General features: G+C 60.7%; 56 protein-coding genes (2 of these 56 only partly in view). 13 read left to right on the forward strand and 43 right to left on the reverse strand.

Annotated features, from left to right (window positions below):
- The 4 genes from HB780_RS07765 to murA form a co-directional block, all read right to left on the reverse strand.
- On the reverse strand, positions 1 to 757 hold the 5' portion of the coding sequence (locus tag HB780_RS07765; RefSeq protein WP_435693876.1) for an ABC transporter substrate-binding protein. 737 nt of this gene lie to the left of the window's left edge; the window shows 757 of its 1,494 coding nt (coding positions 1-757); the start codon lies at positions 755 to 757; the stop codon falls past the left edge of the window.
- 94 nt (positions 758 to 851) lie between these two features.
- Positions 852 to 1,775 (reverse strand): N-acetylmuramic acid 6-phosphate etherase, encoded by a 924-nt coding sequence (gene murQ, locus HB780_RS07770; protein ID WP_183689443.1) that lies wholly within the window; start codon positions 1,773 to 1,775, stop codon positions 852 to 854.
- Between the two features lie 272 nt (positions 1,776 to 2,047).
- Positions 2,048 to 2,938: a glucosamine kinase nucleotide-binding domain-containing protein gene (locus tag HB780_RS07775; protein WP_183689444.1), complete on the reverse strand. Its 891-nt coding sequence runs from the start codon at positions 2,936 to 2,938 to the stop codon at positions 2,048 to 2,050.
- Entirely contained in the window at positions 2,935 to 4,191 is a 1,257-nt protein-coding gene (gene murA / locus HB780_RS07780) for a UDP-N-acetylglucosamine 1-carboxyvinyltransferase (RefSeq protein WP_183689646.1), read from the reverse strand. Before murA ends, HB780_RS07775 begins: the two co-directional genes overlap by 4 nt.
- 238 nt (positions 4,192 to 4,429) lie before the next feature.
- Between murA and HB780_RS07785 the strand changes: the two genes are divergently transcribed.
- Together HB780_RS07785 and HB780_RS07790 are read left to right on the forward strand one after the other, a co-directional pair.
- Entirely contained in the window at positions 4,430 to 5,290 is an 861-nt protein-coding gene (locus HB780_RS07785) for a MurR/RpiR family transcriptional regulator (protein WP_183689445.1), read from the forward strand.
- A 111-nt stretch (positions 5,291 to 5,401) separates the two neighbouring features.
- Entirely contained in the window at positions 5,402 to 6,178 is a 777-nt protein-coding gene (locus HB780_RS07790; RefSeq protein WP_183689446.1) for an SDR family oxidoreductase, read from the forward strand.
- A 7-nt stretch (positions 6,179 to 6,185) separates the two neighbouring features.
- On the opposite strand, the gene nadC is transcribed toward HB780_RS07790, so the two are convergent.
- The 5 genes from nadC to HB780_RS07815 form a co-directional block, all read right to left on the reverse strand.
- Entirely contained in the window at positions 6,186 to 7,043 is an 858-nt protein-coding gene (gene nadC, locus HB780_RS07795) for a carboxylating nicotinate-nucleotide diphosphorylase (protein WP_183689447.1), read from the reverse strand.
- 1 nt (position 7,044) lies between these two features.
- Entirely contained in the window at positions 7,045 to 8,586 is a 1,542-nt protein-coding gene (locus tag HB780_RS07800; protein ID WP_183689448.1) for an L-aspartate oxidase, read from the reverse strand.
- Complete coding sequence (gene nadA / locus HB780_RS07805; RefSeq protein WP_183689449.1) at positions 8,583 to 9,554, reverse strand: quinolinate synthase NadA; 972 nt, start codon at positions 9,552 to 9,554, stop codon at positions 8,583 to 8,585. Before nadA ends, HB780_RS07800 begins: the two co-directional genes overlap by 4 nt.
- Positions 9,555 to 9,623: 69 nt before the next feature.
- Positions 9,624 to 10,526 (reverse strand): NUDIX hydrolase, encoded by a 903-nt coding sequence (locus HB780_RS07810; protein WP_183689450.1) that lies wholly within the window; start codon positions 10,524 to 10,526, stop codon positions 9,624 to 9,626.
- A gap of 78 nt (positions 10,527 to 10,604) precedes the next feature.
- Positions 10,605 to 11,297, reverse strand: coding sequence for a GntR family transcriptional regulator (locus HB780_RS07815; RefSeq protein ID WP_183689451.1), 693 nt, complete (start codon positions 11,295 to 11,297; stop codon positions 10,605 to 10,607).
- Between the two features lie 129 nt (positions 11,298 to 11,426).
- Between HB780_RS07815 and HB780_RS07820 the strand changes: the two genes are divergently transcribed.
- Genes HB780_RS07820 through HB780_RS07840 form a run of 5 tightly spaced genes read left to right on the forward strand, consistent with a single transcriptional unit; the run spans position 11,427 to position 16,710 of the window.
- Positions 11,427 to 12,434, forward strand: a complete 1,008-nt coding sequence (locus HB780_RS07820; RefSeq protein ID WP_183689452.1) for an ABC transporter substrate-binding protein — start codon at positions 11,427 to 11,429, stop codon at positions 12,432 to 12,434.
- Between the two features lie 54 nt (positions 12,435 to 12,488).
- Positions 12,489 to 13,307, forward strand: coding sequence for an ABC transporter ATP-binding protein (locus HB780_RS07825; RefSeq protein ID WP_286203009.1), 819 nt, complete (start codon positions 12,489 to 12,491; stop codon positions 13,305 to 13,307).
- 3 nt (positions 13,308 to 13,310) lie between these two features.
- Positions 13,311 to 14,174 carry an ABC transporter permease gene (locus tag HB780_RS07830; RefSeq protein WP_183689453.1) on the forward strand — a complete coding sequence of 288 codons (864 nt, stop codon included), beginning with the start codon at positions 13,311 to 13,313 and terminating at the stop codon, positions 14,172 to 14,174.
- Positions 14,175 to 14,229: 55 nt separating this feature from the next.
- On the forward strand, positions 14,230 to 15,966 hold the full coding sequence (gene araD / locus HB780_RS07835; RefSeq protein WP_183689454.1) for an L-arabinonate dehydratase: 1,737 nt from the start codon (positions 14,230 to 14,232) through the stop codon (positions 15,964 to 15,966).
- An 18-nt stretch (positions 15,967 to 15,984) separates the two neighbouring features.
- Positions 15,985 to 16,710 carry a ribonuclease activity regulator RraA gene (locus tag HB780_RS07840; RefSeq protein ID WP_183689455.1) on the forward strand — a complete coding sequence of 242 codons (726 nt, stop codon included), beginning with the start codon at positions 15,985 to 15,987 and terminating at the stop codon, positions 16,708 to 16,710.
- Between the two features lie 66 nt (positions 16,711 to 16,776).
- On the opposite strand, the gene HB780_RS07845 is transcribed toward HB780_RS07840, so the two are convergent.
- The 16 genes from HB780_RS07845 to HB780_RS07920 all read right to left on the reverse strand — a co-directional run bounded on the left by HB780_RS07845 (position 16,777) and on the right by HB780_RS07920 (position 33,572).
- On the reverse strand, positions 16,777 to 18,276 hold the full coding sequence (locus tag HB780_RS07845; RefSeq protein ID WP_286203010.1) for an ABC transporter substrate-binding protein: 1,500 nt from the start codon (positions 18,274 to 18,276) through the stop codon (positions 16,777 to 16,779).
- A 6-nt stretch (positions 18,277 to 18,282) separates the two neighbouring features.
- Complete coding sequence (locus tag HB780_RS07850) at positions 18,283 to 19,278, reverse strand: ABC transporter ATP-binding protein (RefSeq protein WP_183689457.1); 996 nt, start codon at positions 19,276 to 19,278, stop codon at positions 18,283 to 18,285.
- A complete protein-coding gene (locus tag HB780_RS07855) occupies positions 19,275 to 20,246 on the reverse strand; it encodes an ABC transporter ATP-binding protein (RefSeq protein WP_183689458.1) in 972 nt (323 codons plus the stop codon). Before HB780_RS07855 ends, HB780_RS07850 begins: the two co-directional genes overlap by 4 nt.
- Positions 20,243 to 21,784 (reverse strand): gamma-glutamyltransferase family protein, encoded by a 1,542-nt coding sequence (locus tag HB780_RS07860; RefSeq protein ID WP_183689459.1) that lies wholly within the window; start codon positions 21,782 to 21,784, stop codon positions 20,243 to 20,245. Before HB780_RS07860 ends, HB780_RS07855 begins: the two co-directional genes overlap by 4 nt.
- Complete coding sequence (locus HB780_RS07865; protein ID WP_183689460.1) at positions 21,781 to 22,716, reverse strand: polysaccharide deacetylase family protein; 936 nt, start codon at positions 22,714 to 22,716, stop codon at positions 21,781 to 21,783. The genes HB780_RS07860 and HB780_RS07865 overlap by 4 nt, the downstream gene beginning before the upstream one ends.
- Before the next feature lie 18 nt (positions 22,717 to 22,734).
- Positions 22,735 to 23,526 carry an SDR family NAD(P)-dependent oxidoreductase gene (locus HB780_RS07870; RefSeq protein ID WP_183689461.1) on the reverse strand — a complete coding sequence of 264 codons (792 nt, stop codon included), beginning with the start codon at positions 23,524 to 23,526 and terminating at the stop codon, positions 22,735 to 22,737.
- A 5-nt stretch (positions 23,527 to 23,531) separates the two neighbouring features.
- Positions 23,532 to 24,389, reverse strand: coding sequence for an ABC transporter permease (locus tag HB780_RS07875; protein WP_183689462.1), 858 nt, complete (start codon positions 24,387 to 24,389; stop codon positions 23,532 to 23,534).
- Positions 24,386 to 25,315 (reverse strand): ABC transporter permease, encoded by a 930-nt coding sequence (locus HB780_RS07880; protein WP_183689463.1) that lies wholly within the window; start codon positions 25,313 to 25,315, stop codon positions 24,386 to 24,388. The genes HB780_RS07875 and HB780_RS07880 overlap by 4 nt, the downstream gene beginning before the upstream one ends.
- Positions 25,316 to 25,360: 45 nt before the next feature.
- Positions 25,361 to 26,146 (reverse strand): GntR family transcriptional regulator, encoded by a 786-nt coding sequence (locus HB780_RS07885; protein ID WP_183689464.1) that lies wholly within the window; start codon positions 26,144 to 26,146, stop codon positions 25,361 to 25,363.
- Between the two features lie 176 nt (positions 26,147 to 26,322).
- Positions 26,323 to 27,135 carry a glycerophosphodiester phosphodiesterase gene (locus tag HB780_RS07890; protein WP_183689465.1) on the reverse strand — a complete coding sequence of 271 codons (813 nt, stop codon included), beginning with the start codon at positions 27,133 to 27,135 and terminating at the stop codon, positions 26,323 to 26,325.
- Between the two features lie 40 nt (positions 27,136 to 27,175).
- On the reverse strand, positions 27,176 to 28,063 hold the full coding sequence (locus HB780_RS07895; protein ID WP_183689466.1) for an ABC transporter permease: 888 nt from the start codon (positions 28,061 to 28,063) through the stop codon (positions 27,176 to 27,178).
- Between the two features lie 24 nt (positions 28,064 to 28,087).
- Entirely contained in the window at positions 28,088 to 29,011 is a 924-nt protein-coding gene (locus tag HB780_RS07900) for an ABC transporter permease (protein ID WP_183689467.1), read from the reverse strand.
- A gap of 11 nt (positions 29,012 to 29,022) precedes the next feature.
- Entirely contained in the window at positions 29,023 to 29,889 is an 867-nt protein-coding gene (locus tag HB780_RS07905; RefSeq protein WP_183689468.1) for an ATP-binding cassette domain-containing protein, read from the reverse strand.
- Entirely contained in the window at positions 29,882 to 30,850 is a 969-nt protein-coding gene (locus HB780_RS07910; protein WP_183689469.1) for an ABC transporter ATP-binding protein, read from the reverse strand. Before HB780_RS07910 ends, HB780_RS07905 begins: the two co-directional genes overlap by 8 nt.
- A 10-nt stretch (positions 30,851 to 30,860) precedes the next feature.
- A complete protein-coding gene (locus tag HB780_RS07915) occupies positions 30,861 to 32,468 on the reverse strand; it encodes an ABC transporter substrate-binding protein (protein WP_183689470.1) in 1,608 nt (535 codons plus the stop codon).
- An 81-nt stretch (positions 32,469 to 32,549) separates the two neighbouring features.
- Positions 32,550 to 33,572: a LacI family DNA-binding transcriptional regulator gene (locus tag HB780_RS07920; RefSeq protein ID WP_183689471.1), complete on the reverse strand. Its 1,023-nt coding sequence runs from the start codon at positions 33,570 to 33,572 to the stop codon at positions 32,550 to 32,552.
- Between the two features lie 281 nt (positions 33,573 to 33,853).
- Between HB780_RS07920 and HB780_RS07925 the strand changes: the two genes are divergently transcribed.
- Positions 33,854 to 34,273 (forward strand): GlcG/HbpS family heme-binding protein, encoded by a 420-nt coding sequence (locus HB780_RS07925; RefSeq protein ID WP_183689472.1) that lies wholly within the window; start codon positions 33,854 to 33,856, stop codon positions 34,271 to 34,273.
- 73 nt (positions 34,274 to 34,346) lie between these two features.
- On the opposite strand, the gene HB780_RS07930 is transcribed toward HB780_RS07925, so the two are convergent.
- The 10 genes from HB780_RS07930 to uxuA form a co-directional block, all read right to left on the reverse strand.
- Positions 34,347 to 34,895, reverse strand: a complete 549-nt coding sequence (locus tag HB780_RS07930; RefSeq protein ID WP_286203031.1) for a DUF922 domain-containing Zn-dependent protease — start codon at positions 34,893 to 34,895, stop codon at positions 34,347 to 34,349.
- A 131-nt stretch (positions 34,896 to 35,026) separates the two neighbouring features.
- The gene (recX, locus tag HB780_RS07935; protein ID WP_183689474.1) at positions 35,027 to 35,569 is read right to left on the reverse strand and encodes a recombination regulator RecX; all 543 of its coding nucleotides are present in this window, start codon (positions 35,567 to 35,569) and stop codon (positions 35,027 to 35,029) included.
- Positions 35,570 to 35,654: 85 nt separating this feature from the next.
- A complete protein-coding gene (locus HB780_RS07940) occupies positions 35,655 to 36,332 on the reverse strand; it encodes a GntR family transcriptional regulator (protein WP_183689475.1) in 678 nt (225 codons plus the stop codon).
- A gap of 4 nt (positions 36,333 to 36,336) precedes the next feature.
- Positions 36,337 to 37,086: an amino acid ABC transporter ATP-binding protein gene (locus HB780_RS07945; protein WP_047458008.1), complete on the reverse strand. Its 750-nt coding sequence runs from the start codon at positions 37,084 to 37,086 to the stop codon at positions 36,337 to 36,339.
- On the reverse strand, positions 37,083 to 37,760 hold the full coding sequence (locus HB780_RS07950; RefSeq protein ID WP_183689476.1) for an amino acid ABC transporter permease: 678 nt from the start codon (positions 37,758 to 37,760) through the stop codon (positions 37,083 to 37,085). The genes HB780_RS07945 and HB780_RS07950 overlap by 4 nt, the downstream gene beginning before the upstream one ends.
- Positions 37,757 to 38,431, reverse strand: a complete 675-nt coding sequence (locus tag HB780_RS07955; RefSeq protein ID WP_183689477.1) for an amino acid ABC transporter permease — start codon at positions 38,429 to 38,431, stop codon at positions 37,757 to 37,759. Before HB780_RS07955 ends, HB780_RS07950 begins: the two co-directional genes overlap by 4 nt.
- Positions 38,432 to 38,491: 60 nt before the next feature.
- The gene (locus tag HB780_RS07960; protein ID WP_183689478.1) at positions 38,492 to 39,301 is read right to left on the reverse strand and encodes a transporter substrate-binding domain-containing protein; all 810 of its coding nucleotides are present in this window, start codon (positions 39,299 to 39,301) and stop codon (positions 38,492 to 38,494) included.
- A 59-nt stretch (positions 39,302 to 39,360) separates the two neighbouring features.
- Positions 39,361 to 40,383 (reverse strand): Zn-dependent oxidoreductase, encoded by a 1,023-nt coding sequence (locus HB780_RS07965; protein WP_183689479.1) that lies wholly within the window; start codon positions 40,381 to 40,383, stop codon positions 39,361 to 39,363.
- Positions 40,384 to 40,516: 133 nt separating this feature from the next.
- Positions 40,517 to 41,926, reverse strand: a complete 1,410-nt coding sequence (locus tag HB780_RS07970) for a mannitol dehydrogenase family protein (protein ID WP_435693880.1) — start codon at positions 41,924 to 41,926, stop codon at positions 40,517 to 40,519.
- Positions 41,923 to 43,122, reverse strand: a complete 1,200-nt coding sequence (uxuA, locus tag HB780_RS07975) for a mannonate dehydratase (protein ID WP_183689481.1) — start codon at positions 43,120 to 43,122, stop codon at positions 41,923 to 41,925. Before uxuA ends, HB780_RS07970 begins: the two co-directional genes overlap by 4 nt.
- 151 nt (positions 43,123 to 43,273) lie before the next feature.
- Between uxuA and HB780_RS07980 the strand changes: the two genes are divergently transcribed.
- Positions 43,274 to 43,978 carry a GntR family transcriptional regulator gene (locus tag HB780_RS07980; RefSeq protein WP_183689482.1) on the forward strand — a complete coding sequence of 235 codons (705 nt, stop codon included), beginning with the start codon at positions 43,274 to 43,276 and terminating at the stop codon, positions 43,976 to 43,978.
- 225 nt (positions 43,979 to 44,203) lie between these two features.
- Positions 44,204 to 45,235, forward strand: a complete 1,032-nt coding sequence (locus tag HB780_RS07985; RefSeq protein WP_183689483.1) for an aldo/keto reductase — start codon at positions 44,204 to 44,206, stop codon at positions 45,233 to 45,235.
- 150 nt (positions 45,236 to 45,385) lie between these two features.
- Here HB780_RS07985 and HB780_RS07990 read toward each other — a convergent pair whose 3' ends face one another.
- Entirely contained in the window at positions 45,386 to 46,648 is a 1,263-nt protein-coding gene (locus tag HB780_RS07990) for an alkyl sulfatase dimerization domain-containing protein (RefSeq protein ID WP_183689484.1), read from the reverse strand.
- A gap of 254 nt (positions 46,649 to 46,902) precedes the next feature.
- On the opposite strand from HB780_RS07990, the gene HB780_RS07995 reads away from it, so the two are divergent.
- Entirely contained in the window at positions 46,903 to 47,673 is a 771-nt protein-coding gene (locus HB780_RS07995) for a gamma-glutamyl-gamma-aminobutyrate hydrolase family protein (RefSeq protein ID WP_183689485.1), read from the forward strand.
- 28 nt (positions 47,674 to 47,701) lie between these two features.
- Here HB780_RS07995 and HB780_RS08000 read toward each other — a convergent pair whose 3' ends face one another.
- Entirely contained in the window at positions 47,702 to 48,736 is a 1,035-nt protein-coding gene (locus tag HB780_RS08000) for an aldo/keto reductase (protein WP_183689486.1), read from the reverse strand.
- A 93-nt stretch (positions 48,737 to 48,829) separates the two neighbouring features.
- On the opposite strand from HB780_RS08000, the gene HB780_RS08005 reads away from it, so the two are divergent.
- Positions 48,830 to 49,732: a LysR family transcriptional regulator gene (locus tag HB780_RS08005; protein WP_183689487.1), complete on the forward strand. Its 903-nt coding sequence runs from the start codon at positions 48,830 to 48,832 to the stop codon at positions 49,730 to 49,732.
- 25 nt (positions 49,733 to 49,757) lie between these two features.
- Here HB780_RS08005 and HB780_RS08010 read toward each other — a convergent pair whose 3' ends face one another.
- From HB780_RS08010 to msuE, 4 genes are all read right to left on the reverse strand, one after another.
- Positions 49,758 to 50,417 carry a peroxiredoxin gene (locus HB780_RS08010; RefSeq protein ID WP_183689488.1) on the reverse strand — a complete coding sequence of 220 codons (660 nt, stop codon included), beginning with the start codon at positions 50,415 to 50,417 and terminating at the stop codon, positions 49,758 to 49,760.
- Between the two features lie 109 nt (positions 50,418 to 50,526).
- Positions 50,527 to 51,111, reverse strand: coding sequence for an RBBP9/YdeN family alpha/beta hydrolase (locus HB780_RS08015; protein WP_183689489.1), 585 nt, complete (start codon positions 51,109 to 51,111; stop codon positions 50,527 to 50,529).
- 156 nt (positions 51,112 to 51,267) lie between these two features.
- Positions 51,268 to 51,444 (reverse strand): hypothetical protein, encoded by a 177-nt coding sequence (locus tag HB780_RS08020; RefSeq protein WP_286203011.1) that lies wholly within the window; start codon positions 51,442 to 51,444, stop codon positions 51,268 to 51,270.
- Positions 51,445 to 51,506: 62 nt separating this feature from the next.
- Positions 51,507 to 52,067 (reverse strand): FMN reductase, encoded by a 561-nt coding sequence (msuE, locus tag HB780_RS08025; RefSeq protein WP_183689491.1) that lies wholly within the window; start codon positions 52,065 to 52,067, stop codon positions 51,507 to 51,509.
- A 305-nt stretch (positions 52,068 to 52,372) separates the two neighbouring features.
- On the opposite strand from msuE, the gene HB780_RS08030 reads away from it, so the two are divergent.
- Positions 52,373 to 53,812: an endo-1,3-1,4-beta-glycanase EglC gene (locus HB780_RS08030; RefSeq protein WP_183689492.1), complete on the forward strand. Its 1,440-nt coding sequence runs from the start codon at positions 52,373 to 52,375 to the stop codon at positions 53,810 to 53,812.
- A 72-nt stretch (positions 53,813 to 53,884) separates the two neighbouring features.
- Here the strand turns inward: HB780_RS08030 and HB780_RS08035 are convergent, their stop codons facing one another.
- Together HB780_RS08035 and HB780_RS08040 are read right to left on the reverse strand one after the other, a co-directional pair.
- Positions 53,885 to 55,195, reverse strand: a complete 1,311-nt coding sequence (locus tag HB780_RS08035) for an HlyD family type I secretion periplasmic adaptor subunit (protein ID WP_183689493.1) — start codon at positions 55,193 to 55,195, stop codon at positions 53,885 to 53,887.
- Positions 55,192 to 56,417 carry the 3' portion of a type I secretion system permease/ATPase gene (locus HB780_RS08040; protein ID WP_183689494.1) on the reverse strand. It continues 520 nt past the right edge of the window, so only the last 1,226 of its 1,746 coding nucleotides appear in the window; its start codon lies off the right edge, out of view; it ends in the stop codon at positions 55,192 to 55,194. Before HB780_RS08040 ends, HB780_RS08035 begins: the two co-directional genes overlap by 4 nt.

The following is a 56,417-nucleotide window of genomic DNA, read 5'->3' on the forward strand; positions in this document are numbered from 1 at the left end:
GCGTCAGTTGCAGTTTCGGCTCCTTGGGAACCAAGGTTGCCACCAGCGGATCGTTCAGAAGCGCGAAATCGATCTGGCCGGTGCGCAACGACGCCAGGATCGCCGTCTCGTCCGGCAGGACACTGATATTGATGCCGTCGACACCGACCGCGCCGCCGGCCCACGCCTTGTTGGCGCTCAGGACTTCCTTGGAATTCGGAACCCAGCTGTCGAGCTTGAAGGGACCGGAGCCGATTGCCTTCGTGCCGATGGAGCCGGCGGTGATTTCGCTTGCCGGAACGATAGAGGCGTTGAGGCTGGTCATCGCCGTCAGGATCGGAACATCGGGTTGCGACAGATGAAAGACAACGGTCGTCGCATCAGGCGTATCGATGCTGGCGATCGAGAGGAAATTGGCGCGGGCGACAGCGGCGGTCGCCTGATCGAGAATGCGCTGAAACGAAGCCTTCACGTCGGCCGAAGTGACCGCGGCGCCATTCTGAAACTTGGCATTCGCATTGAGCTTGAAGGTCAACTCCTTGCCGTCGGGCGAAAATTGCCAGCTATCGGCAATGGCTGGCACAATCTGCAAATTGCCGTCGAGCCGGACAAGCGGCTCATAGATCAGCTCCAGCAGGCGGATCGAGGAAAAGGCGGTCTGTTTGTGCGGATCGAGCCCTGTCGCATCCTGCGACCATGCCATGCGCAATGTCGCCGCATGTGCTTGCGCAGACATGGCCGCGATGCCGAGACCGGCCGCCAATGCGACGCAGGACATCAGCCTATCTGGAAAATACCTTTTCATTCTTTTTGCCCCCTGAGCTTGTTACCCCAGCCGATTTTGGCCATTTCTTTATGATCGCGATATCACTTCATGCAGTCTTCGCGCTGATCGCCTTGCGCAGGAAGCCACCAGCGTTTTGCAATGCCGCGCGGGCTTCTTCAATGCCCATTCCGGTAATTTCCATGAGAATGGCGAGTTTGACGTCATTGCCCGTCTGGTCGAGCACGCGACGGGCATCCGCCTGCGTGCAGCCCGTCGCCTGCATGACAATCCTGGTGGCGCGGGCAACCAGCTTCTTGTTGCTCGCATGCACGTCCACCATCAGGTTTTGATAGCTCTTGCCTATCCGGATCATGCTCGCCGTCGTTAGCATGTTGAGAATGAGTTTCTGTGCTGTACCGGACTTCAGCCGCGTCGATCCCGTCAGGATTTCCGGGCCGACGACGGGAGAAATCGCCAGATCGGCGATGCCCGCAATGACCGAATTGGGATTGCAGGAGAGCGCGACGGTGACGGCGCCGATGCTCTTCGCATAGTTCAGTCCGCCGATCACGTAAGGTGTGCGGCCGCTGACGGCGATACCGACGACGACGTCCGCGGCTGTCAGCTTGATATCCTGCAAAGCCTGACGGCCCTGCTCCGGATCATCTTCGGCGCCCTCGATCGAGTTCTGCAACGCCTCGGGGCCGCCCGCAATCAGGCCGATCACCATATCAGGCGGCACGCTGAAGGTCGGCGGGCATTCCGATGCGTCGAGAACGCCAAGCCGGCCGCTGGTGCCGGCGCCCATATAGATCAGTCGTCCACCCTTCTGGAAGGCGGCGACGATCTGGTTCACAGCGGCGGCAATCGCCGGAATGACCTTTTCGACCGCCGTCGGAACGGTCTGATCCTCATAATTGATTTCGCGCAGGATATCGAAGGTCGGCAGCAGATCGATATGCATCGTGTTCGGATTGCGACCCTCGGAAACCAACTGCTCCAGTTCGGATATCAATCTCTGTTCTGTCATGGGCCTGTTCTCGAAACTATGCGTCGTTATCAATGGATGAGGGATGACAGGCTCGATCGGTAGCGATCGGGCAAGCCGTTGCAGCCGTTAAATTTTCAACGCAACAGAACGCTCGACATCACTCTGGCGGCCGGCCTTTTCGGCTTCGTTCTCCGCCCATTCCCTGTTTACCTTCGTTAAGATTATGTCCATTTATTCCGTTCGTCAATTGCTAAAGGAATAAAATATTCCAAATTCGATATGAGAAATCCGGTGCAAAACGCATCGTTCTTTCAATGGCTGGAGGCCGACTTCCTGGCGAGGATGATGGCGCCCGAAACGGCATCGCCATCGATGGGTTTGAGGCGACGGCGGACATCCGGCGCCAACCACGGCTCGAGCGGACTGGAGAGACCGCCGAGCAGGGAAACGCGTGGTGCGCCCTTGTCGAAGAGCGTGCGGATGAGCGTATCGATATGCTCGGCCGCACTCTGGACGATGCGCCGCCCGGCGGCATCTCCCTGATCGGCATGGCGCATGACCATTGGGGCCAAGGCGGCATAGTCGGTGGCCGAAGCACGGTCCATCCAGGCGACCGCCTCCATCGGATCCTGTTGGAACCGCTGCATGATCTCGGCCAACAACGCCGTCTTTTCGTAGCGGCCATCATGGGCGCGCAGCGCAAGCTGTACCGCCTTCAGTCCCAACTCCGCCCCGCTGCCCTCGTCGGAGATCGGAAAACCATAACCCCCGACCCGCAAACGGCGACCCTCGGCAAAACCAAGACCGATCGATCCCGTTCCGGCAATGACGATCGCACCATCACGTCCTGAATGAGCGCCAAGGCAGGCCCCCTCTCCGTCGCTGACGAAATCGATGCTGGCAAAGGGATGTTCTATGGCTCGCAGCGCCTCAAGCGCGCCCTTGCGTCCGATCCCGGCAAGCCCGACACCGGCATGAATCCGCCCGATCTCGTCGCGACCCAGGCCCGCTTCCTCGATCGCCGCACCAAAGGCCCTTGCGATCGAGGCCCAGGCCTCCTCTATGCCAAGCCGCGTGGTTGCGGGGCCGGACAGGCCCTGCCCCAGCACGCTTCCTTCCGCATCCTCGATACGCGCCCGACAACCGGTGCCGCCGCCGTCTATGCCGAGGAAATAGGCTGCATTGTCAGTCTCAGCGCTCATGACGTCAGCCGCTCGATGTCCGCGCCACAAAGGCGAAGCTTGCGATCCAGTTGCTCATAGCCGCGGTCGAGATGGTAGACGCGGTTGACGATGGTCTCGCCTTCCGACACCAGCGCCGCCAGCACCAGGGAAACGGAAGCGCGCAGATCGGTCGCCATCACCTGCGCACCTCTCAAAGGCGTTCCCCCGCGCACCAACGCCGTTGTTCCTTGCAGTTTGATGTTCGCCCCAAGGCGGATCAATTCCGGCACATGCATGAAGCGATTTTCGAAGACGGTCTCGCGGAACAGCGAGGCGCCCTCGGCGCAGCAGGCGAGCGCCATGAACTGCGCCTGCAAGTCCGTCGGAAAGCCCGGATAGGGTTCGGTGGTGATATCGGCGCCCTTGAGCGGACCGGCCCTCGATACGACAAGGCCTCGGTCGCTCGGCCAGATGCTGACACCCATGGCTTCCAGCATCTGCACGACGGAGGCCAGGTTCTCAAGCCGGGCATGGATCAGTTCGAGCTGCCCGCCAGTGATCGCAGCTGCAACGGCATAGGTGCCGGCCTCGATCCGGTCAGGTATGCCGTGATGCTTTGCGGGACGCCAGCTCGTTCCGCCGTCGATCAGGATGCGATGCGTGCCGGCGCCCTCAATCCTGGCCCCCATGGCGCTAAGACAAGCGGCGAGATCAGCGACCTCCGGCTCGCGCGCCGCATTCAATATCTCCGTCTCGCCCTTGGCGGCGCAAGCCGCCATCATCGCCGTCTCCGTCGCGCCGACGGAGGGAGAACTCAGCACGATACGCGCGCCCTTCAGCCCTTTCGGGGCCGATGCAACGATCAGCCCGTTCTCGATCGCGATATCAGCTCCCAACGTCGCCAGCGCCTTGATATGCATATCGACGGGCCGCGCGCCGATGGCGCAACCGCCGGGCAAGGAAACGCGGGCATGGCCAAAGCGTGCCAGCAGCGGCGCGAGCACCAGCACCGTTGCCCGCATCCGCCGCACTGTGTCGTAGGAGGTTTCCTGCGAGACGATGCCGCTTGCATCGATCGTGGTGCCGTGTGCCGAACGGGTCACAATAGCCCCATGAAGCGAAACGACGCCAAGCATGTTCTCGACATCGGTCACGGCCGGCAAGTTCGTCAATTCCAGTGGATGGGGGCTCAGCAGCGCCGCCGCGATCTGCGGCAAGGCGGCGTTCTTGGCGCCGGCAATCGTCACCGCGCCCTGCAGCCGCCGTCCACCCGATATCCGCAATCTGTCCATGATATGAAACCCGCCGAAGAAAGGGGCGAAGGAGCTGACGATAGCACGTCCGACTCTCATTCAAGATTATTCGCTCATTCCAACGTGTCAATGTTGTTTGGAATTTTTTATTCCAACGGTTTATGATAACGTCAGTGGACGGCCGGCAGAAACATGGTTGTCCGCTCTCGGGCGAATCCTATCTTTGTGGTTCAACCATATCGACGCGTAAACCGGCCTTCATGGCCTGAAGGAGCGGATGTCTATCTTAAAGAAAATCAGCGCGAAGCTCGAGATCATGGCGCCGGCCGACCGGCAGATCGGGCAGTTCATCATCGAAAATCCCGACCAGATGCTGCGCCTCTCATCCGCAGCCCTTGCCGCCGAAACTGGCCGCAGCCAGTCGAGCGTCGTCAAATTCAGCCAGAAGCTCGGCTATGCCGGTTATCAGGAGCTGAAACTCGCCGTCAGCGAGGCCAAGGCGCAGGAATGGCAGGCTCCGGCGGGCATGATCCATGGCACGATCGAGGTCGACGACGGCTATCTGACCATCCTGCAGAAATTGCTCGGCAGCAAGCTACAGGCAATGCAGCAGACCATCGCCGTCAACAATGAGCTGGACATCGGGAAAGCACTGAAGGCGCTGCACGAGGCCCGGCGCATTCATCTGGCCGGCGTCGGCGCATCGTCGCTAGTGGCGCGTGACTTTTCCTACAAGCTGATGAAACTCGGGCGCATCGTCCTGCATGATAGCGACAGCCATGTGCAGATGGCCAACGCCTCGACACTCGGCCCCGACGACCTGCTTTTCGCCCTTTCCTATTCCGGCGCCAGTATCGAGACCCTGCGGATCGCCGAACTCGCCAGTCAGAGGGACGCAACCGTCATCGCCGTCACCGGCCTCCAGGACAATCCCCTGACCCGCGTCGCCAATATCCGTCTCTATACCGTCGGCGCCGAAGATCGTGTCCGCTCTTCGGCGATCACGGCGCGCGATGCGCAGCTGATGCTGACCGATCTGCTGTTCATCCTGCTGGTGCAAAGGCAGCCTGACGCCCATGATTATGTCCACAACAGCGAAGCGGCCGTCTCGGTGCTGAAGGCCAAACTCCTGTCCTAGCCGCAACTGGAATCCGGTAAACAGGTCGTGACGAGAGCGATACGATCTGTACTCCGCCATTCCCAGGACATAGCTTCCAGCTCCTATTGCAATCCATGCGGAGAGAATCAAATGGACCTCGGTCTCGCCAATAAAGTCGCCCTGGTTACCGGCGGCTCAAAGGGTATCGGCTATGCCTGCGCCCGCCTGTTTCTGTCCGAGGGAGCCCGCGTCGGCATCTGCTCACGAGCGCAAGCCAATATCGACAAGGCGCTATCCGGCCTGCCCGGCGCCCATGGCTATGCCGCCGATCTGACCTCAGACACGCAAGCCCTTGATGTCGTCGACAGGATCGAGAACGACATCGGCCCCATCGATATCCTCGTCAACAGCGCCGGCGCCGCCACGCGAACGCCTGCTTCGGAGCTCACGCCAGCCGCCTGGCGCGCCGCGATGGATGCGAAGTATTTTTCCTATATCAATGTGCTCGATCCGGTCATCAAGCGCATGGCCGCGCGCGGTTCAGGCACCATCGTCAACATCATCGGCAATGGCGGCAAGATCGCTTCGCCGGTCCACCTTGCCGGCGGCGCCGCCAATGCCGCGCTGATGCTCGCCAGCGTCGGCCTTGCCAATGCCTATGCCAGCCAGGGTGTGCGCGTCGTCGGCCTGAATCCCGGCCTGACCGAGACGGATAGGGTTGCCGAGGGCTTGAAGGCATCCGCGAAACTTGCCGGCTCCACCGAGGAAGAGGTGCTTGCGGAAGCGCTCAAGCGCATTCCCATCGGCCGCATGGCGAGCCCTGACGATATCGCCAATGTCGTTGCCTTCCTGAGTTCATCCAAGGCAAGTTATGTCACCGGCGTCGTCATCAGCATGGATGGAGCGCAGGTTCCGACCGTAGTCTGACAGAGGTTTATGCAACCGCTTTCCAATCCAGCCCGATATCGAGCGTTGGGGCGCTATGCGTCAGCCAACCGACGGAGATAAGGTCGACGCCGGATGCGGCGATGGCAGCGGCGGTTAATGGCGTGATACGGCCCGATGCCTCCGTGATCGCCCGGCCGGTAACGATGCCCACCGCATCGCGAAGCTGGTCGGGTGTCATATTGTCGAGCAGCACGGCATCGACACCCTCCTCCATGGCCTCGCGGAGCTGATCGAGCGTGTCCACTTCGACCTCGATCTTGACCATATGGCCAACGCCGGCCTTTGCCCGGCGGATCGCCTCAGTGACGCCGCCGGCAATCGCCACATGATTGTCCTTGATCAGCACAGCATCATGGAGCGCAAAACGGTGGTTCATGCCGCCCCCGGCCCGCACGGCATATTTCTCCAGCGCCCGCAGGCCCGGCGTCGTCTTGCGGGTGCAGACGATCGACGCCTTCATACCGCTGATCGCCTCAACGATACCGGCCGTCACCGTCGCGATACCCGAGAGATGACCTAGGAAGTTCAGCGCCGTGCGCTCGGCCGTCAGCAGGCCACGAGATGGACCTTCGATCGTTGCGATGACGTCGCCAGCCGCGACCTTGGCGCCGTCGTGAAGATGGCGGGTCATGACGATACTGGGGTCGACGAGCTGGAAAGCAACCTCCGAGGCATCGAGGCCGGCGATCACGCCCGGTTGGCGAGCCACCATGACGACCGTGGAGCGGTGATCCTCGGGAATGACGGCGGCGGAGGTGATGTCGCCGGCAAGCCCGAGATCTTCCAGGAGAGCGTTGCGGACCAGCGGCTTGACGATGAGGCGCGGGAGAGGGACGAGGATCATGTCAGGCGCTCCTGGCGAAAGAATAGGGAATGACGGATCGGGCGATGTCCACAGCATCGGTGAGGCGCATCATCCGACGCTGTGCTTGTTGCTGCTTCAGGGGGAAATCCGTACGGGCGTGGGCGCCACGCGATTCCGTGCGCAGGCTGGCAAAGACGGCGATCAACAGCGCTACAACAGCCGGATCGGCGGTCGCATTGTCGCTTTCGGCAAGCGGCAGCAGTCCGGCGATTGCCCCATGGATGGCACCGGCATTACGAAGCACACCAAGATGCCGCGACACGATCGGACGCACGAGGGAGGCATCCGGAGCCGCCAAGCGTGAATGTTCCGACAGAGGAGCTGTCGGGCGCGTCGGCACGCTGCCAATGTCTTGGCCTGCGCGTATGCCCATGACTGCCGCTTCCAGTAGCGAGTTACTGGCAAGCCGATTGGCGCCATGCAGGCCCGTCGAAGCTGCCTCCCCCGCCACCCAAAGGCCGGGGACAGAACTTCGACCGTTCCCATCCGTCGCGACGCCGCCCATGTGATAGTGAACCGCCGGGCGCACGGGAATAAGCTCACAGGACGGATCAATCCCCGTTTCTCGGCAAAGCGCGTCGATCACCGGAAAGCGGGTGGCGAAACGGTGGCCGAGCGCCTCACGGGCATCGAGAAAGACACGGCCGCCTCGGGCGATCTCCGCGCTGATAGCGCGAGCGACGATATCGCGCGGGGCGAGTTCCGCGCCGGGAACCTGCGCCATGAAGCGCTCACCCTTCTCATTGACCAGCAAAGCCCCCTCGCCGCGAACGGCCTCGCTGACCAACGCCAGCGGCCTGCGGAGGGAATCGAGTGCGGTCGGATGGAACTGCACGAATTCCATATCGGCCAGAAGCGCCCCGGCTCTTGCGGCAAGCGCGATCCCCTGGCCGAAATTACCGGTCGGATTGGTCGTCGCATCGTAGAGACCGCCAATGCCACCCGTCGCCAGAAGCACCTTGGATGTCGGCAGGATCACCAACCCCTTTGGGGTTGCGCAGAGCAGGCCGCTGATCTGACCTCCGTCCAGAAGTAACCGGCGGGCCTCGTATCCCTCGAGCACTGCGATCGACGGCGTGCGGGCAACGGCCTCAACCAGCGCGCGGACAATCGCCGCGCCCGAGCCATCGCCCTCGGCATGCACGATGCGTCGGCGCGAATGCGCGGCCTCAAGGCCGAGCGACAGGCTGCCCTCGCTATCCCGATCAAAGCAGACGCCCGCCCGTTCCAGGGACGCAATCGCCGCCGGCGCCTCCGCGATGATGCTCGCAGCGATGGCCGGATCGCAAAGCCCGTCGCCGGCGGCAAGTGTGTCCGCCAGATGCAGCTCCGCGCTATCGTCGGCTCCCATGCTGGCGGCAATACCGCCCTGCGCCCAGGCGCTCGATGTCTCCTCGCCGAGAGCCGCGCGGGTGACAATAACAGTAGGCTGCGGCGCCAAGGTCAACGCTGCCATCAGCCCGGCAAGACCGCTCCCAACGATGACGACGCGACCAGAAAGATCGTGAAGAATTTCGGTCATATCGCCAACATCCTTTCCACCGAACGGCGCGCGGCGACGGCAATTGCCGGATCGACCGTGACTTCATGCCGGTTTTCCTCAAGCGCCTTGCGGATATTGCCAAGCGTGATGCGCTTCATATGCGGGCAGAGATTGCACGGCCGGATGAGCTCGACATTCGGGTGATGCACGGCAATATTGTCGCTCATCGAGCATTCGGTGAGGAGCACGACGCGTGCAGGCTGCTTGTTGCTGACATAGTCCGACATGACGGCGGTGGAGCCGGCAAAATCCGCTTCTCTGACGACGTCAGGCGGGCATTCCGGATGAGCAAGCACTGTCACGCCGGGATAGTTTTCGCGAAGCTGGCGGATGTCGTCGGCGGTGAAAAGCTCGTGCACCTCGCAATGCCCATGCCAGGCGATGATCTCGACATTGGTTTCGTGTGCCACATTCTGCGCCAGATATTCGTCCGGGATCATCAGCACCTTGGGAACGCCGAGCGATTCCACGACTTGGCGGGCGTTGCCCGACGTGCAGCAGATGTCAGAGGCCGCCTTCACCGCGGCAGATGTGTTGACGTAAGTGATGATGGGAACGCCGGGATGAGCCTGGCGCAGCAAGGCGATATCTTCCGGCGTAATCGAGTCCGCCAGCGAACAGCCGGCAGCCATGTCCGGGATTAGCACGGTCTTTTCCGGATTGAGCAGCTTGGCCGTCTCGGCCATGAAATGTACGCCGGCGAGCACGATGATATCGGCATCCACATCGATCGCCTTGCGGGCAAGCGCCAAACTGTCGCCGACGATATCGGCAACGCCATGGAAGATCTCCGGCGTCTGGTAGTTATGCGCGAGGATGACGGCGTTGCGGCGGCGCTTCAATTCGAGGATCGCTTCGACATCATCCTGAAACGTCATCCATTCGGCTTTGGGAATGACGCGGCTGACGCGATCATAGAGGGAGGATGCGGATACGGGGGAATTCATGACCGGCTCCTTATTATACTCACTTTGAGCATATTATGCGCAAATAGATATTCTCGATATGAGCATATGTCAATTGCGGGAGAGCGGTAATTTCGTTCCGGCGAGTTCACGTTCTTCGACGATGGCGTGACGGAAGCGGAAGAGCTTGGCTGGGCGGCCGCCCGTCTCGCTTTCGCTTCCGCCCGTTTCCTCCACCAGATCCTGCTGCTCGATAAGGCGACGGAAATTCTGCTTGTGCAGCGTCAGCCCCGCCAGCGCCTCGACGGTGCGCTGCAGTTGCAGCAGGGTAAAGCTCTCGGGCATGAGTTCGAAGACGACGGGACGATATTTGATCTTCGCCCTCAGCCGCGCCATGCCAGTTGCGAGAATGCGACGATGATCGGCAAACATCGGGCGGCCAAACCTGGCCGGCGGCGCGCCTCCCGCCTCCTGAACAAGGCCCGCTTCGTAAAGAAGCTCATAGCGCTGCAGGACGAGGTCTTCATTCCAGACTGCCCCATTGAGCCCAAAGGCATAGTCGGCGCGGCGGCGGCGCGGATCGCATTTGCCACCATCGCTGTCGATCCAGCCCGCCAGTTGGGCGGCAATGTCGTCAATGATGGCTGGACGGCCGTTGCGGTGATCTTCCCATGGGAAATATTCGTACCAGCCATGCCAGCTCGGCTGGCCGGCGCCAGGGGCCGCCTGCTCGCGCACCAGGCCGAGATAGCTGATCGAGATCGTCCGCCCGCCCAGAATTTCATTGTTCCGGTCGCGGTCGGCAAAGGTATAAAGCTGCTCCAGATATCCCACTGGATGCGCGGTCTGCTCGCGGACCCATTCGCGAAGGCCGCTTTGCAGCGTTCTATGACCAAGCTCGAATGGCCCTGATGGCAGCGCCTCGCCGGAGCGAACTGTCATAACCCGCGGCTCGTGGCCGGTGACAGCCGTCAAAACCGCGATCAGTTCGGCATGCGCAAGTCCGATGGTCAAGGAATCTCCATATCTTATTTCAACCTGCGCTTTTGTCGCATGAAGAGCGGCCGATGCCAATGCACGCGCGTTCGTCGCCTACCGGCGGACATAATTCGGATATTGCTCGCAAATCAGATCGATGATCGACAGCGTGCCGGAAAGATGTTTGCGCACGGCCGCAACCGCCAGCTCCGCGTCGCCGGACTGCACGGCATCGACAACGGCGCGATGGTCGGCCATGACCTGCTGCAGCTTGCCCGGCATCGGCAGGTTCAGCCGGCGTAGCCGGTCGAGATGGACACTCTGGCGGCGAACGGTTGCCCACAGCCCCAATATCCCGACCCTCTCGAAGAGAACCCGGTGAAAATCCTTGTCGAGCGAATCGAAGAAGTCGTAGGTCTCGGGCGACATGACATGCTCCTGCCGGGCCAGAACCTGCGCCAATGCGGCCGCCGTCTCCGCCGGCTCTTCGGCTGTAAGACGCCGGATGGCCTCAAGCTCGATCGACAATCTCAGGAAATGCGCCTCCCTGGCATTGCCTATATCGATCTTGGAGACCACGGTCGCATATTGCGGATAGACCTCGACAAGCCCCTCCTCCTCCAGCCGTATCAAGGCATCGCGAACCGGCGTCTGGCTGACATTGAATTCGCTCTGCAATGAGGTTCGCGACAGCACCGTCGTTGGCGGCAGGCTCATCGAAAGAATGCGCGACCTCAGGATCTCCAGGATCTGCGGCGCGACCTGGCGCGAGCGGTCCAGGGCGAATTCTTTCGGATTTACTCTCACGCGGTCACCTTCCTGATCGAAACTCTCAACCCTTTAAACACAATTTAGGCCTTGATGCACTGATACATTAGTGCTTTAGTCCATCTATGCCAACGCAATCTCATGCGTTTGGATCATTTTTGGGAGGAAATGATGAGAGCTTTTCTTCGCGGCATGACCGCGGCCTGTCTCGTGTTTGCCGGCACATTGTCCGCCGGCGCCGCCGAAAAGACGGATATTTCGATCACGCGCCAGCCGGGCATCCTTTATCTCGTCAGCCACGTCATGGAGACGCAGAAACTGATCGAGAAGCGAGCTGAGGCCGATGGCCTCGCCGGCGTCAAGGTCGATTGGCGCACCTTTAGCGGCGGTGGCGCGCAGACCGATGCGCTGCTGGCCGGTAATGTCGACATCGTCAATACCGGCACCGGCAACCTGCTGCTGCTCTGGGACCGCACCAGAGGCAGGGTCAAGGGCATCGTCACCAATTCCGCCCAGCCGGTCATCATGGTTTCGCGTGATCCACGCATCAAATCCCTGAAGGACATTCAGCCGGGCGACAGGATCGCCGTGCCGACGGTCGGCGTTTCGACGCAGGCAATCCTGCTGCAGATGGCTGCCGCCCAGATGTATGGCGACGATCAGGTGCACAAGTTCGACACCAACACGGTGCAGCTCGGCCATCCCGACGCGATGGCAGCACTTGCAAACCAGAACCACGAAGTGAAGAGCCATTTCTCGGCGCCACCCTTCCAGTATCTGGAACTGAAGCAGCCGGGCGTTCATGAAGTCGTCAATTCGCGCGACATCATCGGCGGCGATCTGACCCAGGGCACCTTCTTCACGACCACGCAATTCGCCGAGGCCAATCCGACTGTCATCAAGGCCGTGCGGCAGGCGACGGCAGACGCCATCGAGGTGATCAAGAAGGATCCGAAGACCGCCGTCGAAGCCTATAAGACGGTGAGTGGCGACAAGACCAGCGTCGATGACCTGCTGGCGATCCTGAACCAGCCGCACATGATGGAGTTCCGCATGGATCCGCAGGGAACCATGAAGTTTGCAGCCCATCTCCACAAGGTCGGAACCCTGAAGACGATGCCGAAGGCCTGGACGGATTATTATCTGCCCGAAGCCGCCGATCTGAACGGCAATTGATCCGGGAGGGCGGCGCGAATGCCGCCTCTCGATCCAATTCTTGAAGGAGCCTCCATGCTTCAGGCAAAAATCGCAGCGGACGCGACAACGATCGAGGCGGCTACCGCTGCCACACCGCTCTTAAACGTCGATAAGGTGACGCTTCGCTACAAGACGCCGAACCTTTTGATCACCGCCACCGAGGACGTCAGCTTTTCTGTTGCGAAGTCCGATCGCTTCGTGCTGCTCGGACCGTCCGGCTGCGGGAAATCGACCCTGCTGAAGGCGATCGGCGGCTATATGACGCCGACGAGCGGCCGCATCGAGATCAAAGGGCAGTTGGTCAAGAAACCGGGGGCCGATCGGATGATGGTGTTTCAGGAATTCGACCAGCTCCTGCCCTGGAAGACGGTCCTCGAAAACGTCATGTTTCCGCTGACGACCGCCCGTCGCTTGCCCCGAGCCGAGGCAGAAGCCATTGCGCGCGACTATATCGACAAGGTGAAGCTCACCCGCGCCGTCGACGCCTATCCGCATATGCTGTCGGGCGGCATGAAGCAGCGTGTGGCGATTGCACGCGGCATGGCCATGCAGCCCGATATCCTGCTGATGGACGAGCCCTTTGCGGCGCTTGATGCGCTGACACGCCGGCAGATGCAGGACGAGCTTCTTCAGCTCTGGGAAGATACGCGTTTCACCGTCATCTTTGTCACGCATTCGATCGCCGAGGCGATCAAGATCTCCAACCGCATCCTGCTGCTTTCGCCGCACCCCGGCCGGGTCAAGGCCGAGGTCCGCAATGTCGAATCCGTCCGCAGCGACACCGCGGCGGCCGCCAAGTTGGAGCAGGACATCCATCACATGCTGTTTGCCGAAGCCGGACACAGGGAATAGGCCATGAGCGCACCACAAATCATTCTCGCGGCCGACACGGCAGATGCTGCCGGCCATATCGCCGCCGTCGAGCAGAAGCTCGGTACCCTCGAACTCCTTTGGCAGTCGAGCTTCCTCCGCAAATCACTGCTGATCGTAATTCTCGCGATCATCTGGGAAGTCTATGCGCGGCACCTCGACAATCCGCTGCTGTTCCCGACGCTCAGCGACACGTTGAGCGCGCTCTATGATCGCTTCGCCGATGGCGTTCTGCCTGAGCGCATCTGGACGACGCTGAAAGTACTCGTGACGGGCTATGTGGCAGGCACCGTACTGGCGGCTATCCTCACCGTCGTTGCCATCAACACCCGCATTGGTACTGATTTTCTCGAGACCATGACGGCGATGTTCAATCCGCTGCCGGCGATCTCGCTGCTGCCGCTCGCCCTCATCTGGTTCGGGCTGGGGCCGGCGAGCCTCGTCTTCGTCCTCATCCATTCCGTGCTCTGGGCGGTCGCTCTCAACACCCATGCCGGCTTTCTCGGCGTGTCGCGCACCCTGCGCATGGTGGGGGCGAATTACGGGCTGACCGGGCTTTCCTATGTCTTCCGCATCCTCATCCCCGCAGCTTTCCCGTCGATCCTGACGGGCCTAAAGATCGGCTGGGCCTTCTCCTGGCGCACTTTGATCGCCGCCGAACTTGTGTTCGGCGTCTCCTCCGGCCAGGGTGGGCTTGGATGGTTCATCTTCGAAAACCGCAATCTGCTCGACATTCCCGCAGTCTTCGCTGGCCTGCTGACGGTTATCGTTATTGGGCTTATTGTCGAGAACCTGGTGTTCCAGACGATCGAGCGCCGCACCCTGCTGAAGTGGGGCATGAAGGAATGACCCGACGCGCGGATTTATCTCTTCGACCAACCGTTGAATACAAGGCTAGACTACAATGAGCAGCAAAAAGAAACCGTCAGAACTGCGCAGCGCCAGATGGTTTGCCCCCGATGACCTCAGAAGTTCCGGGCATCGATCACGGACCATGCAGATGGGTTATGCGCCGGAAGAATGGGCCGGAAAGCCCGTTATCGCAATCCTCAACACCTGGTCCGACGCCAACCCCTGTCACGCGCACTTCAAGCACCGTGTCGAAGACGTAAAACGCGGCGTCTTTCAAGCCGGAGGCTTCCCGCTTGAACTTCCGGCATTGTCGCTGTCGGAAAGCTATGTGAAGCCGACGACCATGCTCTATCGCAACATGCTGGCGATGGAGGCCGAGGAGCTGCTGCGCTCACACCCGATCGACGGGGCCGTCCTGATGGGCGGATGCGACAAGACAACGCCCGGCCTTGTCATGGGGGCGCTCTCCATGGGCCTGCCGATGATCTACCTGCCGGCCGGGCCGATGCTGCGCGGCAATTATCGTGGCGAATATCTGGGCTCCGGCTCGGATGGCTGGAAATTCTGGGATGAACGCCGCGCCGGCACGATTACGGAGAAGGAATGGGTCGATGTCGAAGCCGGCATCGCCCGCTCCTACGGCCATTGCATGACCATGGGCACGGCGAGCACGATGACGGCAATTGCGGAGGCATTGGGCCTTACCCTGCCCGGCGCAAGCTCAATCCCGGCGCCGGATGCCAACCATATCCGCATGTCGTCTGCCGTTGGCCGCCGCATCGTCGACATGGTCTGGGAGGATCTCGTTCCGTCGAAGATCGTCACGGCCGCCGCCTTCGACAATGCCGTCGCGGTCGCGATGGCGACGGGCTGTTCCACCAATGCCGTCGTGCACCTGATCGCGATGGCGCGCCGCGCCGGCGTCGACCTGACGCTGGACGATCTCGACAAGGCCGGCCGCGCGACGCCGGTGCTCGCCAATATCCGGCCGACGGGCAAGACCTACCTCATGGAGGATTTCTACTATGCCGGCGGTCTTCGGGCCTTGATGGCGAAGCTCTCCTCGAAGCTTGACCTCTCCGCCCTCACCGTGTCGGGCGTCACCCTCGGTGAAACGCTGGAAGGTGCCAAATGCTACAATGACGACGTCATCCGTTCGCTCGACAATCCGGTCTACCACGAAGGCTCGCTCGCCGTTGTGAAGGGCAATCTCGCGCCGACAGGCGCGGTCATCAAACCTGCCGCCTGCGACCCACGCTTCCATAAGCATCAGGGGCCGGCGCTGGTGTTCGACAGCTATCCGGAAATGAAGGCGGCGGCGGACGACGAGAACCTCGACATAACGCCTGATCATGTCATGGTGCTGCGCGGCGCCGGACCGCAGGGCGGACCGGGCATGCCGGAATGGGGCATGCTGCCGATCCCGAAGGCGCTGCTGAAGCAGGGCCATCGCGACATGCTGCGCCTCTCCGACGCCCGCATGAGCGGCACGAGCTATGGGGCCTGCATTCTGCACGTCTCGCCGGAATCCCATGTCGGCGGTCCATTGGCGCTATTGAAGAATGGCGACATCATTCGCCTTGATCTCGAAGCACGACGCATCGACATGCTGGTAGACGAGGACGAATTGCAGCGGCGGCGCGACGCCTGGGTGAAGCCGGCGGAAAAATTCGGACGTGGTTACGGCTGGATGTTCAACCGCCATGTCGCGCAGGCCGATACCGGCTGCGACTTCGATTTCCTGGAACCCGGTTTCGGCCCATCGCCGGGCGAACCCGACATTTATTGATCGCAAAGGATATATCTCATGAGCAATTTCGTGCTGAGCAGCGAGACGCGCAACAAGCTGTTGGGCGTCGCCACGCCTACCATCGCCACCGCGCTCTTCAAGCGGGGCTTGCGCAACCAGTTCATTCAGGATGTGCACCCCCTATCGCAGAAGAAGGCGAACATGGTCGGCCAGGCCTTTACGCTGCGCTATATTCCAGCGCGCGAAGACCTGAATACACTCGAGGTCTTCCGCAACCCCGAGCATCCGCAGCGTGCCGCCGTCGAGAGGTGCCCGCCCGGTGCGATCCTCGTCATGGATAGCCGTAAGGATGCGCGCGCGGCCTCGGCCGGTTCGATCCTGATTTCGCGGCTGCAGGTGCGTGGCGTCGCCGGCGTCGTCACCGACGGCGGCTTTCGTGACAGCCCGGAGATCGCGGCGCTTGATATCCCCGCCTATCACCACCGCCCCTCCGCGCCGACGAACCTGACGCTGCACCAGGCGATCGAAATAAACGGTCCGATCGGCTGCGGCGATGTCGCTGTCTTCCCCGGCGACGTGCTTGTCGGCGACAATGAAGGCGTCATCGTCATCCCCGCTCATATTGCCGATGAGATCGCTGATGAGACCGTCGAAATGACCGCCTATGAGGATTTCGTCACCGAGGAAGTGTTGAATGGCGCGACCATTATCGGCCTTTATCCAGCAACCAGCGACGCTCCCAAGATCAAGTTCGCAGAATGGCGGAAGCAAAAGGGCCGTTGATCGGGCGATAAATCGAAACCCCGCCGGCGACAATGACGGCGGGGTTTTGCATAAAATAATAGATACTTAACCGGCCCAGCTCATCCGATTCAGGAAGAAGCTTTCATTCGGTGTCGGCTGGAAGTTCAGCGCCTTGGCAGCGCCATAGATCGCAATCATCTGGTAGAGCGGCACGGCGGACACATCGTCCACGATCAACTGGCTGATCTTTTCATAGTCCGCCAATCGCTTCTGCTGATCAAGCGACGAGCCCGCGTCGTCGAGCAGCGCGTCGATCTCCGGCTTGGCGACGATCGCCCAGGTGCTGCCCGTGTGGAACAGATAGTTCATAACGCCATCGGCATCCTGGCAGGCACAGGAATTGGTGCTGATCGCCAAGGTCGGAGCATCGACAGGGCCTTTCTGAACCAGCTGCAGGAAGGTTGGCGTGTCGACCTGCGAAATCTCGACGTCGAAGCCGACTTCCTGCAATTCCTGCAATATGGCTTCGGCCACGCGCTGATCGAAGAAGGTGCCGACGGTCAACTGGAACTTCGGCGGCTTACCGGCGCTGGCTAACAGCGCCTTTGCCTTGTCCGGATCATAGGGAAGCCCAGTGATCTTATCGCTCCAGCCGAAATGCGCCGGTGTCATCATCTGGGCGACCGGCTTGTCGAACCCACCCAGAATGCCCTGCGTGATGCCAGCCTTGTCTATGGCGTAGGCGACCGCCTGACGGAGCTTTAGATTGTCGAAGGGTGGCTTGTTCGGATTGATCCGGAGGAAGGACATTCTTTCCGTCAGTATCGGCAGGGCCTTGACCGTATCCGAACCCGCCAATTGCGCTGCCTGGTCGGACGTCAACGCGCGGGCGAAATCGGCCACACCTGCCTGCAGGTCAGCAACTCTGGTCGAGGCGTCAGGCACGGCGCGGAAGACTGCTTGCTCGAACGGGCCTTTGTTGCCCCAATAGCTGTCATTGCGAACGAGCGTCACGGCGACGCCACGGTCCCATTTGGCAAACTTATAGGGACCGCTGCCGACAGGTGCCAGATTGAATGCCTGGTCGCCGACTTTCTGCACCACATGTTCGGGGACGATGGACAGCTTGGTGAGCTGCGCAAGCAGTGGCGGATAGGGGCTCTGCAGCGTCAGTGTTACCTCATGCTCGCCGGAGACCTCAGCCTTCGCGATCTTGGCGAACTGGCTGCGCTGCGGGCTCGCCAATTTCGGGTCGATGATGCGGTTGACGCTGAAGGCGACGTCTTCCGCCGTCAGCGGCGTGCCGTCATGAAAGGTGACGTCGGCGCGCAGGGTGAAGACGATTTTCGTATCCGACAGGGGCTTCCAGGAGGTGGCAATCTCGGGAGCAATCTTGCCGCTATTGTCGCGCGTGACGAGATTGTCGAAAATATTGCGATAGACGAAATAGCTGTCCGGATTCCATTGCAGCTGCGGATCGAGCGTCGACGGCTCGTTGACGAGATCCACGACGATCTGCTGCTTTTCGGCAGCCTGGGCCATCATGGTGGACGGAAGAACAGCGAGCCCGAGGACCGCCGTTAAAACAAGAAGTTTGCGAAACATAATCATCTACTCCTCTAGGAAATTAGGCGTTCTCACATGACATGCTGCGGAATGGCCGCCCGGCTGAAGCGCTTCAAGCTCAGGCGAGACAGTCCGGCAGATGGGCACGGCGATGGGACATCGGGTCGAAAAGCGGCAACCTGGCGGTGGATTGGCCGGGCTCGGCAGATCCCCCTGCAGGATGATACGCTGCCGGCGACGCTGTGCTTTGGGATCGGGTAGCGGCACAGCGCTGAGCAGCGCTTCCGTATAGGGATGAACCGGCTTTTCAAAAACCTCCGCCGTCGTTCCGGTCTCGGCAATACGGCCAAGATACATAACAGCAACCCGGTCGGCGAAGTGACGCACGACGGAAAGGTCATGCGAGATGAACAGGTAGGACAGGCCCAGGCGCTGCTGCAATTCAAGCAGCAGGTTCAGGATCTGCGAGCGTATCGATACATCGAGCGCCGAGACCGGCTCGTCGAGGATAAGCAGCTTGGGCTGTAGCGCAATGGCGCGGGCAATGACGATGCGCTGGCGTTGGCCGCCGGAAAAGGCATTGGGCTTGCGGTCGGCATGGCCCGGATTGAGTCCCACGAGTTCCAGCAACTCCCCTACCCGTTGCCGGCGTTCCTCCCGCGTGCCTATACCGTGGATGATCAGCGGCTCGGCAATGCTCTCCCCGATGGTCAGCTTCGGATTGAGCGCAGACACCGGATCCTGGAACACGATCTGGATGTCTCGAGAGAGATCGGCGCGGCGCACCGAGGCGTCGCTCGTCACATCCTCGCCCTCGAAGACGATCCTACCCGATGTCGCCCGCTGCATACCGAGGATCGTCGCACCGAGAGTGGACTTGCCACAACCCGATTCCCCGACCAGCGCCAGACTTTCACCCGGCGCGATATCGAGATCGACGCCATCGACCGCCTTCAGCCAGCCGAGCGGACGACCGAGAAAGCCGCCGCGGATCGGGAAATGCACACGAAGGTCGCGCACGGAAAGAAGTGGCCCAGTCATGCGAGCCCTCCGGTCAGATCCTGATGCCAGCAGGCGGCACGGCGGTCCGCGCCTGCGGCGACAAGCGGCGGCGTCTGCCAACAGTCCTCGTCCGCCAAAGGACAGCGCGTCGAAAACCGACAGCCTTCCGGCCACGCGCCGATATCCGGAACCGTGCCGCTGATGGTCGGCAAGAGCGCCTTCGCCTTGCCATCCAGCCTCGGAATGGTCGATAGCAGCATCCGCGTATAGGGATGCTTTTGCTCCTCGAAGATCGCATCGACGGACGCCTCTTCGACGATGCGGCCGGCATACATCACTGCCACACGGTCGGCGATATCGGCGACAACGCCCATGTCATGGGTGATCAGCAGGATCGCCGTGCCGGTCTCGGCACGTAGTCGCTTCATCAGCTCCAGGATCTGCGCCTGGATTGTCACGTCGAGCGCCGTCGTCGGCTCGTCGGCGATCAGCAGGCGCGGCCGGGTGATCAGCGCCATGGCGATCATCGCCCTCTGGCACATGCCGCCCGAAAGTTCGAAGGGAAACTGGTGGAAGCGCATGGCCGGCTCGGGAATGCCGACCTCCTCGAGCATGGCGATCGCCTGCCGCTGTGCCTCCCTGCCCCTGACCCCGCGATGGACGATCAGGCTTTCGGCAATCTGCTTGCCGATCGGCATCAGTGGATTGAGCGAGGCGACCGGCTCCTGAAAGATCATCGCCATTTCGTCGCCGCGCAGGCGCTTCATGGCGGCGTTGTCAAGGCCGGCCAGCTCCTTGCCGCTCAGCCGGATAGACCCTTTGTTTCGCGCGGCGACACGCGGCAACAGGCCCATGACCGAAAACGCCGTCATCGACTTGCCACAACCGGATTCGCCGACCAGCGTAACGATCTCGCCAGAGGAAACCGAAAAGCCGACACCATCGACGACAGGCTTGCCGCCGATGGAGATATGCAGGTCTTCGACAGTCAGAACCGGAGCGGTCATTGGGGATCAGCCTCACGAACGGCAGCCCATGGGTTCTTTGGGTGAACCATGCCGGTATTGATGCCGTTGCGATGGAGAACCGCCGAGGGAACAGCGAAATTGACGGGGTAGAGCGTGTCCTCGATGACGTCGACATTGAATTCGGATGCGACGGTCGGCGCCACATCGGATGCGGCTGTCCGATTGACGCGGATGGTCGTGCCGCTGGCGTCGATGCGCGGGCTGAGGAAGGCATCCTCCAGCGACAGGCCGTAGGCTGCGACATAGGTGAGGATCTGCGTCACTGCCGGAACGATCTGCCGGCCGCCGGCCGCACCCAGCGCCAGCTCTGGCACTCCGTCACGCGTCGCAACGATCGGAGACATATTGGCAAGCGGCTTGCTGGCCGGCGCGATGGAGTTGGGCTGGCCCGGGCGCGGATCGAACCACATCATGCCGTTGTTGAGCGCGAAGCCTGTCTCCGGCACCACGACTTTTGAACCGAAACGCGACAGCAACGTGTTCGTGAGCGAAACCATGGTGCCATCGGCGTCGACAACACTGAGATGGCTGGTGCAACTTTCGCCAGAGGCATGACCGAGATGCTTGAGCCGATATTCGCTGGCGCGTCTGATTGCGCGAGCAAAGGCCAGAGCCGCGGTCCCACCGAAAGGATCATTCTCCGGCAGGCTGGTTTCCAGTTCGGACAATATCGCGCAAAGTGTCGGACCGCCAGAAAGCTCCGGCACGGCATGGATGACAAGGCCCTTGAAGTCCTGCTTCAATGGCGCCAGCCAACGCGGCGCGTAGCCGGCGAAATCCTTATTCGAAAGCACCGAACCGCCGTCTGTAAGCCCCTTGATCAGCTGATCGGCAAGTTCACCTTCATAGAAATCGCGCGGGCCGGCAGCAGCCAGCCTTTCCAGCGTCCTTGCCTTCGCCTTCATCGGCAGGAAGGCTTTGCGTCCAGCCTCCGGCACGCGTGGCGCACGGCCATTGTGCAGGAACAATTCCGAGGCTGCCGGAAATTGCGCCAGGTTGGCCCCGTCGATCGCCAGAGCCAGCGCCGCATACCAATCGAGCTGCAGGCCGCGATGCGCCTGTTCTATGGCCGGCGCAAGGGCATCAGCCCAGGAAATGGTGCCGAAGCGGGAAAGCGCCTCGGCAAAACCGGCAATGGCGCCCGGCACGCAGATCGAGCTGTAACCGATCAGATTGCGGTCGCCTTCGACCGATGGCCAGTCAAACCAGTCGCCATCGCGGCCGGAAACCAGCGGATAGTCGGCAGGATTGATCGCGGCGGGAGAGATCACGTTGAAATCTAGGACATCGACCGCGCCACCAGCATCGGCACGAACCAGGAAGCCGCCGCCGCCGATGCCCGACAGCCAAGGCTCGACGACACTGAGGACGAGTGCCGTCGTCACCGCCGCATCAATGGCATTGCCACCAGCCGAAAGCACTGCGGCTCCGGCTTCCGCCGCTCGCCAATTCTGGCAGGCGACCATGCCGTGTTTGCTGCGCGTTTCATGCTTGCCGATCTGCCAGGTCTCGCTCATGGGCGCATTCCAGACTGCGAGGGGCCGAAGCGAGACGGGCCGATCGCGATGGGAATATCAGCCTCGACCGCAAAACGGCCCCGGTTATTCGAGGACGCATGATGACGGGCGATGTCAGCAGCGGTGGCGACCCAGCTCGCAGGCTCCGCAGTGATCGCGTCGAGCAGTTTTTCCAGCATCGCGATGCGCTGCGCCCGTCCGGAGATCCAGTCATGGATGGTCAGCGTGAATAGTCCACCGAAGCGATGTTGCGCGCGCCATTCCGTCAGCCAGTCGTCCAACACCTGGGCGCCGGAAGACGGTGCCCAACGTTCGTTACCGCTATTCTCGAACTTGAAGAAGATTGCGTCGTCCAGCGCCCATTGCACGGGAATCTCGACCACGCCGTCGATCTCATAGGGATGATCGAAGCCCATGAGTGAGGAGTCGTAGGCAAGGCCGTTGCGGCGGATCTCGGCCAGCATATGCGGCGTCATTTCCCAGGCCGGCGAGCGGAAACCGATCGGCTTCTGTCCTGTCTGGGAAACGAAGAGCGCCAGACTGGCATCGAGCGCGGCGCTGAATTCCTCGTCACCGATATCGCCGACGAGCTCGTGAAAATATCCGTGCAGTCCAATTTCGTGCCCCGCGTCAACCAGTGCCGGCAGAAGCCCAGGATTGGATTGCGCAACGACGGCAGGCACATAGAAGCTTGCTTTAACGTCATAGCGTGCAAAGAGATCGAGGATACGGGTCATGCCCGTGCGCAGCCCGAAGCGGCGGACTTCCAATCGCGAGAGACGATTGGACAGCCCCTCCCGCTGCTCCCAGAGAAAGGGCGAGGTCGCATCGACATCGACGCTCAGAAGAACCGCGCTCTTCTTGCCTGCCGGCCATTCATAGGCGGGAAAGGGCGAAAAGCTGTGCGGGCGTGCGACCGTATCCTGACCCATCTCGTCTTCCTTCCTGACTTACAACGGCTTCTTCTTCGCCTGATAGACGGCAAGCGATCCGATGGAGTTGCCGCCATCGGCCGCCAACGTCGAGCCGGTGATATAGGCAGCGGCATCCGAGGCAAGAAAGAGCACGGCATTGGCCGCATCCGATGGCTGCGAGGGGCGACCGAGCGGGATGTTGCCGAGCACACTGTCGATATGCTCCTGCGTCAGATGGCTGACTTCACTGCCGGGCGCAAAACCAGGCTCGACGATGTTGACCCGTATGCCGAACTCGGCAAGCTCGATGGCAAGCCCCTTGTTCAACCGGTCCAGCGCCGTCTTCGAAACGCAATAGGGCACGACACTGAGCCGCATCTTGCGGGCCGCGCCGGAGGAGATGTTGATGATAGAGCCTTTGACGCCCTGATCGATCATCTGGCGCGCAACGCCCTGCGACACCAGGAACGGCGCGCGCAGATTGATGCCGAAAATCTTGTCCCAATCGTCAGCGTTGATATCGAGAAGGAAGCCGGATGGATAAATGCCGGCATTGTTGACCAGCACGTCGGCGGCGCTCCAATTTTCAGCGATGTAGGCTAGCAATGCCTTGATATCCGTATCCGATGTCAGGTCGGCCGCAAATTGAAGATGCCGGTCGCCTGCGAGACTTTCGGTAGCGGCGCTGAGGCGTGCCGGATCTTTGTCCGTCAGAAGGACGTGTGCACCAGCATTTGCAAAAGCCTGCGCGATCCAGCCGCCGAAGATTCCCGCAGCGCCGGTGACGACAACGCGTTTCCCTTTAAAGTCTTCTGAAAAATCAACCATGTGGCTCAATTGCTCCGTGGGTCGAGGCGATCACGCAGATGATCGCCGATAAAATTGACGGAAAGAACGAGAAGAAAGAGCGCGGCACCGGGCATGACCGAAAGCCACCAGGCCGTCGCGACGTAATTACGCCCGGTCGAGAGCATCGCGCCCCAGCTAGCCGTCGGCGGCTGCACACCGAGGCCAAGGAATGAGAGACCAGCCTCGAACAACACCATCAGTCCGAATTCGAGCGTTGCGACGACGATCAGCCCGCCGGCAATATTCGGCAGGACATGCCGCCACAGCACGCGAAACCAGCCCGCCCCCATGAACCGCGACAGGCGCAGATAGGGCATATTGGCAACCGTCAGCGTCTGGCCGTAGGCAACGCGCGCATAGCGCGGCCAGCGCGTCAACGCCAGGATCAGCACGACATTCAGAAGACCGGGGCCGAGCACGGCGACCGTGATGATCGCCAGAAGAATGGCGGGCACGGAGAGAACGATATCGACCAGACGCATGATGAGCGTCTCGGTCCAGCCGCGGTAGAAAGCGGCGAGCATGCCGATGACGGAGCCGAAAATTCCCGACAGCAACACGGAGGCCACCGCAACGAACAACGAGACCCGCGCGCCATAAATCAAGCGGCTGAGCGTATCGCGCCCGAGTTCATCGGAGCCGATCAGATAGAGCGCGTTGCGCGCCACCGTGCCCGGCGGCTTCAACCGGCCGAGGAGATTTTGGCTGTTCGGATCGTGCGGTGCGATCAACGGAGCGAAGATTGCCATCAGCACGATCAGGACCAGGACGACGACCGAGATCACAACGCCTGTGGGTGTGCGGCGAATAAGTCTTACCGATCCGGCGGCCGAAACACTCATACCTGTCTCCCGGAGAGACGAATGCGCGGATCGATGACGCTGTATAGAACATCGGCGAGAAGATTGAGCAGAATGGCGGCGGCAGCGCCAATCAGCACGACGCCCTGCACGATCGGGAAATCCCGCGCGCTGATTGCCTGTATCGTCAACTGGCCAAGGCCCGGCCAGGCAAATACGGTCTCGATGATGATCGCGCCGGTCAGCAGGTTGGCGATTTCGAGCGCCGATATCGTCACCAGTGGCACGGCTGCGTTGCGTAGCAAATGACGTATGACGATCCGCGCCATCGATAGGCCCTTGGCGTGGCCGGTGCGGACATAGTCCTTTTCCAGCTCATCCAGAACGGCGGTGCGGGCGACACGGGCGAAGGTCGCCATAGACAGAAAGCCCAAGGCGAAAGCGGGCATCAGCAGGCTTATCATACCGCTTGCACCCGACGTCGGGAGCCACCGTAGCACCACGCCGAACAGCATGATCAGAAGAATGGATGTCCAGAAAGTCGGCATCGACTGGCCGATCAGCACGAAGCTCATCAGCCAGCGCGATTCCCAGGAATGACGGCGCACGGCGATGAGAACGCCAATCGGCACGCCGAGCCCGAGTGCCACAACCAAGGCGCCCGATGCCAGCGACAATGTGTAGGGAAGGCGGCTGCCGATAATATCCAGCACCGGCATATGCTGGACATAGGACTGTCCGAGATCGAAGCGCAACAAGCCGGCCAGGAAGCGGAGATATTGGAGATAAAGCGGTTGATCGAACCCGAGGGCCGCCCTCATGATGTCGATATCGGCCCTGCTCGCATCCGGCGGCACGAGCAACAGCACAGGATCACCGGTCAGGCGTTGCAGAAAGAAGACGAGCGTCACCACGCCGAACAACGCGACGAGGGCCTGCAACAGACGCTTGGCGATGAATGCAGGCACGTCTTGCTCCCATCATTGGAGACCGCAGGAAAACTGAAGGAGGAGTTAGCTCATCCGCTTCGGGTTGACTTCGCTCTTGGATAAGGCGGTTGCGGGTAAATCCGCCGCCGGCGTCCTCACCTTCTTTGAAGTCGTCTGGACAACGACAACGTCGGCTTCCAGAAACCGCGCCTGCGCGAACCGCGCGAAGGTCTCGCAGATTTCCGCCAGGCATTCGCGCGCCGCCTGCGCTCGACCCGAGCGTTTGGCATCAACAAAGGCGCTCCAATCGGCCAGCGGCAGCTTTTGACCACCACTCGCCTCGAGGAAACCGATATAACGCTCTGATTTATCCCAGAGATTTTCGAGCCAGCCGGCGATCAACGGCGCCCTCAGATGCGTCACAAGCAAATGCTTCACTTGACGCTCGTAACGCCGCGCCGGAACGATCTGCTCGTCCAGGCCGGCTGTGCGCGCGGCAGCAAAAGCCGCATGCATGTCACACAGCGTCTCCAGACGTCTGAATTCCTCAGCCGGAAGCTCGACATCCGCCAGCAGTGGCTCCAGTTGGCGACGGCCGAGGATCACCTCCCGCAGGCCAATGGCGGTAATCGGCGTAACCTTCCAGCCGCTGCGTGGCTGGGACGAGACGAAACCGGAATGCGCCAGCCGGGCAAGAGCTGCACGCACGATGCCGCGCCCCACACCATAGTCCTTGCAAATCCCGACCTCGGACAGCCGCTCGCCGGGAGCAAGCGCGCCGGACATGATGGAATGCCTCAGTCTATCCTCGGCAATCGAGACAGCATCCGGCATGCCGGTCGGCAGGAAAGGGCTTCGAGTATCAAACATGAACGCAAAACTAACATCTCAGTTTAATATATTGAAGTGTCAGTTTTGCGCGGACTCGCGATATTGCGGACTATTTTGCTGAGCCAGGGATCGGTTCAGGAAAAAATCGGCAGTGAAATCGACCACGCCTTCCTCCGATCGGAAGATGGTGCGGTCAAAGCCGGAAAAAAGCTGGCTCAGCCTTCAAGCTCGACGGCACTTCTGCTCAGCATGCGAAGGAAGTCCACATCGTCGCCGATCAGGCCGTCAATCAGCCTATCCTTGACGCAACGTCGGATCGAGGGGAGCGGATCCCGACCGCTCTGCCAGAATCTCACAAGCCGTTCCGGCAGCGGCAGGCTCAGACGCACCGCAATCCCGGCCTCCTGGAAGGCTTCCGCGTCGGTGCGATGAAAGTAGTTCAGCTCCAGCGAAACACCGTCGATGCCGCCTGAACGCATGGAACTGATCATATCCACGGGGCGATGATGCAGGATCGCCTCCGTCTGCAGGCGCGGCTCGATTTCCTTCACGCGGCGCAGATCGAGATGATCGAAGGAGGAGATGGCGACATGCTTGAATGCGTCCATGTCCCGCAGCGTCCCGATCATGACATCGGCGAGCCGATCGGCGCGTTCGCGCTCTTTTATCTCGATGGCAAGGCGCGTGTCGGTCTGCTTGGCCCAGGTGATCACCTCGGCAAGCGTCGGCGCGCGGGTGCCGGCAAAGCGAGGATCGAATTTCGCACCGGCGTCCAGCGTCAGGATCTCGTCGAGATCATGATCGCCGACAAAGCCCCAGCCGTCGGTGGTGCGCTCCAGCGTGCGGTCGTGCATGACGACGATCTTGTCGTCGCGGGTCAGCATCAGATCGATTTCGCTCTCATTGGCGCCGGCATCCACGCCCTTTTGAAAGGCGAGAATGGTGTTTTCCGGAAAGTGCCGGCTGAAACCACGGTGAGCAGCAATGCGAAGCGATCCGTGACGGGCAGCGTGAAGAGACAAAGGCACGGGAATTCTCCTTGAATATGAAACGGTTATTGCTGAAAGCTCAGTGCAGCGTCGGATCGAGGGCGTCGCGCAGATAGTCCCCGATCAGGCTAATCGACAGCGACAGCAGGAAGATCGCGATCCCCGGCAGCATCGAAATCCACCACTCAGTCATCATGTAGTCGCGACCAGCTCCCACCATACTGCCGAGGCTGACCAGCGGCGGCTGGATGCCAAGCCCCAGGAAACTCAGCACCGATTCCTGCAGCAGGATCTCGGGCAGGATTACGGTCAGATTGACCAGCACGACCGAGAGGATGTTCGGCAGCACATGCATGAACGCGATGCGCCCGGTGCTCGCACCATTGCGCTTTAGCGCCGCGACATAGCCGCGCTCAAGCTCCAAACCGGCCATGGTGCGGACGAGCCGGGCATAGCGCTCCCAGCCATAGAGGCCGAGCAGCAGCATGAAGAGCCAGAGATTGTCGCCGAAGAAGGCAAGCACCGCGAGCGCGATAATCAGGAAGGGCATCGACGCCTGAAAATCCACCGCGACCCGGATCAGCATGTCGGCAAATCCGCGACGAAAGGCTGCCAGCAGGCCAAGCGTTGTGCCAAGTGTGAGGCTGATCGCCGATGCGCCGAGCGCGATCAGCAGGCTGGTGCGAAGCCCGTAGAAGAGACGGCTCAGAATATCGCGGCCGAGTTCGTCCGTACCAAGAACGTGCCGAAGCGTACCGCCGAACAAGAGCGGCGGCACCTTGCGGGCATGAAGATCGATCTGCGCGAAGCCATAGGGCGCAAGCAGATTGGCAAAGACTGCAGCCAAGATGAAGGTGATGAGGACGACCATGCAGATCGCGGTCATCAGATCCAGCTTGGCGCTACGCGGCGATCTCCCGGCCTTGGCCTTGGTGAGATCGTCCACGCCGGTCGCTGTATTCGCCATGGTGATACCTTTCGAGAACGCGGCTCAGGCCGCCCGATGCCGCAGGCGCGGATCGGCGAGAATGTAAAGAAAGTCGATGAGCAGGTTGGCGCTCACCATGGTGGCGGTGACGAGAATGACGATGGTCTGCACGATGTTGAGATCGCGCTGCGCCACCGAGGAGACGAGAAAGCGGCCGACGCCGGGCCAGGCATAGACGGTCTCGACCACGGCCGCCCCGCCGATCATGCCGCCGATCAGGAAGCCGAGCATGGTCAGGAGTGGCAGGGCTGCATTGGGCATAACATGCTGCCACAGCACGGCGCGCTCGCCGATGCGCTTGGCGCGCGCCGCCAGGATATAGCGCTGCCCCAACACTTCCAGCGTGCTGGAACGGACGAAACGGGCGATGATGCCGGCATTGTAAAGGCCGATGACCAGAACCGGCATGACCAGATGCGCTGCCGTTGACCCGCCGCCGCTCGGCAACCACCGGAGCGATACGGCGAAGAGCTGGATCAGCAGGATGGCGATGAGGAAATTCGGGAGGGAATGCATCAGCACCGCCAGCGCCATGACGAAGCGGTCGATCAGGCTGCCACGGTTTTGCGCGGCGAGAATACCGAGCGGCACGCCAGCCCCGAATGCCACCACAAGGGCAGCTCCCATCAACTCCAACGTTGCGGGAACTTTGGAGAAAACCAGCATCAGTGCATTCTGCCCGTTCACCAGCGATGTGCCGAAATCGCCACGAAGAAGATGGCCGAGATAGGAGAAATACTGGATGTAAAGCGGCTGATCGAGGCCCCATTGCTGCCGCATGAGCGCCACGACTTCTGGTGGCGTCTCGATCGGCAACAGCGAATGCAAGGGATCGCCGCTGACGCGCAGGATGATGAAGGTGAAGGTTATGGCGAGGAAAAGCGTGACGATGGCCCTAAGAAGGGCGCGGATGACGGCCTGGAACATCGCGGGTCTCCCTAGAGCGTTTCGAGAACGGTATTTGTCTGGCGCACCCTCTGCCGGCGTCCGCGCGGGACGGCAGCCAGAAGCTTCGCGGTGTAGGGATGCGCGGGGTTCGAGAAAACCTCTTCCGTGCGGCCGGTCTCCACGATCTCACCCGCTTCCATGATCGCCACCTGGTGGGATACGTGGCGCACGACCCGCACGTCATGGCTTATGAACAGCAAGGACAGGCCGCGGGCACGCTGAAGTTCAAGCAAAAGGTTGAGAACCTGGGCCTGCACCGAAACATCGAGCGCCGAAACAGGCTCGTCGCAGAGCAGAATTTGCGGCTCGACGATCAGCGCGCGAGCAATGGCGACACGCTGGCGTTGGCCGCCGGAAAGCTGATGCGGGAATTTCTGTAAGGCCGAAGCTGGAAGGCTGACGGCCTTGAACGTCTCGGCGGCGCGATCATGCCGGCTTGCCGGCTCGCCGATCGCATGGATTGCCAGCGTTTCCTGCATCTGGTGCCCAACGCTACGGCGCGGATCGAGCGCGCCAAGCGTATCTTGAGAAATCACCTGGAGGTGCTTCGCAAGCCCTCGCCTGTTCGGCTTCATCAGGTTGGTGAAGGATTGGCCGAACAGTTCGATGTGACCCGAGGTCGGAACCCGGTCACCGCAGAGAAGCGAGGCCAGGGTGGACTTGCCGCAGCCGGATTCCCCGACCAGACCGAGCGTCTCGCCGGGCTTCAATTCCAGGCTCACATCCTTGATCGCGTGGAAGCCCTGGGTTCGTCGCGGCAACAGGGAGAAACCGGACGAGTAGGAGAATTGTAGGTTACGGGCGACGAGCGCGAGAGCCGCTCCATTCCCATTCAACTGCGACCTTGTCTCAGACATCGTGGGCACTCCATGGATTGAAGCAGGCAAGCGACGACACCCCCGCGATCAAGGGCGGAACTGCGGTTGCGCAATGCGCCTCGACGCGCGGGCATCGCGGGGAGAAGGCGCATGCGGAGGGCATTGCGTCATGCAGTTTCAGTTCACCGGGAATATCCGCCAGCTTTTCCAGCGGCGTGCCCCGCCCGGGCATCGCTTCCAGCAGCAGTCGCGTATAGGGATGGCGGGGATTGTCGTAGATGTTGTCGGTGGTGTTGAGCTCGACCAGCGATCCCGCATACATCACCGCGATGCGGTCGCAGACTTCAGAGACGAGATCGAGATCGTGGCTGATGAAGATCATCGGGATGCCGCGCTCGCGCACCGCCTTGACGAGCAAGGCCACCACCTGCGCCTGAACGGTAACGTCGAGCGCCGTCGTCGGCTCGTCGGCGATGATCAGCCGTGGCTGCATGGCAAGCGCCGTTGCGATCATCACGCGCTGGCACATGCCGCCGGAAAACTGCGCCGGATAGGCGTTGTAGCGCGTCTCCGGCTGTGGAATGGCCACTTCCGCCAGAAGACGCAACGCCTCGGCCTTCGCCTCGCCCGCCGACATGCCGGCGCTCATCGCCGCCTCGGCAATCTGTGAGCCGATGGTGCGCACCGGATCGAGACAGGAGACCGGCTCCTGGAAAATCAGACCGATGGACGGCAGTTTCGATCGCGCCATCGCCCCGAGTTCCGCCGCGTCATACATGGCGTCCTCGAAGGAGATGAACCCGGTGGCGCTCGCCGTCGGTCCGAGCAAGCCGGCAAGGGCGAGACAGGTCACGCTCTTGCCCGAACCGCTTTCTCCGACGATGCCGAGGATTTCACCCTCGGCAAGGTCAAAGGAGACATTGTTGACCGGATGGGACCGGCCGGTCTTGGTCCGAAACGTAACGCTCAGATTGTCGACCGAAAGAACAGGAGTGGCCATTGAGAACGGCTCAGCTCTTCTGCTCTTCGAAGGAAAGGCTGCCAGCGCCCAGATCCATCTGGAAGGCCGGCAACGGTTGCCACTTAATCCCATTGCGGATGCCGAAGAACACAGCGTTCTGATGAAGAACCGTTTCGGCCGGGTCTTCCCATTCGGCCAGATGCAGCATGTCGCGGAATATCTTGGCGCGGTCGGCTGGATCGACCGCCGTTTCCATTTTCGCGCCGAGGGCATCGAAATCTGCATTCTGCCAGATCTTGAACGAGTTCAGGTTACCGGCTGCTCCGAACTGGGTATAGAAGGAAATGAAGGGATCCGGGATCTGCGCCGTGCTCGACCAGTTGCCGGTTGCGCGGCTGGAGGTGCCTTCGAACAGCTTGCCGCCTTCAACGAATTTCATCTTGGCATTGACGCCGATGGCCTGCCACATGGCGACCACGGCCTGGGTGACCGGATTTTCCGCCGCGTAGTAGTTGTTCTGCGAGCGAACTTCGATTTCCTCACCGTTATAGCCGGCATCCTTCAGAAGCTGCATGGCCTGATCCGGGTCGTATTTATAGGCCGGATAATCCTTGAGATAGACGGGGCCGTAGAGCTCGAATTGCAAGCCGTTCGGAACCCGCGTGCGGCCGTTCCAGATCGTGTCGACGATGGCCTGGCGGTCGATGGCGAGGATGAGAGCCTGGCGGACGCGCGGGTCCTTCAGCGCCGGATTGGTCTTGTCGAAAAACAGAATGCGATGGTTCGGTACCGGGCCGCCGACGATCGCGTGGCCGGGGCTATCGGAGACGGAGGAGAGCTGATCGGGTGGAAGATCGGTGACGATATCATAGTCACCGGCAAGAAGACCGGCGATACGCGAGGAGACTTCCGGCACGATGCGCAAGGTCACGCGCTTGGCGGCGGGCTTGCCGCGGAGCGCCTGGTCGTGGGACACAAGGACCACGCTTTCGTTGGCAGTATAGCTCTCGACCTTGTAAGGGCCGGCGCCGACCGGCTTCTGGCGCCAGGTCGTCCAGTTTCCGCCATTCTTCTGCCAGGCGTCCTTGCTGATGACCGAGGCGGCATAGCATGCCAGACGCTGCAGGAAGATCGGATCCTGAAACTTGGTGACGAAGCGCACCGTCAACGGATCGACCACCTCGACATGATCGAGGCTGGTGAAACTGGTGCGATAGGTGGGATAACCCGGCGCATCCTTGTTGAGCAGTCGCTCGGGACCAAAGGAGAAGGCCACGTCTTCGGCGGTCATTTCGCGGCCATCGTGGAAGATCACGCCGGGACGCAGCTTCATTTCCAGAACAGTCGGAGAGATCCAGGTCCAGGACGCGCCGAGATTGGGCTTCACGGAGAAATCCCCCCGCATGTCGAGAGCGAGAACCGTTTCGTGGATCGAGTAATTGTTGCGGAAAGCGACGTTACTGGCCGCGTCGACCGTCTCCTGCGAGACCGGGTTCAGCTGAACGGCGATGCGAAGCTCGGGCCTGTTGTCGCCGGCATCATCCGCAAAGGCGGGTAGCGCCGGCATCAGGGTCGAGAGGCTGGCAGCGGCCCCCATCAACAAGGTCGTGCGGCGGGTAACGACCGTATTCAGGCCGTTGAAGGTGTTCTCGGACATCGGCAGAGTCTCCGGTTCGTGCTTGCACAAACGTTTGCGCAAAGGAAGAATGGCTACCTGCCGTGAAAAACTCTCTTCGAACTAGGCAGGAGGAATTTGCCGCAAACTAGGGACGTCCGATGACGCACGTATGACAAGTTCCGGCGGAACAAGTCGCATTGGCCGCGTGGCAGCGCGAACCTCCGGCGAAAGCCCCACCAGCTCGACAAGCAGATCGAGCGAAGCTTCGCAAAGACGATCGGTCGGCTGCGCCACCGTCGTCAGGGGCGGCGACCAGTAGGCGGTGTCGGGGACATTGTCATAGCCGACGACGGATACATCGCCTGGAATTGTCAGCCCCATATCCCGCAGCGACGCCACGACCTCGATCGCAAGCCCGTCGCTTCCGCAAATCAAAGCAGTTGGCCCTGTAAAAGGCGACGCCAATTGCTGACGAAACGCCTCGCGATCCGCCTCCCCTCTTTCAAAGGAAATGACACCACCCTCGATCGCGCCAGCACTTTCACTGACCATCTCCCCGAAAATCGTTCGGCGATCACGAAGAGCGCTTCGACTCTCGCGATAGACAAAGGAGATGCGGCGGTGTCCGAGCGCAACCAGATGATCGAACAGCAAACCCATGCCGAGCCGTTCATCGGTCAAGACCGCCGGTTTCGATCCGGTGAGACCACCGCAAAGCGTCACATGCGCCTTGCCCATCCGGTCGAGATGATCGCACAGAGCTTCATGGCCCGGCAGGTCGGTGACCATGACGACGCCGTCAAAAAAGTCGTCCTGAAACAAACGCAGTTGCCCCGCGACATCACCGGCATCAGCCTTCGCCTGCGCGACCAGCAGCTCCATCCCCCGCCTCTGCGCGGCCGCCTGCAGGCAGCTAGTCAGATGCGGCTGGTAGTGACCCGAGAGGCTGCCGACAATGGCGCCGAATACGCCCGTGCGGTGAGTTCTGAGCGAGGTGGCCAGCCGGTTGACGACATAGCCGACCTCGCGCGCCGTCGCCCTGACCCGCTCCTGCGTTTCCAGGCTGATACGGGCATCCGTGCGGTCGTTCAGGACGCGCGACACCGTCGCAGCCGAAACCCCGGCCAGCCGCGCCACGTCCATGATTCCTATTCTCGCCGGTGTCTTCACATCTCCCCCAAAGCACTCGTCCGCTGCGCGGCGACAATGGCGAAACGCCGCCGCCAGGGCAAGCCGCCCACCCCGTAATCAAGCTGCGCGCGCATTCACGTCACGCGCTTATGCCGATCTGGAACATCAGTTTCACCGGATTTCTGCCGCACGACTACACGTCCTCGCATTGCCAAGCAGGAGAACCCCGGTCTAGCTAGGGCGGATCAATTTAGTGCGTAATAAGCATTTGTTATTACAGGAGCGACCAGTCCATGTCCGTCATACGCGAAACTTTGACCCTATCTCATTCTGGTGCCGTGCAGGCGCTTGTGGCCGCAATTGCACATGCCGAGAAAATCGGCGTTCCACAATGTATCTTCATCGTCGACGCCAGCGGCGAGACCATCACCAGCATCCGGATGGACGGCGCGAAGTATCTGAGCATGCATACGGCCCGCGCCAAGGCGCGGACAGCTGCCTCAAGCAACGCGCCGACGGGCACTATGTCCTTCGAATTCGGCACGGCCGCCGGTATCGCGTCGCAAGGCGGCGTCACGCATCTGCCCGGCGGCTTGCCCATCCGCTTCGGTAGCCGGTTTGCCGGCGCCATTGGTGTGGGGTCCGGCACCGGGGATCAGGATTTCGAAGTCGCTCGCGCCGCCCTCGCGGCCATCGGAGCCGACGCGGTTTAAAACGCCCCTCTCCACCGGAGCCTGCGTTGGGCGTCCGGCGCAGGCGCTACCGTATCCATGGCGGCGGCGGCTTCTACTGCTCTCTCACCAGTTTCAACACAAGCTGCTGGAGATTGCCGCCGTCGCTGAATTCGACCTTGTCGAAGTCGCTGTTTCGCTGCCGCTCGCTTTTGGAAATCTCACCAAGCCGCTTCGTCAGCTCTACCCGGATCGTGCTGCATTTCGGGTCATTGGGCACGGAGAAACCGACGCTAATCGCTTCGATTTCCTTGACCATGTCCTTGATGAACCCACCATGCACACGCTCATGCGCTTCGACGCCGGCAATGAAGTGCTGCCAGCTCCTGCGGGTCGCACCAGTCAGCTGCGCAGAGGGTTTCGGCAATGTGTAGGTGATGATCAGCTTCGGTATGTTGACAGTGATCATGCAAGCGCCGTCCGGCTGCGGCTCGTATTTCCGCGTCCAGGTCAGCTTGAAATCGGTATGGGCAATTGCCCTCGTTTTACCGCCGAGGAATGGGCCGCGCTCCCCAATCGAGTCATAGAGTTCCGCGCCGGATTTGCCCGCGATGGCATAGGTCTGCACCTTTTCAACCGCTTGCCATTCCGCCTGGGCGACCATTGGAAACGAGGCTACGCTGCTCGCCAGCACACAAAGTCGAACGCCTGTCCTCACGAAAATCCCCACCGAGCCAATACCTTACGACGGTGAACTTAACCGTCATGAGCTTCGCGTTCAATGATCGACCGCACTCAAGAGGTAGTCGAGGAGCTCAGGAATTCCTCCGCGTCCTCCCGGCTCATATCGAAAACCGTCTTGCCGATCCCGAAACTGAATCCGTTGCGAGCGAAGGCCGACAATTCCTTCGCCTTCCGCTTCTCATCGAGATCGCCGCGACGGAATGGCCCGAAGCCGCGCTTTCGCGCAAAGATGACCGCTGCGCGCGCATCGTCCGCTCCGTCCAGCGCCGCAATGACCGTTTCGCTGTCTATCCCCTTCGAGGAAAGCTTGAAGGCAATGGCCTTCTTCGATTTGCCGGAGCGCACGGCCGAGCGCGTGCTGATCTCGGCATAGGTGACATCGTTGAGCGCATTCTGGTCGTAGGCAAACTTGACCGCATAATCCGCGACGGCCTTGATCTGCTCGTCGCTGATGTCTTCGAACTTCTGCTTCGCCTTTTTGGTGATCGCGTCGAACAATTGCTTTTCGGTCATCATCTTGCGTTCAAGACGATAGATCGTCGAGTTGCGTGCCCAGGACAGCATTCGGGGTGTTGGTATCGGAGTTTCGTCCATGGCTGAGAGATATTCGCGGATCGATGAGGCGAAGATTCGGAGTCCGCGATTGTTACGTCACGCTCTCCACTTGCGCAATGCGCCGCTATTCCGCGAAGAAATCCGCATTCTCGGCGGCGATGCGCTCGATAGCGGCAAAGGCGGTGCGCAGATGCGCCTGCATCACCTTGGTGGCGCCTTCGGGATCGCCCGCGACCACGCGATTGACCAGATCCTCATGCTGGCGAAAGATCATCTCCAGCCAATCGATCCGCTCGAGTGAAAGATAGCGAAGACGGTCGAGCGAAACCTTTGCCGAGGCGATCATACCCCAGACATGGGGATGTCCGGCGATTTCCATCAGTGCGCGGTGCATCGCCTCGTCCGACAGAAAAAAGCCGATATGGTCGCCCTTGCCGATCAGCCGGCGCTGATCTTCCAGAAACCGATGCAGCCGGGATTCCTTGTCTGTAACGGACGATGTGGCGGCCTCGGCGACGGCGCTGCATTCCAGCATTTCGCGCACAAACTGTGCGTCACGAACCGCGCTGATCTCGATGGGCGCGACATAGGTGCCGACCTGCGGCACCACCACCAAAAAGCCTGCGTCAGCAAGCCTTTGAAACACTTGGCGAACGGGCGTCCGGCTCAACCCCACCTCGTCGGCAATCTTCGTTTCCGAAATCGCCGCGCCCGGTCTGAGCTCACCGGTCAGAATCCGCATATAGAGGACGTCGTAGAGGTCCTTAATGCTCATGCGGGGGCGGATTGGGGATACGGTCATCGGTTCAATGCGCCTCTGCTGTGATGGTGCTGAGGAAGCGCCGCGCCCGTTCGCTGCCTGGATTGGCGATCAGCGCGCGAGGCTCCCGGTCTTCCACGATCTTGCCTTCGTCCATGAAGATCATTCGCGTGCCGACATCGGCGGCGAAGCGAATTTCATGCGTGACGACTAGCATTGTGCGACCCTCGCGAGCAAGATCGCGCATGACGCCGAGTACTTCGCCTACGGTTTCCGGGTCGAGCGCCGAGGTTGGCTCATCGAAGAGCAGGATATGCGGCTCGGCGCAAAGTGCACGCGCGATCGCCACGCGCTGCTGCTCACCGCCCGACATCTGCGCCGGGTAGGCATTCATCCGGTGGGATAGACGCACCCGCTCAAACAGCGCTTTTGCCCGTGCTTCCACCGTCTTCCGGTCCTGCTTGTGCACGACGACCGAGGCGAGCACGACATTTTCCAACGCCGTCAGATGCGGATAGAGATTGAAGTGCTGAAAGATCATGCCGATGCGACGACGAACAGCCGTTATCGCCCCGCGTTCATGCGCCAGAACCGGCTTGCCTTCGAAGCGGAGCTCCCCGCCCTGGATATCTTCAAGCCCGTTGACGCAACGCAGCAGCGTCGATTTGCCCGTGCCGGAGGGGCCGATAAAGCAGACGATCTCACCCGGCTGCACCTGCATCGAAATACCGTCGAGAATGGTGCGCTTTCCGAACCGCTTCACCACGCCGTCAAATTCCAGGACTGCCTGCGTCATTGTCCGCCTCCCGCGAGCAAGGGCTTCGTTCCGACGTTGTAGCGCCGCTCAAGCACGCCTCCCGCCAACGAAATTCCATAGTTGATGAGGAAATAAAGGACGCCGAGCATCAATAGTGGCGCGAAGCCTCCGCCGGTACTTTCGCGCACCAGAAGACCGGTCTTGGTCAATTCGACATAGCCGATGATCGAGGCAAGCGAGGATTCCTTCAGCGTTGTGACATAGACACCGACCGAAGGCGGCAGCACGACCCGCAGCGCCTGCGGCCCGACGACATGTCGCATCGTCTGGCCAAAGGTCATGCCGGACGATTGCGCCGCTTCCCATTGACCGCGCCCGACGCTTTCAATCCCGGCGCGCATGACCTCCGACATCGTGGCAGTCGCGTGAAGCGCCAGTGCAAGGGTCGCGGCCGTGAAGGTCGAGATATCGATGCCGAACATCACCGGCAGTCCGAAATAGGCGAAGAACAGCACGATCAGGATCGGGATGGACCGGAAGAATTCGACGAAGATCAGCGCGAGTATTCTCAACGGCAGCCAGCGGGATGTTCGCGCCAGCGCCACGAGGCCACCGGCGACGGCACCAATCATCAGCGCCAGCCACGACAACCAGATCGTCAGTGCAGCCGCCTTCAGGAACAATGGCAGATAGGAAAACAGATCGTGGTTCATCGGCGCACACCATTATCCCTGAAGAGCATCCAGCCAATCGCGAGCCGAATGAGGTTTACCGTCTGGCAGAGAACCAGGTAGACGGCAGCAGCCACCAGGAGGGTCTCGAAGAAGCGGAAGGAGGTGGAACCGACCGTCTGCATCCACGAGGCTACATCCTCGACGGCAACCGCCGAAGCGAGCGAAGACGCAAGGATGACCGCGATCACCTGATTGCCCAGCGGTGCGTAGATGACCCGAAAGACCTGCGGCAGGATGATATGCCGGTAGGTCTGCACAGGGTTGAACCCTTGCGCCCGTGCCGCTTCGAACTGACCGTGGGCGATGGCGACAAGCCCGGCGCGGATGATCTCGGCCATATAGCCGGCGCTGTTCAGCGTCAGTCCGATCAGGGCAGCCGCGAAGGAGGAGAAGCGCAACCCCATGGCGGGAAGCGCGAAATAGACGATGTAGAGAATGACGAGAAGCGGCGTATTCCGCATGACCTCGATATAGGCGACCGCCACAAAGCGCGTTAGCCGGCTCTGGCTCCGGCGCATGATCGCCAGTCCGCAGCCAATGATGACGCTGAGGATGATCGCCAGAATCGACAGGTATAGTGTCGTGTAGGCGGCATCCCAGAGCAGCGGCAGATATTCGCGAATGCTGCGAAACTGGAGCGTATAATGCATGGTCCTCTCCGCCTGATCTCGTCGCGGGGTGGTGGAGCGGCCGAAGCCGCCCCAGCCGGATCAGTATTGCGCCTGTAACGACGGCTGATCGAAGCCGAACCACTTGTTGAACAGCGCCTTGTTGTCGCTGGAGGCGTTGAACTGGTCGACGAACAGATTGACGACCCGCAGCCAGTCGGCGTCGCCCGCGGGAACGCCGATGGCGATCTCGGCACGCGCCAGCGAACCGTCGACCTGGCGAAGCTTGCCGGCATTGTCGCTGATGGCCTTGCGGTTATAGAAATCGTCTTCCGCCATGGCATCGACCTGCCCGGACAAAAGGGCGCTGAGCTCATCAGCCTGTGTATTGAAGCGAACGATCTGGGCATTGGGCAGATGGGCCGGCACTGCCCGCTCCGCCGTACCGCCGCGTGAGATGGCAACCCGGATCTTGGCGGCATTGGCCTCTTCGATCGTCTTGTAGGGCGCGCTTTCCGACACGAGCAGCCGCATGTTGGTCACCACATAGGGGTTCGAAAAGGCAACCGATGTCGAGCGCTCGACGTTGCGGGTGAAATCGGCGATGGTCACGTCGACCTTGCCTGTCTGCAGCGAGGTCACACGGCTCGGAATATCGGTGACGACGAATTCCGGCTCGACCTTCAGGGCTGCCGCCAGCTTTTTCGCAATGTCGATGTCATAGCCGACAGGCACGCCGTCGGCGCCAACCGTCGAATAGGGCGGCAGGCTGCCGAGCACGGCAATGCGAAGCTTGCCGCTGGATAGAACCGACTGAAGAACGCTGCCGGATTCGGCATAAGCTGGCATGGAAATGGTCGCAGCGATGGCAAGACCACCGAGAAGACCAAGAAATGCGCGTTTCAAGAACATGGATGTACCCTCCCAAGGTAACAAGAATGAATGCTTCCGCCGCACGAATGCGGTAACGGTCATGCGTCGAAGGCGAGTTGGACTTTGAGCGTCTTCTCTGGGTGCCGTTCGATAAGCTCAAAGGCAGCCGCGGCATCGGCGGCGGCAAAGGTCTGCGTGATCATGGCAGCCGGCTTGAGCGCGCCGCTTTCCAGCCAGCCGACCACCTCTGGAATGAAACGGCGGTTAAGGCGGGAGCCGACGAGGCTCAGTTCCTTGCGGACGATTTCCTGCTGGCTGACATTGCAAGGAGCAGCCGAAAAGCCGAGCAATCCGATCCTGCCGGCTGGCGCCGCCACGCGGCAGGCCTCCTCCAGCAGCGCTGGGATGCCGGCACCGTCGATAACGACCGAAGGACCGAGCCCATCGAGCTCGCCGGCGACCATGTCCGCAACGGACATCTCCAGCGAGTTGAACGCGATGTCAGCGCCGAATTCGCGGGCACGCTCGAGACGCTGATCATCAATGTCGGCAATGATGCAGCGCGCGCCCTTCATCTTGGCAACCTGCAACACGGTCAAACCCACCGTGCCTGCGCCATAGATCAAGACCACGTCCTCTGGGCCACAGCCGGTGCGCGACAGCACGTTGGCGGCAACCGCCAGCGGCTCGGCAAGGGCGGCGATATCCAATCCGAGAGACGGCGAAACCTTTACCGCATTCTCCTCCGGCACCACGGCGACCGAGCGGAAGCCACCGTCGCGGTGCACACCGATCACCTGCAGATTGGCGCAGACATTCGAACGTCCGATACGGCAGGGATGGCACTTGCCACAGGAGATGACCGGATCGGCGACGACGCGGTCGCCGATCGCCAGACGCGAAACGCCGGCGCCGATCGCCTCCACTGTGCCGGCAAACTCATGACCGATGATACGGGGATAGACGACGAAGGGGTTCGAACCGTGCAGGATGTGGATGTCGGAGCCGCATATGCCAGCCCTGACAACCCGGATCGACACTTCGCCCGGCGCCAGTTCGGCAGAAGAATTATCGTCCTCCAGCGCCAGCCGATGAGGCGCGCGCACTGCTATCGCAACCATGTATCCTCCCTGCCCCAACCAACGAACCGACCTCTAAATGGATCGCCGCAATGAAGCTTGCATACTTGTATCCAAGAATACAGGAGGGCGCAAGATCAATTTTGCAAGAGATAACCAACCAGCAGGTTTGCTGTCATTGAAGCGACTTCAGCAATGACTTGACCTGCTCTCTCCAAGCTCTGTTTGCTTGAAGCTCGCTGGGGAAAAGTCCCGGCATAGCGAAGAAGGACACGGTTTCGTCGCCTGCCGCCATTTCCTCGGCCACCGCTTTCAACAGTTCCTTGGCACGAGGATCGTCGACAGTCTCGGCCTGCTTTAGATAAGCGATCCAAACCGCTGTCGCGAAAGCGAATTCGGCGGCATCCTCCCCTCCAGAAAGAGCATCGACCGCAGGCTGAAAGAGGCGCTGCGGCAGTTTCTGCGATCCATCCATGGCGATCTGTTGTGTGCGATGAGCGATGGCCGGATTGGCAAACCGTTCCACCAGCTGATCCATATAATGAGCGAGATCGATGCCCGGCACCGGATCAAGCGTGCGAACCGCCGCCTGCATATGCCGCCGGACAAGGGCGACGTTCTCCGGCACCGCCATGACGTCGCGGACGAATTCAAGCTTCTGCAATTGCCCGAGATAGGCGATCAGCGAGTGCGAACCGTTCAGCAGCCGCAGCTTCATCTTCTCGTAGGGCTCGACATTCTCAACGAAGAGCGCGCCGCCCGCTTCCCACGCCGGACGCTCTCCAACGAAATCATCCTCGATCACCCATTGCGAGAAGGTCTCGGCTTCGATCGACAGCCTGTCTTCCACGCCCAGCAGTTTTTCGGCTCGAACGCGCGTCTCTGCCGTTGCAGCCGGGACAATGCGGTCCACCATGCTGCACGGAAAGGACACGGTCTCGGATATCCATTCTGCCAGAGCGGGATCGCGCGCCGCCGCCATCTCGATCACGAGACGCCGGACGATGCGGCCATTGCTCGGCAGGTTGTCACAGCAAAGCACGGTGAAGGGCGGCAAGCCGGCAGCTCTCCGGCGGGCGAGCCCTTCCGTTAGATACCCAACCACGCTCACGGGACTGATCGGAGATTTCAGATCATGGGCGATGGCAGGATGGGCATGATCGAGTCCACCATTAACGGGGTCAATGCCATAGGCTTTCTCGCTGACGGTCAGCGTGACGATATGGATCGCCGGATCGGCAAGCCGCGCGAGAACTGTCTTCCCATCCTCGTTGGCTGCAAGCGCCTCGACAATCGAACCGACGACCCGGACGCTGTCGCCAGAGCGATCACGTGCAACGACACTATAAAGGCAATTCTGGGCCCGCATATCCTGCGCAATCTCCATCGAGCGCAGACTGACACCGACAATACCCCAGCTTCCAAACGCGTGCGCCAGCGCCGCATCGGTATAAATGGCCTGGTGCGCGCGATGAAAAGCACCGAGGCCGATGTGAACAATCCCCGGCTTCAGCGCCTGCCTATCGTAGGAGGGAGATTCAATCAGATCATGCAGTTGTGTCCGGGCGCTCAAGCGTTCCATCAGCGTACCAACCCATATTGGGGGTGAGACAGAGCCCGCTCGATGCCGCGCAACTCCGCGAGACCCTTCAACCGGCCGATAGCAGGGTAACCCGGCTGCGCGCCGCGTGCGACGTCGTCCAGAATTTCCTGTCCGTGGTCGGGCCGCATGAAGATCGTATGATCCGCACGCCCCTCGGCCTTGCGTCGCCGCTCTTCCGAAACGATCGCGGCGATCACCGCGACCATATCGGCGTTTCCTTCAAGATGCTCGTCTTCGAAGAAGGAGCCAGGCTGCGATGCCGTTTCGCGGCGAACATTGCGCAGATGGACGAAGTGAATGCGCGAGGCCAGCCGCGAGATCATTGCCGGGAGATCATTGTCCCCGCGCGCACCGAGCGACCCCGTGCAGAAGGTGACGCCGTTGGCGGGGCTGTCGACCGCCTTCAATATGTGGGCGTAGTCCGCCTCGCTCGAGAGAATGCGCGGCAGGCCGAGAAGCGGCCACGGCGGATCGTCTCCATGAGCGCAAAGCCGCATGCCCAGCTTTTCGGCAACCGGCACCACCTCGGACAGGAAATCGACCAGATGGCCACGAAGGCGTTCGGCATCAATGGCGCCATAGCGCGCAAGCTCGGTGCGCAGTTCCGCCAGCGTGTAGGCTTCCGCCTGCCCGGGAAGGCCAGCGCCGATGCTGCGGGAAAGAACAAGACGCCGTTCCTCCGGCATCTCGGCAAAGCGCCGCGCGGCCGCCTCGACCAAGTCCGGAGAATAATCAGCTGCCGCATCCGGCCGCTGGAGAAGATGTAGATCGAAGGCGACGAAATCGACGAGATCGAAGCGCATGGCCTTGGCGCCGCTCGGCGTCGGCCAGTGCAGATCCGTACGTGTCCAGTCGAGGACGGGCATGAAATTGTAGCAGACCGTCGAGATCCCGGCTTCAGCCAGGCGGCGCAGCGTCTCCGCCCATGCCTTCACATGCGCCTTCCAGTCGCCGGACATGGTCTTGATGCTTTCGGAGATTGGGATGCTCTCGACCAGTTCCCATTCCAATCCGCCCTGGCGAACCTCTTCCTGGCGCTTACGAATTTCCTCTAGCGGCCAGGCAACACCGGTCGGGATATGATGGAGAGAGCTGACGATACCGTCAGCGCCGGCCTGAACCGCGTCCTTGACGCTGACCTTGTCGACCGGCCCAAACCATCTCCACGTATGTCTCATCCTGACTTTCCTTTGAAAACCAACGCCACCAGATCCGGCGATATTCGCTCTCGATTCAAATACACTACCATGGTAATATGTCAATTAAGCAGGGAGTGAGCGTATCCGTGCACATGTGATAGAAGCGCTCTGCCCGTATCGGAGAACAGCCTTGGCCCAGACCGAAAAACAATCGACAACCCTGCTTGCGATCGATCCGAAGCTGCCGATGGCACCGCAGATCTATGGCAGCATTCGCCAGTCGATCCTCGATCTCCGCCTAACGCCCAAGCAAGCCTTGAGTGAAAAGGAACTGGCCCTCATGCTCGGCGTCAGCCGCACGCCTGTTCGCGAAGCGCTGATCAAACTTTCCGAGGACGGGCTGGTCGATATCTTCCCCCAACGCGGCACATTCGTCGCGCCGATCCGCGTTGCGGAAGTTCTGGAGGCGCAATTCATCCGCGAGGCGTTGGAGGTCTCCGTCGTCGGGCGCGTTGCCGAGATATCCGATCCCGCCATCATAGCCCGCCTGCAGGAGAGCCTGGCGCGGCAGAAGCGCGCTGTCGACAATGGTGACCTGGATGGATTCCTAGCGGAAGACGAGAATTTCCATTTCATCCTGTCCGCCTCCGTCAATCTGACGCGGGCCTGGAAGGTTATCCAGAACGTCAAAGGCCAGCTTGATCGCGTGCGCGTTCTGAGCCTGCCGGAGCCCGGTCACCTGGCCGAACTCTACGAGCAGCATCAGGCGATCGTCACCTCGATTAAATCCGGTAATGCGGCGGCGGCCAAGAAGCACATGACCAAGCATCTCCAACAGGTCTTCCGCACCATTGATAAGCTGCTGGCACGGAGGCCTGAGATCTTCTTCGATTGATCGGTAGTGCGACAAAAACGTCGCGGCGTTAGCTCGAAATCTGCTTGGTCGTGGCGGGATGATTGGCTATGGTTGCCGGACGGCCCTCACGCGGAGGCGTGATGCGCCGTATATCATTCGACGGCGGAGGCCGTCTCAAGCACAACATCGCTATAGATCAAGGAGCTCCGGCTCTGCCGACCGCTTTGCGGATCGGATGCGGGCGCTCCGTCAGAGGAGGCAGGAATGGATTATCGCAAGCTCGGCCCTAGCGGGGCTGTCGTCACGGCATATTGCCTTGGCACCATGACCTTCGGTGCCGAGGCGGACGAAACCGCATCCCACAGATTGCTGGACGATTATTTCGCCTGGGGCGGCAATTTCATCGATACCGCCGACGTCTACAGCGCCGGCAAGTCGGAGGAGATCATCGGACGTTGGCTGAAGGCCCGGCCCAACGAGGCACGGCAGGCTGTCATCGCCACCAAGGGGCGCTTTCCGATGGGCAACGGCCCGAACGATATCGGCCTGTCACGCCGGCATCTCAATCAGGCATTGAACGACTCGCTGCGCCGGCTCGACGTCGACCATATCGACCTCTACCAGATGCATGCCTGGGATGCGCTGACCCCGATCGAGGAGACATTGCGCTTTCTCGACGACGCCGTTTCCGCCGGCAAGATCGGCTATTACGGCTTCTCCAACTATGTCGGCTGGCACATTGCCAAGGCCGTCGAAATCGCTAAGGCGCGCGGCTATACGCGGCCAGTTACGCTGCAGCCGCAATATAATCTGCTGGTCCGCGACATCGAGCTTGAGATCGTCGCGGCCTGCCAGGATGCGGGCATGGGCTTGCTGCCATGGTCGCCGCTTGGCGGCGGCTGGCTAACCGGCAAATACAAGCGCGACAACACACCGACCGGCGCTACCCGTCTCGGCGAGAACCCCAATCGGGGCAGTGAGTCCTATACGGCGCGCAATGCTCAGGATCGGACCTGGGCGATCATCACCACAGTCGAGGAGATCGCCAAGGCGCGGGACGTCAGCATGGCGCAGGTGGCGCTTGCCTGGACGGCGGCACGGCCGGCCGTGACCTCCGTGATCCTCGGCGCCCGCACACCGGAACAACTCGCCGACAATCTCGGCGCGGCGAAACTGGCGCTGTCGGAAGCTGAGATGGACAGGCTGAACGAGATCAGCGCACCGCAGCCGGCGGAATATCCCTACGGCACGGGCGGCACCAACCAGCGCCACCGCAAGATCGAAGGTGGCCGCTAAGATATGGCTTGTGGTTGAAGAATGGGGCGTTGCCGGCGAAGCTGTCGGCAGCGCCTCCTTGGCGTATCCATGATACTTGCCGAGCGGCTCGAAACATCATGGGCCGCTTTCGCCGATGTCGCGCGGAAGCTGCCGAGATTCCCTCCCCTATTACTGAGCCCGCTTCTCCGCGTCACGCTGAAACACGGCAAAAATTGCTTTGCCGATGAGCGAAGTCTCCGCTTCGATACACCGTTGGAGGACGAACGCTCTTGTCGCTTGAATTTGCTTGTCCAGCGGAGCGGCGGCGCTGGCAAATTCGGCAAGATGCGCTGCCAGGCGTGTCTCACCACTTTCAGCAAGGGTCGCCGCCCGTTCGGCCAGTTTATCCGCTCCACCCGCGAGCATGGCCAATTCGGATGCGAGTTCGGCCGTTCTTGCCGGTTTCAGATGAGCCGGGTTGCCATCGAACCACCCCGCGTAAAGATGGTAGATGCCACGGACGAGAAATTCAGGGCCATCGTATTTGGGCACCAAATAGGGCTTCGCTAGATATTCTGCCGGCACTGAGACCGAATGCAGAACCTCGTCAAGCGTCGCGCCTCGGTTCATGAGGTCAAGGGTGCCTGTCGTGAGATGCTCAAGGGCTTCGGCGCCATCCCGCAATAGTTGAAGTGCTCTAGCCTCGCCAAAAATGACAGGTCCGTGGCCGGGGATAAGGATAGCCGGTTTCAATTGTTCCATTCGGCGCAACGCTGTCGCCCAGTCTGGCGCGTATCGCTGAACCTTGCGCGGGTTGCCGGCATTGGGGAAAACCCAGATCACGAAATCGCCGCTGGCGAGGACGCGCTTTTCTGGCAGCCATACGAAGGTAGCGTCGTCCGTCTCTCCGCGTCCGTGGCAGAGCTCAATCCGCTCTCCACCGATCGTCAGCGCGAGAGTATCATCGTAAACCAGATCAGGGCGTCGCTGACCGATGGGGTAGACGTAGCCCGGCATATCGAACTGCTGACCCTGGACGATACTGCTGAAGCCATGTGATGCTTCGTAGCGCTCCAGCCGGCGCAGCACGTTTCGGTGAGCAATCACTCGAGGTCGGGGAGCACCTCTTCTATCAGCTTCCTCATCGATCACCTTGATGCCACTGGTGTGGTCGATATGTCCATGCGTGTAGATCACAGTATGGATCGGGCTGTTGTCCCAGCTCCGGATCACGGCGAGCGTCCGTTCGGCAGATTCGGGCTTTGCCGTGTCTATTAAGACGAGCCCTTCGGCGGTACGGATCGCGGTGACGCTCCCACAAAAATATGTCGTGTGAACGGTGATGATGTTGTCGGCAACGGTGGTAATCGCGCCCCCAGACACGGCCTCTGTCCACTCTTCCATTTTGGCGGTGCCGTTCCAAAGCCGTTCGAACAACGCTTCCTGTGTCATTGGGCCATCCTCCATCGCAGATGTTCACTCTATGTTCATTGCCGAAAAAGCCGGGGAATGCAACTGTCAAGGTTCCGGTAAACACTTCCCGGATAGTCGATAAGTGTCGCCTTCGTGGTGACCGTTCACCCGATAGTATCGATAAACCCACGATAGTTCTTGCACCCTCATCCGCGCAGGCGCTATCCATAATGACGGGAGAGGCCAACGAATACGGGGTCGCCAGCATTGCGGCTTGAAGGTGAGATCAGAGAATGACGAGACCCGTGATCGGCGTCATCGGGAACGCCCGCCTTGTGGAGAGCCGCTTCGCCGCCCAGCTTGTTGGAGACAACAATTTGCGGGCCATAACCGAAGTTGCCGGTGCCCTGCCGTTGATGTTTGCCGGCAGTCCGAGCCTCACCGACATTCCGGATCTGTTGGATACGGTCAACGGCGTGCTGCTGACGGGCGCCAGGGCCAATGTTCATCCTAGCCACTTCAACACCGAGCCCCATCCCAAGCATGAGCCGTATGACGAGGATCGCGATGCCGTGGCGATGCCGCTGATCAGGGCCTGCGTCGAGCGCGGCTTGCCCGTCTTCGGCATATGCCGCGGCTTTCAGGAGATGAATGTGGCGGCCGGCGGCTCGCTGCACCCAGAAATTCGCGAATTGCCCGGACGCATGAACCACCGGATGCCACGTTTGGAGAATGGAGAAATCCATCCTGATCTGGAGGTGGTTTTTGCCGATCGCCACGATGTTCGGCTTGTGCCGGGCGGAACCTTCGCACGCATCTTCGGCCGGGATGTGATCCGCGTGAACTCGCTGCATGGACAAGGTGTCCTCGAGCTTGGCGAACAGGTAGTAGCGGAGGGGATTGCCGAGGATGGCACAATCGAGGCGATCCGCTTCAAGGACGCTCGGGAATTTGCACTCGGCGTGCAATGGCACGCCGAGCATGATCCGCAAACCAATCCCGTGAACCGCGCCCTATTCCAGGCGTTCGGGGACGCGGTGAGACGGCACAAGAACAGCCGTTAGCTAGCCTCGTGAAATCAGATCATATAAGTCAGGTAAGCGGCGGATTTAACTTAGCAAATCCTTCCTGATTCCTATAAGGGAAATATGGATAGGGCGACAGCGCCGCGCTCACTTTATCGAGCTTGCCAACCTGCTCTTTCGACAACGACCAGCCGACGGCTCCGAGGTTCTGCCGAAGCTGCTCCTCGTTCCGCGCGCCGATGATGACGCTTGAAACGGTCGGGCGACCTATGAGCCAATTGATGGCGATCTGCGGCACGGTTTTGCCGGTCTCGGCTGCGATTTCGTGAAGCACCTCGACAATATCGAAGAGCTTTTCATCATCCACCGGCGGGCCAAAGCTAGCCGTTTCGTGCAGCCGGCTTTTCTCCGGAAGAGGTTGGCCACGGCGGATTTTGCCGGTCAACCGCCCCCAGGCAAGCGGGCTCCAGACGAGCGCACCGACATTCTGATCGGCGGCAAGCGGCATCAACTCCCATTCATAGTCGCGGCCCGCAAGCGAGTAGTAGACTTGGTGGGCGACATAGCGGGGATAGGCATGTTTCTCCGAGACGGCCAGCGACTTCATCAGTTCCCAGCCGGCGAAATTGGAAGCGCCGACATAGCGGAGCTTGCCCGCTTTCACGAGACCATCGAGTGTGGAAAGCACCTCCTCTATCGGCGTTGAGGCATCAAAAGCATGCAATTGCAGCAGATCGATATATTCGGTTCCGAGACGGCGCAGGGCGTCGTCCACGGATCTGATCAGCCGGGAGCGCGACGTGCCCCAATCGGCTGGCCCGTCGCCGGTCGGAAGCGCTGTCTTGGTCGAGATCAGAACGGCATCGCGACGGCCCCGGATCGCCTGACCCAGCACGTCCTCCGATGCGCCGGCGGAATAGACATCCGCCGTATCGAAGAGATTGACGCCCGCCTCCAGGCAGATATCGACAAGACGGCGTGCTTCTACCGCATCAGTCGTCCCCCAGGCACCAAACAGCGGACCGCTGCCACCGAAGGTGCCGGCTCCAAAGCTCAAGACCGGCACCCGAAGGCCGGATGCGCCGAGATTTCTATATTCCATGGCTCTGTCTCCTGTTGTTCCAACTGAGATAGACGCTCCACCCAACGTGATATAGATTGCCCATAAGAAACTCATTTATGATTTGAATTCATCATGAGCCGTCAGGACATTAATCGCTCCGGCGAGATGGAAGTCTTCGTGCGCGCCATCGAGCTCGGTGGTTTCACCGCCGCAGCGGCGGCCTGCCGCATGACACCCTCCGCCGTCAGCAAATTGGTCGCCCGTCTTGAAGCGCGGCTTGGCGCGCGGCTGATTAATCGCTCGACACGAAAGCTGCAACTGACACCGGAGGGATGCGCCTTTTATGAGCGCAGCATAGCGATCCTTGCCGACATCGCCGAGGCCGAGCGTTATGCCTCGGCGGGCGAACAGGCTGCCGGACCCATCCACATCAATACCAGCGGCTCCTTCGGCAACCATGTGCTGGCGCCGCTCATTCCGTCTTTCATGGCGCTATACCCTGCCGTCTCGCTCGAGATTGTTCATACCGACAGGGTCGTGGACTTAATGGAGGAACGTGCCGACGTTGCGATCCGCACCGGTCCGCTCAAGAACTCCAGCCTGACCGCCCGCAAACTCGGCACGACCCGCAAGATCATCGTCGCCTCGTCGGACTACCTCCGGCGTCATGGAACGCCCAAATCAATCGACGAACTCCAGAAGCACTGCCGCATCGGCTTTGCCTATGCGCGCGCCATGGAGGGTTGGCCTATGCAAAACGCCGGCAAGACAATAACGGTTCCCGTTACGCCGGGCCTGCAGGTCGGCGATGGCGAAGCCATGCGCCATCTGGCGCTCGCGGGCGCCTGCCTGGCGCGGCTTCCCGTTTTCACGGTCAAAGCCGATATCGAGGCCGGCCGGCTGGCACCGGTGCTTGAAAACATCAACCCCGGCGATGGCGAGGAATTCTATGCCGTCCATATCGGCCAGGGCGGCCCGCTTCCGGCGCGCGTGCGGGCGGTTCTGGATTTCCTGCACGACAATGTCAGGCTGTGAAGAGCCTGCTTGGCTTACGGCGCATTCAGAGCGCCGGCTGCTTGGTCTTGCGCAAATAGGGTAGCACGGTATCGAACGAACCAAAGCGAGTGACAGCATCCTCGTTGGATACGGCTGCGGTGATGATGACATCCTCACCCTGCTGCCAGTTCGCCGGCGTGGCGACCTGGTGCTTTGCCGTCAGCTGGATGGAGTCGATGGCGCGCAGGATTTCGTTGAAGTTGCGGCCCGTCGTCATCGGATAGGTGAGGATCAGCTTGATCTTCTTGTCCGGCCCGATGACGAAGACCGAACGCACCGTAGCATTGTCGGCAGGCGTGCGTCCTTCAGAGCTTTCGCCAGCGCCGGCCGGCAGCATGTCATACAACTTGGCAACCTTGAGATCCTTGTCGCCGATCAGTGGATATTCGACATCGAAACCGGTGGCAGTCTTAATGTCGCCCTTCCATTTGGCATGGCTTTCGACCGGATCGACGGAAATGCCGATGACCTTGACGCCGCGTTTCGCAAACTCCTGCTCAAGACCTGCCATAGCCCCGAGTTCAGTCGTGCAGACCGGCGTGAAGTTCTTGGGGTGCGAGAACAGCACCGCCCAGCCGCCGCCTATCCAGTCATGGAACTGGATAGGTCCCTGTGACGTGTCTGCGGTAAAATCCGGTGCGATATCGTTGATACGCAGGCTCATGATCGGTCCTCCAAATATAGGGCAGTCGCTGTCAAATGATCGGCGACACATATTGGGCAAAAGAAATCCGCCGCAGAATGACGATGAATGCTTTCAAAGAAAAGTCTCATCAAGCGGTCGCGGCGGACACGGATGGAGAAACATACGGCCTCCGATGCCGGGCGCGCGCTTTCAGCGTATCCAGCAGAACATAGCCGCTCGGCCAGCGTCCGAAACCGCTTGCGACATTGATATGGCCCGCAAGGCCGATATTCTTGATGTCTGAGTTCCAGAGACGCCCGAACATCGTAAGGCGGTCTAGCGTCATGTAGATATCGTTGAGGCTGCCGATCGTCATGCTGGGAAATGGCAGAGTTTCGGTAGGCATGGTGCCGAAAGAGACCTGCCCCGCATGCAGCGTTTCCGTCGTGGGCAGATCACAGGGCGCAACAAGCAGCGCGCCCTTCACCCGTCGCGCAGCCGGCCGGCTCGCCAGTCGGGCAGCCAGCAGGCAGCCGAGACTATGGGCAACGATGTAGGCATCGCCTGCTTCCTCCAGCGCCGCTTCGAGTTTCTCCATCCAATCACGAAGGTTCGGACGATCCCAGTCATCCTGCTCCACCACATGGCCGTCCGGTTGATCCTGCAGCCAATAGCGCTGCCAATGCCCTTCGCCCGATCCTGACAGGCCCGGCAATATCAGCACCCTGCTCATTCAGAATGCCCCCGCCACAAGCGCGAACAGAAAGATGAAGGAGGAGACGACGGTGCAAACTTCGACACCGTGAACGAGACGGGATCGAATGTCACTCGGGACGCGTCTTGCAACCGGTCGCCGGAGATCGAAAGCCAGAGCCATCGCGCGCTCCCCTCAATACCAGGCGATCGGCGTAGAGCACCAGAAGTAGAGCTCGTAGTCACGCGCCGACGGCTCCCGACCGTCGTCGGCGGCAGCCGTTCTGTCGATCAGATGAAGAGGCTCATCCTTCCAGTGAATCCACAGCTGGCCAAAGGCCGTCTTCAAGCGGGTGATGACATCGAATTTCATGCTATCCTCCATCTCGTTGATCCAATTTGCTCAGGTAAAAGATGTTGCCGTCGGACGATCGTTCATTCGGCTGCGGCAAGCAGCGCGGTCGCGCCGGGAAAGAAGGCCGAGAGCTCGCCGACCACCTCGTCGATGCGTTTGGAAAGCGGTTCGGACGAAATCTTGTAATCGGTGAAATCACGATCCGAGGCGTAGACGGCTGTCGGCAGCGTGTGCGCCATGAAGAAGCCGAAGAGCGGCCGCAGTTGATGTTCCACCATCAGCGCATGGCGATCGCCGCCGCCCGTTGCCGTGATGATGATCGGCTTGGCGCGTAGCTCATGCGGATCGATGAGATCGATAAGGTGCTTGAAGAGGCCGGGATAGGATCCCTTGTAAGTGGGCGAGCCGATGACGAGCACATCCGAGGCGACGATATCCTCGATCACCCGCTTCGCCTGATCGTCCAGATCCTTGCGCCATTGGGCGGCACCGAGCGACGGGCCGACATCGCTCAGATCATAGATGCTGCTCGCAAAACCATACTGGTTGGTCGCCAGTTCGGCCACGTTCTGCACGAGTGCATATGTCTTCGACGGGCGATTGAAACTACCAGCGATGCCGACGAGTTTGCGGGCAACCATTCTCATTCCTTTCCGAGCTTCGAACGAGCTTTCCATTGAACGAATATTGTCTATGAAAATGATAGATTAAAAGGAACGACCGTCTCTCCTTGCCCGGAAAACGGGAAATCTGTTCCGTCCATGGTGGCTCTGTTTCAGTCGCCAGCGCGCGCGACCCGCGCAGGCAGGCAATATTTCCACCTTGAAATGCAAAAAATTTTGCCGAGGGGCTGGGCGACAACGTACACGGCCCTATCTCGCAAAATGAGGCGCGAAAATGTTGGCTTTGTGGAGGAGACAACCTAACGCAACGGAAGAGATTGCCGATGACCGCTAGTGTTCTCAATGCCCTGGGCCAGCCGCTTTATTACAGCGGAACGTCGACAGGTTTCTTCTCCGCCACGGGTTCCGGCCCAACGCTCTACGGCACCGATGGAAATGATTCCATGTGGGGCGACGCCTCCGTCAACGTGACGATGCATGGCGGTACCGGCGACGATATCTACTATCTCTATTCCAGCATCAATCATGCCTACGAAGCGCCCAATGGCGGCATCGATACCATCAGCACCTGGATGGACTATACTCTCCCGGACAATTTCGAGAATCTGACGGTGACCGGCAACAACCGTCATGCCTATGGCAACAGCGCCGACAATATCATTACCGGCGGCTCAGGCAGCCAGACCATCGATGGTGGCGCCGGCAACGATGTGCTGACCGGCGGCGGCGGGGCTGATACCTTCATCATCTCCAAGGGTAATGGCAGCGACCTGATCACCGATTTCAGTGACGACGACAAGGTGCGCCTGAACCAGTACGGGCTGACCTCCTTCGATCAGGTCGCCAGCCATACCACCCAGGAAGGCGCCAATCTGCGGCTGGATCTGGGAAATGGCGAGAGCCTGGTTTTCGCCAACAAGACCGTCGCTGATCTTCACGAAGATCAGTTTCAACTCGGCCTCGACCGTTCCTCGCTGACGCAAACCTTTTCGGACGACTTCAACTCGCTTTCCCTCAGCGACGGGACGCAGGGCACCTGGGAAGCGAAGTTTCATTGGGCGCCGGACAAGGGCAGTAGCCTGAACGATGAGTTGCAATGGTATGTCAACCCGTCCTACGCGCCGACCTCGTCGGTCAATCCGTTTTCAGTTTCCGACGGCGTTTTGACGATCAGCGCCAAAGCGACGCCCGATGCGCTGAAATCGGTCGTGGAGGATCATGATTATACGTCCGGTATCCTGACCAGCTACTCTTCGTTCTCCCAGACCTACGGATATTTCGAAATGCGGGCAGAGATGCCGCATGATCAGGGCGCGTGGCCGGCTTTCTGGCTGCTGCCGGAAGACGGGTCTTGGCCGCCGGAACTCGATGTGGTGGAAATGCGCGGGCAGGATCCGAACACGGTCCATGTGACGGCGCATTCGAACGCGACGGGCGAGCACACGATGGAATCCATCCCCGTGTCAGTTCCCAGCACAGACGGCTTCCACACCTACGGCGTGCTCTGGGATCAGGACCAGATCGTCTGGTATTTCGACGACGTCGCCGTAGCGCATGCCGACACGCCGAGCGACATGAACAGCCCCATGTTTATGCTGGTCAATCTCGCCGTCGGCGGCATTGCCGGTACGCCGGGAGACACCCTGAAGAACGAGGGGTCGGAAATGAAGATCGACTATATCAAGGCCTATTCGCTGGATGATCACACGGCGCAGACGGCTTCGGCGGTCCAGTCCACCCATACGGCTGACTGGCATATATGATGAGATCCAGGACGCATTAGGCACCCGGCGCGGCCGTTTACAATCGCGGCCGCGCAGTTTCGAAAGCGCGCTTTAATTCCCTTTGAACGCCCGCTTGATCTGATCGGTCATCGGCTTCGTCAAATAGGCAAGAACGCTTCTCGAGCCGGTCTGCATGAAGGCTTCCACCGGCATGCCGGGAAGCGGCGTCAGATCACCCAGCCGGTCCCATTCCTCCTTCGACGCTTTGGCACGAACGACATAGTAGCTCTGGCCCGAATGCTGATCGGTCGTCAGATCCGCCGAGATGGTGTCGACGCGACCATTCAGCTCGGGCGTGATGCGCTGATTGAAAGCGGAAAAGCGCAAGGCGACGACCTGCCCGACGGTAATATGAGCAATATCCTGTGGCGCGAGCTTCAGTTCGGCGACAAGCGCGTCCTTGTCCGGCACGATCTGCATGATCGTTTCCGCCGGCCCGATCACCGCACCCGCCGCATGGACGTTCAATTGATCGACGATCCCGGCTTGCGGCGCCCTGATGTCTATCCGCTTCAGATCGTCCTCAACGGCGATCAATCGTTCCGAAAACTGCCCCGTATCGCTCTCGGCCTGCCGCAGCTGATCGGAAACCTCCGAACTGCGATCGTTATCGATCTGAATGATCTGGAGTTCGGTCTCGGTTATCTTGCCATTGGTCTGCGCGATCGACGAAACGAGATTGCCGAGTTCCCCCGTCAACCGGGCGCTGTCCCTCTGCAACGAATAGACCTTCGTCGCCGAAATGATGCCTTGAGCCAGCAATTGCTGGAGGCTGCCGAGCTCCTTGCCGACAAGTTGGATCTCGATCCGCTTGCCGTTCTCCTGCGCGACAAGGCCTTCGACTTCCTGCTTCAACTGCTGAATTCTCTCGCGCAACTGGGACTTCTGGCCTTGTCTCGATGCCAACCGATCATTGAAGAGGCGTTGCTCGCCGGCCAATATGTTATTCACGTCACCATCGCCGCCGTTGGACAACAAATCTGCCGGGAACGCTATCGCGTCCTTGCCATCGCGCTCCGCCACCAGCCGCGCCGTACGCGCGGCAAGTTCATTCAGGCGCTTCCTGAAAATCGCGAGACTGGCTCTGGTTTGCGTATCATCCAGGCGAATCAAGACCTGACCGGCGTCAACGCGGTCGCCGTTCTTCACGCTGATTGCGCTGACAATGCCTCCCTTGAGGTGTTGAACGGGCTTTACGTGGCTGTCGACGACCAGCGTGCCGGAGGAGATGACCGCCCCCGAAATCTTTGTCGCCGCCGCAAGGCCGCCCATGATGCCGAACAGGAGAAGGATCGTCGCCAGCACGAACATGGAAAGGCGACGGATGGCTCGCTCGGTGGAAGACAGGCTCGTGCTCTTCATCCGCTCACATCCTCGCCGGCGATCATCAGTCGGACTGGCCCGGTCCCAGAAGGTTTCGGGGATGTGCCAAGTACCTCATCCTTCGGTCCAAAAGCCTGCATTTGGCCGTTGGCAATGATCATGACCTTATCAGCGGCCGCAAGCGCGCTCGGCCTATGCGCGACGACGACGGCAATGCCGCCCCGCGCCCGCACGCCGAGCAGGGCTTTGGTCAGGGAGGCCTCCCCTTCGGCATCCAGATTGGAATTCGGCTCGTCGAGAACCACCAGGAATGGGTCGCCATAAAGTGCGCGCGCCAAGGCAATACGCTGCCTTTGACCGGCGGACAGCCGCGAGCCGCCCTCGCCGATAACGGTATCAAATCCATCCGGCAGCTTGACGATCATGTCGTATACGCCGGCCGCCTTTGCGGCCGCGATGATCGGCTCGGGCTGCATGTCCTCGGCGAAGCGGGAAATGTTTTCGGCAATCGAGCCGTCGAACAGGCCGACATCCTGCGGAAGATATCCGACATGCCGCCCAAGTTCGCTCGGCTCCCATTGCGACAGCGCCGCCTGATCGATCCTGATCGCGCCGATGGTGACCGGCCAAAGTCCGGTGATCGCCCTGGCGAGCGACGATTTCCCCGAAGCGCTTGGACCCACGACGCCGAGCACCGTTCCCGCCGATATCTTGAACGAGATATTGCGCAGGATGAATTCGCGGCTTCCCGGCGAGGTCAGGCCGATATTCTCGACGCTGAGATCTTTCTGTGGCGTCGGCAGGGCAACCGCCCACTGTTCGTTCGGGATCAGGTTTAGAAGCTTATTCAGACGCGCCCAGCTTTGCCGGGCGGCCACAAAGCCCTTCCATTGTCCGATAGCAAGCTCGACCGGAGCAAGCGCGCGGGTGACCATGATCGAACTTGCGATGATGATCCCGCCCGTTGCCTGCTGGTCGATGACGAGGATGGCGCCGACGGCCAGAACACCGGACTGAAGCATCATCCGCGATATCTTCGCAATTGTGGTCAGCGTGCCGGCAATGTTGCTCGCAGCTAGCTGATTTGCGAGATAGCCCTCGTTCATCGCCGCCCATTTTTCGGTGAGACGACCGCTGAAGCCCATAGCGGCCACGGCTTCCCAGTTTCGTCGCGCGGCCTGCGCGAAGCTGAGACGGGCAGCCGACGATTTGGCGGCTTCGAGTGCTGGCCGATGCGACAGCACCTCGGCAAGCACAGTCA

The sequence above is a fragment of the Rhizobium lusitanum genome, from assembly GCF_014189535.1.
Classification (GTDB): Bacteria; Pseudomonadota; Alphaproteobacteria; order Rhizobiales; family Rhizobiaceae; genus Rhizobium; species Rhizobium lusitanum_C.

What these genes read in the sequence shown, in the direction of transcription:
- HB780_RS07995 (WP_183689485.1), top strand. Translation starts at nt 46,903, where the DNA reads ATGACGAGACCCGTGATCGGCGTCATCGGGAACGCCCGCCTTGTGGAG.
- HB780_RS07775 (WP_183689444.1), bottom strand. Translation starts at nt 2,938, where the DNA reads ATGAGCGCTGAGACTGACAATGCAGCCTATTTCCTCGGCATAGACGGC.
- HB780_RS07875 (WP_183689462.1), bottom strand. Translation starts at nt 24,389, where the DNA reads ATGAGTGTTTCGGCCGCCGGATCGGTAAGACTTATTCGCCGCACACCC.
- HB780_RS07865 (WP_183689460.1), bottom strand. Translation starts at nt 22,716, where the DNA reads ATGGGTCAGGATACGGTCGCACGCCCGCACAGCTTTTCGCCCTTTCCC.
- murA (WP_183689646.1), bottom strand. Translation starts at nt 4,191, where the DNA reads ATGGACAGATTGCGGATATCGGGTGGACGGCGGCTGCAGGGCGCGGTG.
- HB780_RS07790 (WP_183689446.1), top strand. Translation starts at nt 5,402, where the DNA reads ATGGACCTCGGTCTCGCCAATAAAGTCGCCCTGGTTACCGGCGGCTCA.
- HB780_RS07940 (WP_183689475.1), bottom strand. Translation starts at nt 36,332, where the DNA reads ATGACCGTATCCCCAATCCGCCCCCGCATGAGCATTAAGGACCTCTAC.
- msuE (WP_183689491.1), bottom strand. Translation starts at nt 52,067, where the DNA reads ATGGTTGCCCGCAAACTCGTCGGCATCGCTGGTAGTTTCAATCGCCCG.
- HB780_RS07965 (WP_183689479.1), bottom strand. Translation starts at nt 40,383, where the DNA reads ATGGTTGCGATAGCAGTGCGCGCGCCTCATCGGCTGGCGCTGGAGGAC.
- HB780_RS07990 (WP_183689484.1), bottom strand. Translation starts at nt 46,648, where the DNA reads ATGACACAGGAAGCGTTGTTCGAACGGCTTTGGAACGGCACCGCCAAA.
- HB780_RS08020 (WP_286203011.1), bottom strand. Translation starts at nt 51,444, where the DNA reads ATGAAATTCGATGTCATCACCCGCTTGAAGACGGCCTTTGGCCAGCTG.
- uxuA (WP_183689481.1), bottom strand. Translation starts at nt 43,122, where the DNA reads ATGAGACATACGTGGAGATGGTTTGGGCCGGTCGACAAGGTCAGCGTC.
- HB780_RS07885 (WP_183689464.1), bottom strand. Translation starts at nt 26,146, where the DNA reads ATGTTTGATACTCGAAGCCCTTTCCTGCCGACCGGCATGCCGGATGCT.
- murQ (WP_183689443.1), bottom strand. Translation starts at nt 1,775, where the DNA reads ATGACAGAACAGAGATTGATATCCGAACTGGAGCAGTTGGTTTCCGAG.
- HB780_RS08030 (WP_183689492.1), top strand. Translation starts at nt 52,373, where the DNA reads ATGACCGCTAGTGTTCTCAATGCCCTGGGCCAGCCGCTTTATTACAGC.
- HB780_RS07850 (WP_183689457.1), bottom strand. Translation starts at nt 19,278, where the DNA reads ATGACTGGGCCACTTCTTTCCGTGCGCGACCTTCGTGTGCATTTCCCG.
- HB780_RS08015 (WP_183689489.1), bottom strand. Translation starts at nt 51,111, where the DNA reads ATGAGCAGGGTGCTGATATTGCCGGGCCTGTCAGGATCGGGCGAAGGG.
- HB780_RS07825 (WP_286203009.1), top strand. Translation starts at nt 12,489, where the DNA reads ATGCTTCAGGCAAAAATCGCAGCGGACGCGACAACGATCGAGGCGGCT.
- HB780_RS07800 (WP_183689448.1), bottom strand. Translation starts at nt 8,586, where the DNA reads ATGACCGAAATTCTTCACGATCTTTCTGGTCGCGTCGTCATCGTTGGG.
- nadA (WP_183689449.1), bottom strand. Translation starts at nt 9,554, where the DNA reads ATGAATTCCCCCGTATCCGCATCCTCCCTCTATGATCGCGTCAGCCGC.
- araD (WP_183689454.1), top strand. Translation starts at nt 14,230, where the DNA reads ATGAGCAGCAAAAAGAAACCGTCAGAACTGCGCAGCGCCAGATGGTTT.
- HB780_RS07895 (WP_183689466.1), bottom strand. Translation starts at nt 28,063, where the DNA reads ATGGCGAATACAGCGACCGGCGTGGACGATCTCACCAAGGCCAAGGCC.
- HB780_RS07855 (WP_183689458.1), bottom strand. Translation starts at nt 20,246, where the DNA reads ATGACCGCTCCGGTTCTGACTGTCGAAGACCTGCATATCTCCATCGGC.
- nadC (WP_183689447.1), bottom strand. Translation starts at nt 7,043, where the DNA reads ATGATCCTCGTCCCTCTCCCGCGCCTCATCGTCAAGCCGCTGGTCCGC.
- HB780_RS07945 (WP_047458008.1), bottom strand. Translation starts at nt 37,086, where the DNA reads ATGACGCAGGCAGTCCTGGAATTTGACGGCGTGGTGAAGCGGTTCGGA.
- HB780_RS07985 (WP_183689483.1), top strand. Translation starts at nt 44,204, where the DNA reads ATGGATTATCGCAAGCTCGGCCCTAGCGGGGCTGTCGTCACGGCATAT.
- HB780_RS07925 (WP_183689472.1), top strand. Translation starts at nt 33,854, where the DNA reads ATGTCCGTCATACGCGAAACTTTGACCCTATCTCATTCTGGTGCCGTG.
- HB780_RS08035 (WP_183689493.1), bottom strand. Translation starts at nt 55,195, where the DNA reads ATGAAGAGCACGAGCCTGTCTTCCACCGAGCGAGCCATCCGTCGCCTT.
- HB780_RS08005 (WP_183689487.1), top strand. Translation starts at nt 48,830, where the DNA reads ATGAGCCGTCAGGACATTAATCGCTCCGGCGAGATGGAAGTCTTCGTG.
- HB780_RS07860 (WP_183689459.1), bottom strand. Translation starts at nt 21,784, where the DNA reads ATGAGCGAGACCTGGCAGATCGGCAAGCATGAAACGCGCAGCAAACAC.
- HB780_RS07955 (WP_183689477.1), bottom strand. Translation starts at nt 38,431, where the DNA reads ATGCATTATACGCTCCAGTTTCGCAGCATTCGCGAATATCTGCCGCTG.
- HB780_RS07840 (WP_183689455.1), top strand. Translation starts at nt 15,985, where the DNA reads ATGAGCAATTTCGTGCTGAGCAGCGAGACGCGCAACAAGCTGTTGGGC.
- HB780_RS07900 (WP_183689467.1), bottom strand. Translation starts at nt 29,011, where the DNA reads ATGTTCCAGGCCGTCATCCGCGCCCTTCTTAGGGCCATCGTCACGCTT.
- HB780_RS07785 (WP_183689445.1), top strand. Translation starts at nt 4,430, where the DNA reads ATGTCTATCTTAAAGAAAATCAGCGCGAAGCTCGAGATCATGGCGCCG.
- HB780_RS07930 (WP_286203031.1), bottom strand. Translation starts at nt 34,895, where the DNA reads ATGGTCGCCCAGGCGGAATGGCAAGCGGTTGAAAAGGTGCAGACCTAT.
- HB780_RS07920 (WP_183689471.1), bottom strand. Translation starts at nt 33,572, where the DNA reads ATGGACGTGGCGCGGCTGGCCGGGGTTTCGGCTGCGACGGTGTCGCGC.
- HB780_RS07905 (WP_183689468.1), bottom strand. Translation starts at nt 29,889, where the DNA reads ATGTCTGAGACAAGGTCGCAGTTGAATGGGAATGGAGCGGCTCTCGCG.
- HB780_RS07845 (WP_286203010.1), bottom strand. Translation starts at nt 18,276, where the DNA reads ATGTTTCGCAAACTTCTTGTTTTAACGGCGGTCCTCGGGCTCGCTGTT.
- HB780_RS08000 (WP_183689486.1), bottom strand. Translation starts at nt 48,736, where the DNA reads ATGGAATATAGAAATCTCGGCGCATCCGGCCTTCGGGTGCCGGTCTTG.
- recX (WP_183689474.1), bottom strand. Translation starts at nt 35,569, where the DNA reads ATGGACGAAACTCCGATACCAACACCCCGAATGCTGTCCTGGGCACGC.
- HB780_RS07820 (WP_183689452.1), top strand. Translation starts at nt 11,427, where the DNA reads ATGATGAGAGCTTTTCTTCGCGGCATGACCGCGGCCTGTCTCGTGTTT.
- HB780_RS07915 (WP_183689470.1), bottom strand. Translation starts at nt 32,468, where the DNA reads ATGTCCGAGAACACCTTCAACGGCCTGAATACGGTCGTTACCCGCCGC.
- HB780_RS07960 (WP_183689478.1), bottom strand. Translation starts at nt 39,301, where the DNA reads ATGTTCTTGAAACGCGCATTTCTTGGTCTTCTCGGTGGTCTTGCCATC.
- HB780_RS07870 (WP_183689461.1), bottom strand. Translation starts at nt 23,526, where the DNA reads ATGGTTGATTTTTCAGAAGACTTTAAAGGGAAACGCGTTGTCGTCACC.
- HB780_RS07830 (WP_183689453.1), top strand. Translation starts at nt 13,311, where the DNA reads ATGAGCGCACCACAAATCATTCTCGCGGCCGACACGGCAGATGCTGCC.
- HB780_RS08010 (WP_183689488.1), bottom strand. Translation starts at nt 50,417, where the DNA reads ATGAGCCTGCGTATCAACGATATCGCACCGGATTTTACCGCAGACACG.
- HB780_RS07950 (WP_183689476.1), bottom strand. Translation starts at nt 37,760, where the DNA reads ATGAACCACGATCTGTTTTCCTATCTGCCATTGTTCCTGAAGGCGGCT.
- HB780_RS07910 (WP_183689469.1), bottom strand. Translation starts at nt 30,850, where the DNA reads ATGGCCACTCCTGTTCTTTCGGTCGACAATCTGAGCGTTACGTTTCGG.